The following is a 55,946-nucleotide window of genomic DNA, read 5'->3' as shown; positions in this document are numbered from 1 at the left end:
TTGGCGACTGTTCGTACTCGGTGTACCTGATTCATGTGCTGGTGCTGTATGCCGGTTGGTTCGCCAGCCAGCGGCTGCAGCTGAACCCGTTCCTGACGTTCGCCCTGTGCGTGCCGTCCATTGGACTAATGTCGTGGTTCAGCTACCAGTGGCTGGAGCGCGGCCTGTACCGGCGAATGCAGGCCTGGCTGGCGGCGCAACGGGGGCCGGCCCCTGAATATGCGCTTTCCCGAGTCAATTGCTAGGACTTTGTTCGAAGGCTGGGTTGGCGTACACTTGGCCGCAAGTCTGTGAGGAACCTACATGAGCGCTATAACCATTACCGACGCCGCCCATGACTACCTGGCCGATCTGCTCTCCAAGCAGAATACGCCCGGCATCGGCATTCGCATTTTCATCACCCAGCCGGGCACCCAGTACGCCGAGACGTGCATCGCCTACTGCAAGCCGGGCGAAGAGAAGCCTGACGACACCGCCGTGGGTCTGAAAAGCTTCACTGCTTACCTGGACGCCGTCAGCGTACCGTTCCTGGAAGACGCGCTGGTCGACTACGCCACCGACCGCATGGGTGGCCAGCTGACCATCAAGGCGCCAAACGCCAAGGTGCCGATGGTCAACGAAGACAGCCCGATCAACGAACGTATCAACTACTACCTGCAGACCGAGATCAACCCCGGCCTGGCCAGCCATGGCGGCCAGGTGAGCCTGGTGGACGTGGTCGACGACGGCATTGCCGTGCTGCAGTTCGGTGGTGGCTGCCAGGGTTGCGGCCAGGCCGATGTCACCCTGAAGGAAGGCATCGAGCGCACCCTGCTCGAGCGTATTCCGGAGCTGAAGGGCGTGCGTGACGTGACTGACCACAGCCAGAAAGAAAACGCCTACTACTGAGTTGAAGGCGGTTCCCTTAGCAACAAAGTGTTACGGTTTCAACCCCTGCGACAACAGGCCGCAGCCCGTATTCAAAGGGCTGCAGGCCATCCCCGCGTTGGTCGGGTAGAACCCCTCTGGGTGTCATGCCAGAATGCCCCGGTTTTTCGACCGGCCCGTCCCGAGGGCCGGCACCTTCCCTTTAAAGGATGGTTTCATGAATGATCTTTTGACCCGGCGTGCGGTTGTCGCCGGCATGGGCGTTCTCGGGCTTGGCCTGCTGGCAGGCTGCAGCCCGGCCCGGGGGCTCGAGTTCAAGTACGGCAAGAACATGAGCAACGAAATCCTCGGGCGCAAGTTCAGCCTCAAAGACCCGCAAGGTAACGTGCGCACCCTGTCGAGCTTCTACGGCAGCATGCCGATGGTTTTCTTCGGCTTCACCCAGTGCCCGGCCGTCTGCCCGACCACGCTGGCGCGGGCGGCGCAAATTCGCAAGCTGCTGAGGGGCCGCGACCGCGACCTGTTCCAGGTGGTGTTCATCACCCTTGACCCGGAGCGCGACACGCCCGAGGTGCTCGATGCTTACGTCAAGGCCTTCGACCCGACGTTCACCGCACTGACCGGCTCCCCCGAGGAAATTGCCGCCGTGGCCAAGGAATTCAAGGTGTTCTACGAGAAGGTTCCGGCCGGAGACACCTACACCATTTCTCACTCGTCCACCAGCTACGTCTACGATACACGTGGCACCCTGCGCCTGAGCCTGGGCCATTCCCTGAACGCCAAGGAATGCGCCGAAGATCTGGTCACCCTGATGGAGATCTGCTGAATGTCGATGCAACCGATCAAACGCGGTTTGGCTGCCCTGGTACTGATGGGGCTGGCCCTGCCGGCCATGGCCCAGACCACCGTGAGTGATGCCTGGGTGCGTGCCAGCGTGCCGCACCAGCAGTCCACCGGTGCTTTCATGGTCCTGACCGCCAGCAGTGACAGCAAGCTGGTGGGTGTTGCTTCGCCCGTGGCCAAAACCGTGCAGGTGCACGAGATGACCATGAACGGTGACGTGATGGGCATGCGTGAGGTCAAGGCTATCGAATTGCCAGCCGGCAAGGCAGTGACACTGGACCCGAATGGCCTGCATGTCATGCTGATGGGCCTGCACAATCAGGTGAAGGAGGGTGACAAAGTGCCTCTGACCCTGACCATCGAGGATGCCAAGGGCGCCAAGGAAACCCTGGAAGTTCAGGCGCAAGTGCGTGCGCTCAACGCCGACGCGGGTGGTGGGCATGATCACATGCACATGAACCACTGACAGATCAAAGGGCCGCGTTCAGCGGCCCTTTTCTTTTTCAACTGCGCCTTTCAGCTACGAAAGCGCGGCAGCGGTCTGTCGAGGGTCAGCGACGTCAGGGTCTTGCGAACCTGGGCCTCATCGGCCTCCAGTGCCTTCAGGCTAGCGCGGATCTTGCCGGCGGCGGGCACATCGCCCTGCCGGTCGATCCAGTCGGCAATCTCCTTGCAGGCACTGCTCAGACAGGCCTGGCGCTGGTTCATCAACGACAGAAGGGTGGTGAGCTCTCTTTCGGACATGGCAGGATCCTCCATTCAGCCTTGTCAGTGTAGCAGAGGGTTGGCCAGGGTCTTGCGGCCTTTGCAAGGTGCGCTGCGGCAGCTGCCAGTGGCTGCTCTTGCGGCGCAGTAACAACTCGTTACTTATAAACAGCATGTTTAAATTTGATGCTCATGCCGTGCAAGGGATTCAGGGCTCGGTTTCTGAACGTGACCTTTTGAAGTGCTCAACTGCACAGTCGGGAAAATGCCGGCGGGTCTGCATTCAAAGAATGGTTGTTGTAGGAAAATTCCGGGTTTCTGATTTTCGCTTACAGAAAGCATCGGCGTTGTTACAACTTTCATGTTGAGCTCAATCCTGGCCGAGTCTTAGATTGAGTTGGCCAATATTTGGCAATCTCAATCGGCTCAAAGGAGTGCCCATATGAATCTGCAATCCGAGTGTTCAGGAGCGATGTCGCCAGGAAGTACCCGCTAATGCTGGCATTGCGCCTTAACCCCGGAACGCGTTCGCTGTCGCTGGGCTACAGCTTTTCCAAATGTGGTGAATTTGCCTTCGAGGCTGCATTTGCCGTGGCGATCGTGTCCATCACAGATGCGGATATGCTTTTGATCGGCATCGCCTACTTTTTTCGTTACTTGCCAAGTGTGGTGTTTTCGCCATTGGGTGGCTGGCTGGCAGATAACACCAACAAGAAACACACACTGTTAGCAATCGAGGTGACAAAAGGCCTGCTGGCACTTTCCTTCTTTGCCTTGTTCAGCGTGTTCACGCCAGTATTACTTGCGTTGGTGGGCCTCGCAATGGTCATGACAGCGCTCGAATGCCTTTATGTGCCTACGTTTCGCGCGTACTTTCCGGACCTTGTCGAAAAGGATGAGTTAGCCACGGTGAACAGCGGTATCCAGGTAATCGAGGACGCCGCCTCGATCCTCGGGCCGCTGGTCTTTTCGGCCTGTGTGTTACTGCTGTCTCGAGAAGCCACTTTCTTGTTTTTTGCAATGTGCCTTGTCGTGTCGGCCATTTGTATCGCTACCCTGACGCCTGCCAGGCGTAGTGTCCAACAGGCATTCGATGGGTGCGCCATAATCAGGGATGCGGCGGGCAGTGTGAGTCAGTTGAGGGCCGGCAATGCGCCGTTGTTCGCTGTCATTGGCTGCACCACACTCTGTGCGATGTTCGCCACGTCGGTGATTCGCTTTATCCTTCCAGCATCGGTGCTGGAGCACTTCGCCTCTGAAGCGGCGGTTGGATACGTGTTTTCACTGCTTGCGGCAGGCACGGTGGTGGGGGGCATGCTCTACACGCGCTTCAATCCGCGTACAACCGCAGGATTGGTGCTGCGTTACTGGATGCTCTATGGCGGGCTGTTTTTTGCTGCAGCAGTGGCGCTTCAATTCAATAACTGGCTGTTCCTGTTGATTCTGTTCCTGGTTGGCTTCATTGGTGCATTTGTCGATATCGCAATCGTGACCAACATCCAGTGCCTGTCGAGGGAACATGAAGTGGGCAGGAATTTTTCCCTCTATTACTTCACCGCCGTGATGGGTGATGCCGTATCAGGGTTGATTGCCAGTTTGGTCTTCGTGCTTGCGGGGCCGGCAACCTTTATCTGGATGACGCTCATGTTATTCATCGCGCCAGTGCGCTGGAACATGAAAGGACGTGGCCCAGATATCAACAATCGTACATAGCTTGGCCTGGCGCATAGACGCAAGTTGGAGAGGGCGCTGCCGCCCTTTCACGCGCGTAGAGCAGAGTGAACGCAGGCTTGCCGATACGCCCCCGGGGTCACCCCATAGGCTTGCTTGAACTGCCGGCTCAAATGGCTCTGGTCGGCAAAGCCGAGGTCGAACGCCACTTGCGAAGCGGCCAGGCCGTGCTTCAGCATTTCGCGGGCGCGGGCCAGGCGGCGTTGCTTCAGCCAGGCATGGGGTGGCAGTCCGGTGGCCTGGCGGAACACCCGGGCGAAGTGGAACGGCGACAGGTTGACTGCTGCCGCCAGCGCTTCCAGTGAGGGCGGGTCGGCCAGTTGGCTTTCCAGCAGTTCGCGGGCGCGGGCTACGGCCAGGGGTTCGTGGCCAGGGGCCGAAGGCTCGGCGCACTGCCCGTGCCGCTGCACCAGGGCCAGCACCGCCTGGCGCCAGGCCGTCTGCTGCTGCAAGGCGCTGGCGCTGGCTTCGGACAACTGATGCAGCTGGCTGAAAGCGAGGGCCAGGGCCGGGTCATGGATCACGCTGTCCTTGAAGCTGGGCATGCCGTGGCGGCCCAGTTCCAGTTCGTCGAGCACACCGGTGACCCGCTCGTGCTCGGGATAGAAGCCGCGATAACGCCAGCCGGCTTCATGGGCCGTAGCGCCGGTATGCAGTTCGTCGGGGTTGATGAGCACCATGCTGCCGACCGGTGCCAGGTGCTCGCTGCCGCGGTGCCAGAAGCGCTGGGCGCCCGACTCGATCACGGTGAATACATAGCCCTCGTGCACATGCGGGGCAAAGCGCTGCTGATAGTAGCGAGCGTGCAGCATCTCGACGTCGCCAAGGGCTGGCGCCTGCCAGAGGTGTGTCTGCTCGCGCAAGGGCGGGCTCATGCCAGCCAGCTGCGCAGAAGGAAGAAGATCAACATGCTCACCAGCATGCTCAGCAACACGCTGCGGGTCAACAGCACCAGGGCGATGGCCACAAGGGAGCCCAGCAGGTAGGGGTTGAGCAGGCTCAGGTTAAGCTGGTGGTCAGCCATGAAGACGATCGGGCCGCAGATGGCGGTGAGCATGCCCGGCACGGCAAAGCCGAGAAACTGCCGGGCATTCGAGCTCAGGCGCAAGGGCAGGCGCGGCTCCAGGAATGCGTAGCGGTTGAGGAACACGATGGCGCCCATGGCGAATATCAGGATCCAGGTCATGCGCGGGCTCCGGCGAATTTCTGGCAGATGAACCCGGCGCTCATGCCCAGCAGGCCTGCGACCACCAGGGCGGTTTCCCAGTGCCAGTAACTGAACAGCACTGAACAGAACAGCGACACGGCTACGCACACTACGGTGGCCAGGTTGCGCACCAGGGGCGCGATCAGGGCGACAAAAGTGGCGACAATGGAGAAATCCAGACCGAATTGGTCCAGGTGTGGAATATTCTGGCCTAGCAGTATGCCGGCCAGGGTGAACAGGTTCCAGGCGATGTAGAAGGTCAGGCCAACCCCTAAGGCATACCAGCGGTTGAATTGCTGCTGGTCGTACTGGCTGGTCAGGGCGAAGAATTCGTCGGTCAGCAGAAAGCCCAGGCCCAGGCGCCAGCGCAGCGGCTGGCTGGACAGTACCGGTCGCATCGACAGGCCATACAGCAGGTGCTGCGAGGTAAGCAGCAGGGTGGTGAGCAGGATCGACGCCAGGTTGGCCCCCCCCTTGAGCATGCCAATGGCCACCAGCTGCGCGGCGCCGGCAAAGACGATGGCCGACAGCCCTTGCCCCTGCCAGGCGCTGAGGTTGGCCTCGATGGCCATGGAACCGGCCAGCAGGCCCCAAGGGGCAACGGCCAGGGACAACGGGAGAATGGCAATGGCGCCGTGAAGAAAGGCTTGGCGGGCGATGTGGGGCATGATGGCTGCATGGCGGCTACGTGGCAGACCAGCATGACAGACGGGGCAGGGGATGGCTTGAACGATCTTGCTGGTCGAGGCGTGTTCGCCTCAACCTCAGTGGCCAACTGACAACAGGGCCGCAAGGCGGCCCCGAATGACCCTGGGTTATGGGCGGCTGGTCAGCAGCTGTTGCGCCGTTGCGCAGCCATTGATGTCTACGGCTTTCTGCAGCAGGCTCGTGCGCTGCTGTGGGTCGAGGTCGCCAAGCAGGCGGTACACCTCGGCCTGGTAATCGCGCTGACGCCCCCATAGCATTTCCAGGCCTTGTGGCCGGCTGCGGTTGCAAGCCAGGCGTGTGGCCGGTTGCGGGTAGTAGGGGGCGTACACGGTGGCCATGCTGGGGATGGCCTCCAGCGCTGTACGGTACTCGCTGCTGACGTTGTAGGGCCGGCACCAGGTGGCGATGGCGGGCGCCGGTGCGGCAAACCCCTGCTGGAGGCTGGCCTCGAGCAACGGGCAGGCGGCCTCCGGGATTTGCGCGGCGGGCAGGTACGTCATGTAATACAGCGCCAGACGGTACTGTGCGACCGGGTGGCCAAGTTCTACCGATTTTTTCAGCAGGGCAACCGCTGTCGGCAAGGTGTGAGCCATGGCCTGGCCCTGGCGGCTAAGCTCAGGGTCGCCGCCCACTGCGGTGCGCAGCGTGCTGGCAGCGTCGTCCTGGTTGTCGGCCTGCTCCAGTAGCGGCAAGGCCTGACGGTAGAGCAGGTCGGCATGAGGGTCGATGCGTACCTCCAGCGCTTGCGCGGCCAGTGGCATCAGCGCAGCCAACAGCGGGGGCAGGCGTCGCACAAGGCTCACAGGCAAACCCCATGGGTGGCCAAGTACGGATGGACGGCTTCGGTGTTCATGGCGGTCAAACGTGCGCCTCGGGCAAATCGTAACGACGACGTATTCTAGCCACCCAAAGGGGGTGGCCGAAAGACCACTCGACAACTGTCAGACGAGCTTGATCGGCGTGACCTTGCGCTGGGCATGTTTTTCCTGGGCCAACCCAAGCTTGGCGGTGATCACCTTGGCCAAGGCATTGTTGCCCAGATCGTTCAGGTGCAGGCGGTCGATGAACAGGTCGGCGCCGAACACGGGCGAGCTGTCGAGCATGCAGTTCATGTCGTAGCAGGGCACCGGGTCGGCCTGGCTTTTGATACGGCGGAAAAATGCCGAATGCAACTGTCTGTCGAATGCCCCCTCCAGTAGCCGGTCGAAGTTGGCCGGTTGTTGCTGCAGCGCGGTCAGCATGGCTTGCTCGCCGGCGGGCAGGGTATCCCGGCACCAGGGCAGCAGTGGTTGCAGGATGAAGGTGAGCGTGGCGTGGCTGTCTGCCAGCAGACGGTCCCATTGGCGCAAGGTGCGGCCAATGTTGTCGGCGGCACGGGCCAGTCGTTTTTCCGGGGAGGACAATGGCCAGCTGACCGGGGCTGTGACCACGGGAGGGGCCAGCGCCTGGCCGATGCGCCGCCACAGCGACTGCCGACGGGGTGGTGCGCAGGGCTGCATGCCTTCGCTGAAACTGTTGAGAAAAGCCTGGTAGGCCTTGGCGTGCTGCGGGTCGTTGGTACCTGCGAGGACTTCACACAGGGCTTCGTGGGCCAGGCTGTTGAGGCCACTGAGCACCACCACATGGCCGAGTTGGCCAAGGCGGTGCTGGTGGGTCAGGAACATCATCAATTCCTGGGTGGCGTTGAGCCCGCAGCCGGCCAGGCTCAGCCAGACTTCGCCCGTGAGCATCGACAGGTGCGAGGCCACCGTGTGTTCGTCGGAGCTGGCGCCGATGCCCAGGGCTGTGGAGCCGCCGACCAGCAGGTTGATGCGCGACGCACCACCGTGCTCGGCCGCCGAAAAGCGCTTGCCGGCGCAATGGCTGTAGCGCAAACCAAGTGCATCGGTGTTGATGGTGCCGGAGCGGTAGCCGGTTTCGTGCACATGCAGCATATAGGGGGCACGGCGACTGCCCAGCAGGAGAAAGCGCTGGTAGTCCTGCTGCAGCGGCGAAGGAGACGGGCGCGTATCAGTCGTGGTCATGGTCTCTCCTTCGCTTAAGCCGGGTACTTTGCAGCAGATTCAGGCCGCCAGTTCCTTGAGGTTGTACAGCAGGCCGCCGGCGGCGATCAGCAGCAGGGCGACGCCCGAGGCCAGGCTGATGATGCGGTTGCTGCGCTGCGAGGCGATCTTGCCGATGGCGAAGATGTACAGGCTGAGCACGGCGAAATCGATGGCCACCCACAGTAGCGACAGCACCACCATGCTCTTGCCGAACGATTCGGTGATCTGAATGAACTGCGGGAAGAAGGCGATGAAGAAAATGATGTCTTTCGGGTTGGAAATACCCACCATGAAGCCTTGCATCAGCCCGCCGCGCCCAGCCTTGGGGGCCTCGCTCGCCGCGTCTGACGCGGGTGCCTGCAGGGCGTCCCTCAACGTGCCCATGGCAATGTAGCCGATGAACAGGCAGCCCAGCAGGCTCATGGTGCTGAGCCATGTCTTGTCGATGGCGGCACTGGTGAGGATGATCCACGCTGCCGCGCCGATCAGCACCAGTGATGCCCAGTTGGTGCCGACGGCGGTGAACATGGCCTTGCGCGAGCCGGAGGCGGCCGCAGTGTTGACGATCAGTGCCACCACCGGACCGGGAGTGGCAATCAGTAGCAGCACGGTGAGGGCGTAGGTGGCGGTGAGTGCGGTATTCACGGTCAGTTCTCGATCAGTATGTCGGGTGTCGGCTGGTGTGCGGCATGGGCGTGGAACGGGCAGCGTGACGGGTTGAGCGAGCCTGTCTCCTGCAGTTGATACTGCTTCCACTCGTAGTTGTCGGTATCGCCGAAAAAGCCAAGGGTGTCGGGCACAACGCCGTCGTTGTAGTGGTGCACGCGCTCGCGAATGCGCTCGCGGATGCGCTTGCCACTCTCGGTGTTGGCGTTGGCCACTTCGTCGAAGTTCTCCCGCGGGTTGATGACGAAGGTGATGTGCTGGCCCAGATTGCGGCTTTTCATCTGCTGATGGCCGGGGAAGTTCATGTTGATGAACAGCGGCATGCCGGCATAGCAGAACGACCAGCCGGTATCGTCGGGATCGGCCGGGATGCCTTGAGGCCAAGGGTGTGGGTCGCGCGCATGCACGCCGCGCAGTACCTTCCAGGCCAAGGCCTGCTGCTCGGCCAGGCTACTGCCGGCTGCGGTTTCGAGAAACACCACCAAAGGGCTGCCGATGCGCTGCTTGGGTGCGATCGGTGCGACGGTGCGCACATAGTTGGCCAGGCCCTGCGCGATATCATCGGCCAGTTGCTCGGCGCGGGCGAAGAGAATGTGGCAGGTTTCGCCGTTTACCGCCTTGCGGCCAAACAGGCAGGGGAATTCGGGGTTGGCGAGAATACTGCGAAAGTGTTCTATGGTTTTGAACGTCCAGTGTTGCATGTTGTGACCATGTTCAGCGGCAAGCTCCAGCGCATCCAGGCGATAGCAATTTCCATATCCCGTAAACATGATTTCCCCAGGCGTTGATTTAAGTAAACGTTCCAGTCACATGCAGGCAGGATCTTGGTTATGTTTGTTATTTACCTGCATTTTCCGAGACGCTCTTGCCGTTGTAAAACGCGTGGAGTTATGACCTACTATTAGTCTCACTCATGTTCGGGACGCCGCCATGTCGGAACGGATTCAGGCCTTGCACGCGCTGCGTGCCTTCGAGGTGGCCTCTCGCTATGGCTCTTTCACCCGCGCTGCTGAGGAGCTGGCCCTGACCCAGGGCGCCGTCAGCCATCACATCAAGACCCTCGAAGCCCTGTTCGGCTGCGACCTGTTCGAACGTCGGGGCCCGAAGCTGAGCCTGACCGAGCACGGCCGCCTGCTTGCGCAAGAACTGAAGGTCGGCTTCAAGATCATCGAGAATGCCTGCGCACTGCTGCGGCAGGATCGCTACGGCCTGCGCCTGAAGGCGCCGTCCACGCTCACGGTGCGCTGGCTGCTGCGGGCGCTGGATGCGTTCAAGAAGGTCGAGGACAACTGCAGTGTGCAGCTTTCCAGTGTGTGGATGGATATCGACAGCGTGGACTTCTATTCCGAGCCCTACGACTGCGCCATTCTCCTGGCCAGCGGGCGATTTCCCGCCGATATCGAGAGTTTCAAGCTATTCGATGAATGGCTGATCCCGGTATGTCACCCGGATTACATGTCACAGGTGCAACCGCAACTGTCCGACCTGCCCCGATGCGAGTTCCTGCACCCGTCACCCGACCGGCGTGACTGGCGGCGTTGGCTGGCGCGAATGGATGCGCTGGACATCAGCATCGACCAGGGGCAGGTGTTCGATACCCTCGACCAGGGCATATCGGCCGCCCAGCAAGGCTTGGGCATTTCAGTGGTCGATCTGGTACTGGCCAGCACCGACCTGGCCGCCGGACGCCTGGTCACGCCTTTCAAGCATGCCGTGGCCACCGGCGACGGTTACTACATTACCTGGCTCAAGGCCAGCCCAAAAGCGAGGCAGATGCACAAGCTGCGTGACTTCCTGCTCGGCCAGGTGCCACCGCTGGCCTACAAGGACATCAACTACCTGTACGGTTGAATACCCGAGCGAGCATGAAGTCGATGAATACCCGCAACTTTGGCGGCATCTGCCGCCCGGACGGCCACAGCAGATAGAAGCTGCCGCGCCGTTCCATGAAGTCGTCAAGGACACTGACCAGTGAGCCATTGGCCAGTTCGCGACCCACGTTGAAGTCCGGCAGACAGGTAATGCCGCGGTGGTTCAAGGCAAAGCAGACGCGTGTTTCGACGTGGTTGCAGACCATCGAGATGGGGATGTCATAGGCTTGCTCAGGATGCTCCTGGCGCAGCGGCCAGGTTTCCAGCTTGCCGTTGCTGGGGAAGCGATAATGCAGGCAGGTATGCGCCGCCAGGTCGCGTGGGTGCAAGGGAGTGCCGCGTTCGCGCAGGTACTCGGGCGAGGCTACCAGGCGGTGCTGAAAGTGCCCGAGGAATTTGGCGCTGAGCCGGGAATCCACCGGCTGCCCGCCGCGCATCACCACATCGAAGCCTTCGCCGACGATATCCACCATGCGGTCGGAGAAGTCCAGGTCCAGTTCAACCTGTGGGTACAGTGCCATGAACTCGGCCAGGGCCGGCATTACCAGTCTGGTCACCTGCGGCATGCTCACCCGCAGGCGCCCGCGCGGCGTTTCGCTGGCCTGCGACAGCTCCTGCTCGGTGGCTTCGATTTCGGCAAGGATGCGCCGGCTGCGTTCGAGGAACATCGTGCCCTCGGCGGTGAGGGTGATGCTGCGTGTGCTGCGGTGGAACAGGCGCACGCCCAAGCGGCTTTCCAGGCGCGCCACGCGCTTGCCCACTGCCGAGGCACTGATCCCCAATGACTGGCTGGCGGCAACGAAGCTGCGGGTTTCGGCCACCCGGTTGAAGACCACGAAGCCGCTGAGGCTGTCCATGTCGCACTCCTGATTGCGGACGCTGATGTCCTGGGTGAGCGGCATTGTAACCGTCTTTTTCCGCAATGGCCTTGTCTTGCAGACTGTTCGCCTCGTTTCTCACTCAAGGCATTTGCAATGTCCCAGACATCTTCCGCACCGTTGCTGGCTGCCAGCAACGAACGTCTGCCCGTTGGCGGACTGCTGGCGCTGGCCATGACCGGTTTCATCGCCATCCTCAGCGAAACCCTGCCGGCGGGTCTGCTCGACCAGATCGCCGATGGCATGCACATCAGCCAGGCCATGGCTGGGCAATGGGTCACGGCGTATGCCTTGGGCTCGTTACTGACCGCCATCCCGTTGGTGACGTTGACCCAAGGCTGGTATCGGCGCCGGGCGCTGTTGCTGGCGATCATCGGCTTCGTGCTGTTCAACGGGCTGACGGCCTTGTCGGACTCCAACACGCTGACCCTGGTGCTGCGCTTTTTCACGGGTGCTGCGGCCGGCCTGGCATGGGGCCTGATTGCTGGCCATGCCCGGCGCATGGTGCCGGTACCGTTGCAGGGCCGGGCCATGGCCCTGGCCATGCTCGGGCAGCCGATTGCCTTGTCGCTCGGCTTGCCGATTGCGACCTGGCTAGGAGCGGGGCTGGGCTGGCGCGCGACGTTCGTGGTCGTCACGCTGGTGGCGTTGCTGTTGGTGGTGTGGGTGTTGCGGTCGGTGCCGGACTACCCGGGGCACGCTGCCGGAAAGCGGCCGGCGGCCACGCAGGTGCTGCGCACGCCGGGGGTGTTGATTGTATTGCTGGTGATCCTCACCTGGATCCTTGGTCATAACATTCTCTACACCTATATCGTGCCATTGCTGGCGGCGGCCGGCATGGCTGCGGACATTGGCCCGGTGCTGATGGTATTTGGCCTGTCGGCCCTGGCCGGGATCGGCCTGGTAGGGCTGCTGGTCGACCGACATTTACGCAAGTTGGTGTTGCTGAGCCTGGCCGGTTTTGCCCTGGCCACACTGGTGTTGGGGCAGGCATCGTCGTGGCTGATGTACTTGAGCATCGCCTTGTGGGGAATGACCTATGGCGGCGCTCCGACCCTGCTGCAGACAGCTTGCGCCGACGCGGCAGGCGAGGGTGGGGATGTGGCGCAGTCGATGCTGGTGACGGTGTGGAACAGTGCCATTGCCCTGGGTGGGATCATTGGCGGATTGCTGCTGGCTGGGGCAGGTGTGGAGTGGTTTGGCGCGGTGGTGCTGGTGTTGATAGCCTTGGCCTGGCTGCTGGCCTGGGCGGGGCGAGGAAGCGGTTTTGTGGCGGGGAGGCGCTAAAACACTCATGCCAGGCACGACACAGGTAGAATAACGCCATCTACAGACAATCCAGAGGTCGACGCAGTGGAGTTGCAGCAGGGTTTTGTCCTGACCCGGCACTGGCACGATACGCCGGAAGGCACCTGCGTGGAGTTCTGGCTGGCCACCGATGACGGGCCGCGGCTGTTGCGGCTGGCGGCGCAGGAGTCGGTGGCTTTCATTCCTCAGGCGCAGGCCGAGCACGCCCGTGTGCTGCTGGCCAACGAACCCGGGACGAAGCTCAAGCCACTGCGCCTGAAGGACTTCGAGCATCGCCCGATGCTTGGCCTCTATACCCGCCAGCATCGCCAATTGATGCAACTGGAGCAGCGTCTGCGCACGGCCGGTATCGACGTGCTCGAGGCCGATATCCGCCCGCCGGAGCGTTACCTCATGGAGCGCTTCATCACGGCGCCGGTGCAGTTCACTGGCCAGCCTGATGCGCAGGGCGTTTACCGGGAAGCCCAGCTCAGGCCGTTGCCAGGCTATCGCCCGGCACTGCGCCTGGTGTCGCTGGACATCGAGACCAGCGAGCGTGGCGAGCTGTACAGCATCGCGCTGGAGGGCTGTGGCCAGCGCCAGGTGTACATGCTCGGTCCGGCCAACGGCGATGCCAGCGGGCTTGACTTCGACCTGGAATATTGCACCGATCGCGCCGCCTTGATCACGCGGCTCAACCAGTGGATGGCCAGGCATGACCCGGACGCGATCATTGGCTGGAACCTGGTGCAGTTCGACCTGCGTCTGCTGCATGAGCACGCCAAGTCGTTGCAGGTGCCACTGACGCTGGGGCGCAACGGTGCGGTCATGACCCTGCGCAGCCATGCCGGTGGCGGCCACGTCTTCGCCGATGCGCCGGGGCGGCTGCTGATCGATGGTATCGAGGCGTTGCGTTCGGCCACCTGGAGCTTTGCCTCGTTCAGCCTGGAGAACGTTGCCCAGACCCTGCTGGGCGAAGGCAAGGCCATCGACACGCCGTACCAACGCATGGACGAAATCAATCGCCGCTTCGCCGAAGACAAACCGGCCCTGGCGCGCTACAACCTGAAGGACTGTGAACTGGTCGCGCGCATTTTCGCCCATACCCGGCTGCTCGACTTCCTGCTCGAACGTGCATCGGTTACGGGGTTGGCCGTGGACCGCAGCGGTGGGTCGGTAGCTGCGTTCTGTCACTTGTACATTCCGCAGATGCACCGCCTTGGCTTTGTCGCGCCCAGCCTTGGCAGCCGCCCGGACGAAGCCAGCCCCGGCGGTTTTGTCATGGACTCGCGCCCGGGGTTGTACGACTCGGTGCTGGTGCTGGACTACAAGAGCCTGTACCCGTCGATCATCCGTACCTTTCTCATCGACCCGGTCGGGCTGATCGAAGGCCTGCGTCTGCCTGACGACGCACATTCGGTCGAGGGTTTTCGCGGTGGGCGTTTTTCACGCACACAGCACTGCCTGCCAGCCATCGTCGAACGGGTGTGGCAGGGCAGGGAAGCGGCCAAGCGCGAGGGCAATGCGCCGCTGTCGCAGGCCTTGAAAATCATCATGAATGCCTTTTATGGCGTGCTTGGCTCCAGCGGTTGCCGTTTCTTCGACCCGCGCCTGGCGTCGTCGATCACCATGCGCGGCCACCAGATCATGCGCCAGACCAGGTCCCTGATCGAGGCGTGTGGCTACGATGTGATCTACGGTGACACCGACTCCACCTTTGTCTGGCTCAAGGGTGCCCACGCCGAGGAAGACGCGGCGCGCATCGGCCGCGAGCTGGTGGCAAAGGTCAACCAATGGTGGCAAGCCCATCTGCACGAGACCATGAACCTGCAGAGCGCCCTCGAACTGCAGTTCGAGGTGCATTACCGACGCTTCCTGATGCCCACCATCCGCGGTACCGATGAAGGCAGCAAAAAGCGCTATGCCGGCCTGGTGCAGCGGGCCGACGGTGCTGAAGAAATGGTTTACAAGGGCCTGGAGTCGGTGCGCACCGACTGGTCACCGCTGGCCCGGCAGTTCCAGCAGGAACTCTACGGCCGTGTGTTCCGCAGCGAGCCCTACCGTGATTATGTACGCGAGTATGTACGGCGCACGTTGGCGGGCGAGCAGGACGAACTGCTGATTTATCGCAAGCGCCTGCGTCGCCCGCTGGCCGATTACCAGCGCAACGTGCCGCCGCATGTGCGTGCCGCACGCCTTGCCGACGACTACAACAAGCGTCTGCAGCGCCCTCTGCAGTACCAGCGTGGGGGCTGGATCAGCTACGTGATCACCACCGCCGGGCCTGAGCCGCTGGAAAACCTGCAGGCACCGATCGACTACGATCACTACATCAGCCGCCAGCTACTGCCGGTGGCCGACGCCATCCTGCCCTTTGTCGGCGATGATTTCGCGCGCCTTACCGACCATCAGTTACTGCTGTTCTGAACAGGTGGTAGATAGCTAGGCGTCAGCCTGACGCTACAGTCTTCAGACTCGGCCTTCCATGTCGTCGCGGAGGCAGAGATGCAGAACAATAGCAGTCAACCATCGGCTGCGGTCGATACCCTTGCCATGGCACAAGCATGCCAGGACCACTACATCGCACAGCGGTTGCCGGCCTGGATGAAGCGGCTGAGCATGGCCGAATTCACCCTGCTGAGCGAGGCGCTGCATGAACTGCTGGCCTGCCGTGCAGGCTTGTCGTCAGCGCTGGCGCGGCTAAGCAACCTGAATGCATTTGCCCGGCCCTTGCTGCAGCAAGCGCTCGGTGCCCACGGCGACCTTGATGTCGATCGCCTGTACTTTCGCCAGTGGTACACCTTTCCCTCACACACGATCCATTATGTAACCAGTCGGCTTCCGGTTGTCGGCAGCGACTACTACGACATCCCTCTGCTCGAGGCCGCTTTGTGCAATTTCACCGCAGAGCAGCAGCGCGACCAGCCACAGGGCAATTGCCTGGTCGATGTGTGCGGCGCAAGGCGCAGTGAGCTGTCTGCACCGGGCTTTGCCAGGCTGTGTCGAGCGCTGGATCTTGGGCAGAAATACCAGGCGCATCTGGATTCGGTACTTCAGCCCGAAGTCAGGGGATTGCTGACGCGACGGCAACGCTACTGCATGCTGGTGGATGCCCTGCAGGCCAGGGCGCAGGGCATATTGAGCGCAGACGAACTGCAGTGGGTGGTGGCGCTGTGCATGAAGGACACGCTCGGTAAGCTCGAAGGCGCATCGGTTCGCGTGCGCCAGTTGGCGTTGTTCGGTTGCCGCTTGCAGCAAATCGTCGTGCTGGACGTGATCGACGCGGGCTTGCTGTTCAACACCAGCAAGCGCGTGCTGGTCTATGTACCGGGTGACCCGCACGGCCCCTGGAGCGTGCGCAGCGACCTGGAAGATTATGCCCGCCGGGTGCTTGGCAAACGCCTGCGCGAAGATGACTACCGGCGTTTCTTCAACCGCTTCGTGCGCCGATGCGATAGCCAGCGATTCTTCTCGGCCGTCAGTACGCGCCTCGATGACGTGCCCGGCTGGGCAACCCGGGACCTCGATGAGCAGACCTTTGCCTATCGCCTGCCATTGTTCGAACACCTTGCTGACGACTGGATTGCGCGGATCAAGGACGATGCTGCGATCATCGCCCCGCCCGTGGCCTTGCTTGATCGTGAGGTCCAGGCCGAACACGCCCGCCGTTTGCGTGCTGAAGGCTGGACCCTGTTGGGTGTCGCAGGGTTCTTCGTTCCGGGCATCGGCGCGGTGTTGTTGGGGGTGATGGCCTGGGAACTGCTTGAGCAGACGTTCCAGGCTGTAGGGGACTGGCAGGAAAACGAACGCAATGCAGCACTGGCGCACCTGCTGAATGTAGGCAAAGGGCTGCTGGCTGTCGGGGCAACCGTTGGCGTAGTCGTCACGGCCCGACGCGCCTGGAGTGTGGTGGACAACCTGGTACCGGCGCAGCTGGAAAACGGTGAGGAAAAACTGTGGAACGCAGACCTCGGCCCCTATCGCTGCGAAAGCCCGCCAGACACGGCGGTGCCGGACATGGAGGGTATGCACCGCCTGGGCGAGCGCCGCTGGATCAGCATGGACGGGCACTGGTATGAGATGACCTGGCACAACGACGATGAACAGTGGCAATTGCTCCCTTACCAGGGCTATGCGCCGCCGCTCCGTCACAATGGAGCCGGTGCGTGGCGGCTGTGGTGCGAACAGCCCGCCGAGTGGGGCGACTCACGCCTGTTGTTCCGCCGTCTGGGCGGGCCATTCAGCGACCTCGACGACGCGCAGATCGACCGGTCGCTGGCGATTCATGGCCTGGATGATCAGCATCTGCGGGCATGGCATGTGTATGGCCGACCGCCGGAGGCCGCGCTGCTCGACACCGTCACACGCGTGCGGCTCGCTGGCAGGATTGGTACGTTGGTCAACCAGTTGCGCGAGGGCGGTGTAACCGCAGACCCGCAACTGCTGGAGCGGGTCATGCACCTTCCACAGGCCGCCGGCAAGGACGGAGTAGCGTTGGCCGAGGTGGCTTGGGCCGGACGACGAGAACTGCTTCAGGCGTTGTACGAAGAGCAGAATCCCGACACGGAAACTGGCCGCCTCTTACGACAGAATTTTGCCAGCCTGCACCGTTTGGCCGCGGATGAGGTGTTGCGCGATGCCAGCGAGGATGACCTGCAGCGTTTGCGTGAGACGGGGCGTGTGCCGTTGCTGATGGCCGAGGCAGCAAGGTTGCAGGTTGCGCGGATTCGAATGGCGCGGGTGTACGAGGCGCTGTGCATCGATACGCCGCAAAACCTCGACCTGGCGCGTGTGGTCCTGAACCTGCTGGTGCATGTGCCGGGGGCTGGCGGGCCGGGGTGGCGATTGTACGACGGTGATGCCAGCGAGCCGTTACTGACGGTCGAGGGATCGGCGCAGACGTTTGACCTGCTTCATCGTCATGGGCTGTTCCGCCTGCGTGCCCGAACGCACAAGGTTGCCGGTGAGAGGGGCGAGTTGTTCGAGACCTTGGCAGCAGCCTATGACGACGCATCGCAAGCGGCCATCGGCCAAGGCCAGCCCTTTGTGCCTGCGCTGCGCCAGGCGCTGACCAATGTGGCTTTCGACCAACGCCAGACCGTGGTGAACCTGCTCAGGCTGGAACAGCCGAGCGGCTCGTTTCTCGCGCCGCAACGTCTTGCTGATGGCCGGATTGGTTACCCCATGGCGGGTGGCAGGCTATGGGGGGCGTTAGGGCTAAACAGGCCAAGGGCGCTTCAGGCCCGGTTGCGAGACCTGTACCCGGCCTTTAGCGACGAACAGATCGGGCGCTGGTTGGCCTCAAGTGACGCACAGGCCAGGCTATCTATGCTGGAGCAGCAATATGGGATGCTCAAGAGACACTTGACCCAGTGGGCGCGCAGTGCCTTGCTGTCATCAGAACTGGCCGCCCGGCGTGAGTTCAGAAAGGGGCTGATCAACTGCTGGCGCTGTCTTGTGCCGGAACTGCAAGGACAAGCAGCACTGGACGACGGGCGCTTCATGCTGACCCAGACCATCAGCCGCTTGCGCCATCTGCCGGCCCTGCCCGAGCAAGTGGGCTTTCCCCACGTCTCGATCCTGGCCTTGCGCGACATGCGCGTGGAGCACGTTCCGGATGAGTTTCTGCGGGCGTTTCCCAACTTGCGCAACCTGGAAATCACCCATTGCCGACTCACGCGTTTGCCATTGCCGCTGATGCTTGTCCAGAAGCTGGAGGTGCTCGACTTGTCTGGTAACCAGATCGCCCTTGACCAAGGCCAGGCGTTGGTCCTGGCAGATTGCCGGTCCCTGGTGTACCTGAACCTTTCAGACAACCCGCTGCGCAGGGCATTTTCCGTCCAGGCAATGACCGAGCTGAATGCCCTCTACCTGTCGAACACCCAGTTACCCGAGTGCCCCTACGGGCTGATGGACGCGCCAGAACTGCACACCCTGAACCTCAGCGACAACCGTATTTCTGAACTGCCCGAGGGTTTTCATCAATCGCAGTTGTGGCGCTCGGGCAGGGTCGAGCTTTCTGGCAATCGGCTGGGGGCCGCGCAGGACGGGTTTTCAACCTGGCATTTGCTTGAGGGCAGTCGCGTGCCTTACCGGTTGCGCATCCTGGATGCGTTGCCTGGCGAGCGTCGAGATGAAATGGCTGCACTGTGGGCCCATCTGGAGGCCGAGGAGCAATCGGAAGAGTTCTTCAATACCCTGTCGATGCTGACGGAATCGGGCGCCTTCAGCTTCTCATCGACTGCATCCGCGCTCGCGGCCCGTGTGTTCGACATGCTCCAGGCGATGTCTGAGCATGATGCCCTCAGGCAGGAGTTGTTCGAGCACGCTGCGGCGACCGGTTGCCAGGATAACGCCACCGTGCGCTTCGCCGACCTGGAACTGCGAGTGATGATATGGCGCACGAGGCACAGCGGATCTGCCCGGCCTGAACGGGGCTTGTTGAAGCTCGGTGCCCGGATGTGGCGGTTGGCGGTGCTTGAGCAAATTGCGGCTGAACATGCTCATCGGGTGGGGGCGGGCGCTGAATCGATCGAATTCGCCTTGGCCTATCGAATCGGCTTGCGCAAGTCTCTGGACTTGCCTGGCCAACCCGATGAAATGCTCTATGCAGGTATCCCTGCCTTGAGTAAGCAGGACCTTCTCCTGGCCCGTGAAAGGGTCCTGGCGCGACAGACCCGGGAGGGCATTGCTGATTACCTGTCACGCCAGTGGTTCTGGCAGGATTACCTGCGCAAGGCTTGCGCAGTTCGCTTGCAAGTGCCCCAAGCCATGCACGCTGAGCTGGAACGGCTGATGGCGCTGGGGAATCGGGATGAGGAAATCGCACGGCTGCAGATCCGCAATCAGCAACGTGAGCATGCGGTGTTGCTGCAGTTGACGCTGGAGGCGCTGGACCGGAATACGGTGCAGCGTGTGCTCAGTTAGCGGGTGGCCGGTTGTCTGGCCGCAGGCATTAGCTATATAGCGCCTGGCGGGGAGCAGGCAATTTAGTCTGGCCTCTTTTCATGAGGAGGCCCCCGCTATGGACACCACTTTGCCGTCAGATGCGCAGGCCGCCATCGATGCCTTCCAGGACGGCATCATCGGCAGGCGCCTGCCACCCTGGTTGCGTCATGCACCTGCTGAGCAACTGCCTGAGATCGGCAAGGCATTGTCAAACAGCCTTCGCTGCTGTGAGCAAGTGAACACGGTGCTGCGAGGTATCGAGGGCATCGACAGTTTCGTCGCATCAGCCCTGGGGAAGGCCCTCGACCAGCGTTATGGGCTTGGCCGTAACCCGTACTCGCTCAGGTTTCTGGAGGGCCGCCGGGAAGCTGTGATCAACAGTCAGCCAGTGGGCGCACACCTGACTACCGTGGTCTATGAAGAAAAGCCGCTGCTCGAAGTCGCATTGCGCAACTTCACGGCCGCGCAGGCGCAGGAAGGTGGCCAGCCGCGCGGTAACCGCCTGCTTCTTCCACGCCACGGCACGGTCAAACCCCCTACGAGCATCGAGTTTGCCGGACTGTGTCGTGAGCTGGACCTGGGTGAGCGCTATCAACGTCATCTGGATGCCATACTCACGCCCACTGGCAGTGCCGAGCGCCTGGTATCACTGCTTGTGGATGCCACGCGCTACACCATGCTTGTGGACGCCTACAAAGCCAGGCAAGAGGGAACGCTGGATGCCAGCGAACTCAATGTGATGGTAGCTGTGTGCGAGAAGGGGAAGCTGCCGCGCTTGGCGGGCGACCTTGTGCAGGCCAGGCAACTGAAATTGCTGGGTTGCCAGATTGAGCAGGTGACCGTGTTCGTGGTGGTCGAGCAGGGCGTCCTGTTCAACACGACGCGTCGGGTGTTGCTTTACGTGCCTGGAGACCCTTTTTCGCCCTGGCGCGCGTTCGAGAGCCTCGACAAACTGAACCGCGAACTGGGCCGTCGCTTGCGAGACAAGGCTTACCAGCGTTTTTTCAGCCGCTTCGTGCTGCGGCGCGACAGCCAGGCTTTTTTCGCCCAGGTCGCGGAGCGCTTCGATGGCCTGCCGGGCTGGGCTTTTCGCGATCTCGAACCGCGCTTGCAGGCTTACCCGCAGCCGTTGTTCATCAGCCTGGCACAGGCACGTATCCACCAGATCAAGGACGATGCGGCGATGATCGCGGTCCCTGTGGCCAGGCTGGATCGTGAGGTTCAGCGCCAGCATGACCTGCGCCTTGCCGCCGAAGGATGGGCGCTGCTCAACCTGGCCAGTTTCTTTGTGCCTGGGCTTGGCCTGGCGCTGCTGGCCGTGACGGCCTACGAACTACTGGGTGAGGTCTATCATGGCGCCGAGGCCTGGCAGCAAGGCGATCGTCAGGAGGCGCTCGACCATTTGACCCATGTGGCGACAGACCTTGCCGTGCTGGCGACCGCGGTCGCCGGGGTGGGTGTGGCTCGACGGGTTTGGGCGCGCTCTGCGAAGGTCGATGCCATGGTGCCGGCTCGGCTGGAGGACGGCACTGAGAAACTCTGGCAACACGACTTGACCCCGTTTCAAAGCCAAGCCCCCGTGGCAGCCTCGAGCCCGGACGCCTTGGGTATTCGGCGTCAGGACGGGCGGGCCTGGATCGAAATGGACGGGCATCACTATCGCTTGGCAGAGGCGGGTGATGATCAATGGCAGTTGCATCCGGTCGACGGCCACGGGCCGTTGCTGCGCCACAATGGCGCAGGTGCTTGGCGGTTGTGGAGCGAGCAACCGGCACGGTGGACCGACAAATACCGCATGTTCCGGCGTTTGGGCGAACCCTTCAGTGGGCTGAATGACGAACAGATCGATCAGGTTCTGCTGTTCCACGGCCTTGATGGCGACGACCTGCGTGGCCTGCATGTACACGCCCAGGCACCGAGCCCCGGCATGATCGACAGTGTGGAACGGGTCAGGCTTGATCAACGCATCCGCAGCATGATTGGCCGTCTGCGCAGCGGCGAGCCGGTAGCAGATACAACAGTGCTCGATCACGCTCGGCGCCTGCCAGGTGCGAGTGGCCTGACAGATCAGGCACTGGCCGCGCTGGCATGGACGCAGCGCCGAACACTGCTGCAGCACCTTTTCGAAGCCTTGCAGCCCAGCGACACCCCTGGCAGTGCGGCGCTGCGCCGGGTGTTCCCGGGGCTGAGCGCGCGCACTGCGCAAGCATTGGTACGGGCCGCCAGCAGCGTGGATCGCACGCGGCTGCGGTCCAGCGGAAGGGTTGCATTGGGGCTGGCCGAGGCGGCAAGGGGCAGTGTGCTGGCTACCCGTCAGGCTCGGGTATTTGAGGCGTTTTACCTTGATACGCCGCAGCATGCAGACCTTGCACGGGTGGTGTTGGGCTTGCTGCGGTATGTACCCGGTGGCGAACAAGGTGTGTGCTGGCGTTTGTACGAAGGTTGCCTGGGCGGGCCGATACTGGCGAAGACCGAGCAAGGGCAGCGGGCGTTCGATCTGGTGCACGTGAACGGTACGTTTCAACTGCATGGCAGCCAGGGCACGGCGCTGGGTGAGGCAGGTGAGTTGTTTGACGTCATGGCGCCAGCCTATACCGAAGCGCAGAGGGCGGCGATGGGGATCGGCGATCCATTTGCGCACAACCTCAGGGTGATACTGGCGCGCGAAGCGGCACGCCATCGTGATGAGATCAGTCGTTTGCTTGGCGCGGTACGACCAGGTGCTGTCCGAGGGCCCATGCGCTTGGCCGATGGACGTATTGGCTACCCGCTGGGTGGTGGCGGAGTAGGTGGTTTCGCATCAAGGGGTAGTGCCCTGAGGGCCACGCTGCGCGATCTCTTTCCGTGGTTGAGTGATGAGCAGGTCGAGACCTTCGCCGATGACGCCAGGCGTTCAGGGCAGCAGATTGAACACGTACTGGCTGACCTTCGCAATGAGTTCGCCATCCTGCGCATGACACTGAATACCTGGGTGGCACGAGGACAGGGCGATGTCAGGGAAGATCGAGAGGCTCTACGCCAGACGTTGTTCAATTGCTGGCGGCGGTCGGTGGGCGTGGGGGAACTGCAAATAAATGCACAGGAAAACCTCCACGTCATGTTCTGCAATTTCAGATCGAGCGGCTTGCCCAACATACCCCCACAGGTCAGCTTCAGAGGTGTGACCAGCCTGTCGCTGCTGCACCTTGACCTTCTGGAGGTGCCCAGCAGCCTATTGCTGGCTTTCCCTAACCTGCAAACCCTCGATCTGGGAGGGAACCTGTTGACGCGCCTTCCGCAGCCGTTGCTACAGATAGCGCAGCTGCGGCATCTGAGCCTGACCAACAACCGGATCGTCCTGAACATTGCACAAACCGCCACATTGGCCAGTTGCACGAGCCTGCAGTCTCTCGACCTGTCCCACAACCCCCTGGGGAGCCGGTTCACCTTGGCGGGTTTGGCTGAATTGCGTTGGCTGAACTTGCGCGACACACAGATCTCGCAGTTTCCACTGGGCGTGTTCGACAACGCTCAGTTGGTATCCGTTGACTTGCGTGATAACCGGATCAGGTACATTCCAGAGGGTTTCTATCAGTTGCCCGTGTGGCAGCGGCGGCGGTTTCGTTTGAATGCGAACCCCTTGGGCGAGGCCCAAACGTTGCGCTTGCAGGCGTCGTTGAGTAGCGACGGTCCTGCCCTCGACGAAGAGCAAGTGCTTCTGCGGATGAATCACGCGCGTGAAGTATGGGGGGATGCGGTGGCCCCGGAGCATCGCGGCTTGATGCTTGCTGCCTGGGACACGCTGGATGCGGGGCAGGACGCCGAGCGTTTTTTCCGGGTGCTTCGCCAGTTGTTGCTGTCCGAAGACTTTCGTGTCAATGCGCGTGCACTGGGCAATCGGGTAATGGCGGTACTGCAAGCGATGGCCATTACGCCAGAGCTGCGGCAGAACTTGTTGTCAGTGGCCAATGATGAGTGGGGGTGCCAGGACGGTGCAACCTGGTGCTTGAGCAACCTTGAACTGAATTTGCTGGTTTGGCAGGTTGAGCACGCGGCTCAGGGAGAAAGCGAACGCGCTTTGCTAGACCTGGGCAGACGTTTATGGCGCCAGGATGCAGTCGACATGTTCGCTACCCGATGGGCGCTACAGCATGGCAGGACGCTGGAAGGAAGCGAGGTGGGGTTGGCTTTCAGGATCGGGCTGAGGGAGCGTCTCGACCTGCCATTGCAGGTGGGAGAAATGAGCTTTCTTGCGATCTCAGGCGTCCTGGATGCGGACCTTGCAGAAGCAGAGGCTGCAGTGCGAGATGCAGAAACCCCGGAAGAGGTTGCCCGCTCCATGGTTGACCGTGGATTCTGGCAGGCGCACCTGGAGCGTTCCCATCCTGAGCGATTTGCTGCGGTCGACCTGCCGTTCAGAAGGCAGCTTGAAAGTGTGCTTGACGACGAAGCGCTGAGCGAAGGTGCCAGGATCGACCAGGCGGATGCCATTCGTGATGCTCAGCGCGCTGCACGCAGAGGGCTGATGCTGGATATGACGATTCACGCGATGGAAGTTGGACCCAAGGGGCCATCTATCGATGTGCGTTGAAATGCGCTTAGATCAAGGGCTGCCTGGCCCTGCCAAAGCGGCTTTGGGCTATGCTCAATCGTGCTGACAGTGGTTTGTACCAGCGCCGTAGTCTTGGCTTCAGGTGGCTCGGAAATCGACAGTTACTTTTGCACACCCCGTTCCGGAATGAAGTGGTTTAGGCTCCCTGTCGGATTTTTCTCCATGATCTGTAGTCATTGGTTTATCGAGACAATAAGGAGATACGCATGCTTGTCCGGTCACTGACCCTCGCAACCTTGCTTGCTGTTGCCGGCCCCCTGTTTGCCGCAGACAGTGATGCGCCTCTAGCCAAGGAACTGGGCAAGGCCAGACCATTGGTGGTTATCGCTCCCAGCAGTGCCGACCCGACGTTGCGAGGGCTGAACAAGGCGCTAGAGGACCCGGCCACCCAGGCCGCGTTCAAGGAGCGCAACCTTGTCCTGTACAGCGTCGCCAACATGATGGGCAAGCGAGAGGACAAGAACCTGGAGCAGCAGACCACAATGGCCCTGATTCGGGAGCTGAAGCTGGGGGCGAGCAAGGGTACCAAGGTGATTCTGGTGGGCAAGGACGGTGAGCGGCACATGCTCAAGGACGACGACACCGGCGAGGCCATCGACCCACAGGTGATCCTTAAAGCGGTCGATGAACTGCCTGCCAGCGAAAAGGCGGTGGCGGCGCCCGAGCCCGTAGCGGCGGCCCCGCAAGCCAAGGACAAGGACAGCAAGCCGGCCAAGCCCGCCAAGCCAGCGGCCCCGCCCAAACCGCTGGAAGACTGATCACGCCGCATGGCCCCAAGCCAACTTGGGGCCCGTTGACGGGTGGTGTGTATCGCACTGTATCTGCCTGTGCTGCAGACCTACTGCCATACAAAAGTGCGCCTGGCACGATACATCCCCGACAAACCGCAACTGCCTAATGGCTCCACTTACCAACCCCAGTGGAGCTGCATCATGACTCAAGCAAAAAACACCCTCGGGCTGCTCGGCGCCGCCCTGATCGGCAGCATGGCATTGAGCAACAGTGCATTCGCCGTCGAGCCGCTGGCTCAAGGTTACCAACTGGCCTCGGCCAAAGTGGCCGGCGAGGGCAAGTGTGGTGAAGGCAAGTGCGGGGGGAGCGGCAAGGCTTCCCAGAGCGAAGGCAAGTGCGGTGAGGGTAAATGCGGCGCCGGCGCCAAGGCCGGGGCTGAGGGCAAGTGTGGTGAAGGCAAGTGCGGTGACGCCTCGTTCGCCAAAACCGACAGCAATCACGATGGCAAGGTCTCGCGCGATGAGTTTCTGGCGGTGGCCAAGGACCGTGCCCCTGATTTCGACAAGATCGACCGCAACCATGACGGTTTCATCTCCGAGCAGGAAGCGGCGGATCACCTCAAGGCGATTTACCAGGCCAATGGCAAGGCCATGCCGGATGGCTTGTTCAGCCACCTGACCGGCAAGCCCTGACTTTCTACCCCATGAAACGCCATAACGCTCCTCCTGCTGGCCAGGTGGGGCGTTGTGCTTGTTGGAGAACTTTTATGTTTCCTGCAATGTTGAACATCGGGCTAGGCTTGCGTCGCGGCCTGTTGCCGGAACTGCTGGCCATGGAGGCCGGCGCAGTGGACTTTCTGGAGTGTGCGCCGGAAAACTGGATTGCCGTGGGCGGCGCCTATGGCAAGGGCTTGGCCCAGTTGGCGGAGCGCTTTGCTGTCACCTGTCATGGGTTGTCTTTATCGCTGGGTGGCAGTGCGCCGCTGGACCGCCATTTCCTCGAGCAGACCCGGCAGTTTCTCGATCGCTACCAGGTGCGACTGTACAGCGAGCACCTGAGCTACTGCAGTGATGACGGGCACTTGTACGACCTGATGCCCATCCCGTTCACCGATGAAGCCGTACACCATGTGGCCGCGCGCATACGCCAGGCTCAGGAGCAGCTGGAGCGGCGCATTGCCGTGGAGAACATCAGCTACTATGCCGCGCCGTATCAGGCGATGAGCGAACTCCACTTCATCCAGGCGGTGCTCGAAGAAGCGGATTGTGACCTGCTGCTGGACGTCAACAATGTCTATGTCAACGCCTGCAACCATGGCTACGACGCCCAGCAATTCCTTGCAGGCTTGCCCCCGGCGCGCGTGACCGGGATGCACGTTGCCGGGCATTACGATGAAGCGCCGGACCTCAAAGTGGATACCCATGGGGCCGCCGTGAAGGAGGATGTCTGGGCGTTGTACGCCAGCGCTTGCGTGCGCTTTGGTGTCAAGCCGACGGTGCTTGAACGTGATTTCAACTACCCGCCCTTGGCCGAACTGTTGGCCGAGACGGCGCGTATGCGTGCTGTGCAATGCGCTGCCGGAGGGCAGGCAGATGAATGAGACTCTGCGTGCGCAGCAGTATGCCTTGGCCCGTCACCTGCGCGACCCACAGCGCCATGCCCCGCCGCCCGGCGTCGAGGCCCGGCGCCTGAAGGTTTACCGTGAGTTGTTCTATGGCGCTATCGAAGGCTTGCTGGCTGGCAGCTTCCCGGTGATGCGCCAGGCGTTGGGCGAGCAGCGCTGGCATGCCCGAGTACGTGATTTCTACGCCAGTTACCGTTGCCAGACGCCGTTGTTTACCGAAATTGCCGAGACGTTCGTCGACTACTTGCAGCATGTGGCGCTGGACACCCCTTGGCAGCTGGAGCTGGCGCACTATGAGTGGGTCGAGGCGCAACTGTACCTGAGCGATGCCGAGGACCCGGCGCATGACCCGGGTGGTGATCTGTTGGCTGGAGAGCCGTTGTTGTCTTGTGTGGCGCGGGTCCTGGCCTATCGTTGGCCGGTGGAACGCATTGGCGTGGACTACCAGCCAACGGCTACCCCAGCATCGCCGAGCTTGCTGCTGGTTTATCGCGATGCCCGGTTGCAGGTGCGCTTTGCCCGGTTGGCACCTATGGCCTATCGGTTGCTGGTGGAGCAGGGGACTGGAAGAGAGCGGCTGCAGGCATTGGGCGGGGATGTGCAGCAAGGGTTGGCATTGTTGGAGGCATTGCGCGAGCAGGGCGTCATTGTCGGAACAGTTTGAAGGCATAGGGGGCTGCGCAGCAGCCCCCAACCCTCATCTGCCGAACCGCATGCCAAGCCAATGATCGAGGCTGAGGCGCCCGGCGCCCTTGAGCAGCAGTGGCAGCAACGCCACCAGGTAGATCAGCGGCAACTTGTAATTGCCGAATCCCTGGTCGGTAATCGCATAGCCTTGGGCCAGCTCCGCCAGGCCCGACCAGTGCGCCGGCCAGTGCACTGCCGCTATCGCTACAACGGTTACCACCATCAAACCCAACGATGCCAGCCGGGTACCCAGGCCCAACAGCAGCAGCAACGGCAGCACCAACTCGGCCCACATCGACAGTTGCCAGTTCAGCTCCGCGGGCAGCAGGTTGAAGGGGAACGGGAAGTTGGACTGCAGGTCGGCGAACCAGTTGCTGCCGTTGAATTTCTCCAGGCCGGATTCGAAAAACTCCCAGGCCAGAAATACCCGTAATGGCACGTCGGCACTCCAGCTGCCGAGGCGATCAACGGTGGTCAGGGTACGGGTCAAGGTCGTCATTTGCGGTTCTCTCTTCAGGCAAGGGCGCGGGTGCTGCGACGTTGTTTACGGGCCACTTTGGCGGTGAGCTTGATGGCGATGGCGCTGAACATGAGGGCGAACGCCAGCGGGTACCACCCCCCCATGGGGATACGCTTGTAGAACGACAGGCAGAACACGGCAGCCAGTACCCACATGCCGCTGCTGTGCAGCGCTTGCCAGGCACGGCCGCCCAACAGCCGCATGGGGGCCTTGAACGAGGTGGCGGTAAGCAGCAGCAAGAACAGGTAGCCGACTGTGCCGGGCAGGCTGGAAGTAAGTGTGCGGCCGGCCCAGAACAGCTCGGGGAATTGCTGGGCGTAGCGATAGATCAGCACGCCGTGCACGGTGTGGGAGAACGCGAATGCCAACCCCAGGTAGCGTCGCTCCTGCAGGATGCGGCGGCTTGATGTGCCAGGCAGCAAGGTCACCAGCGAGGAGGCCAGGAACGCTAGCAGGAACAGTGCGAACGAGCTGCGTGCGGTGGCACGAATGGCACTGCGCAAGCCGTCCGGGTCAGGTTGGCTGGCCAGGACTACGGCGGTCATCGCCAAGGTCAGGCCAGCGAGGGCGGCGAACAGCTTCCAGCCGGAGGGTAAGGTGAGGGCTTTCATCAGGGACTCCCGGGGTGTGGTTGTGTGACCGGGAGTGTCTCGAGGCGGGGTATCTGCAGTGTGTCAGTGGGATGCAGTTGTGTATCTGTTTGTAGAGGCGACCTCGCGCTTTACAGGAGCGGCCCGATCGAGATCCAAGGCCGTTCCTGCCAACGATCGCACTTCAGGTGAGTTCGATCTGCGCGCACAACCCGCCCTGTTCGCGGTTGCTCAGGGTCAGCCGCCCCCCCATGGCCTGGATCAGCTGGTGGGCAATGGCCAGTCCCAAACCGGTGCCACCCGTGCTGCGATTGCGTGAACCTTCCACCCGGTAGAACGGCTTGAGTACTTCATCCAGCTCGTCACCGGGTATCCCTGGCCCGTTGTCAAGCACGCGGATGATGGTGGTACTGCCCTCGCGGGATACTTGCAGCTCGGCAGCACCTGCAAACTTCAGGGCGTTGTCGACCAGGTTCACCAGTACCCGGCGCAGCGCATGCGGGCGGGTCTCCAGCAGAGTCCCGCTGCTGCCGTGGCGTTCGACCTGGGCGCCGCTGTCCTGGTAGTCGAATACCAGGCTGTCGAGAAAGGCATCAAGGTTGACCCGGCAGGTCGCTTCGGTGCTGCTGTCCATGCTGCGGGCATACGCCACGCCTTCGCGCACCAGGTGTTCCATTTCATCTAGGTCGCTCCAGAACTTGTCCCTTTCGACCCCCTCATCCATCACTTCGACCCGCAACTTCATGCGAGTGATCGGGGTTTGCAGGTCGTGGGAAATGGCCGCCAGCAACTGCATGCGTTCCTTGAGGTGGGCAGCAATGCGCGCCTGCAGGGCGTTGAAGGCCACGGCAGCGTAGCGCACCTCGCGTGGGCCGCTTTCATCCAGTTGTACGCCGGGCTGGTCCGGGTCGAGGTTGTCCACTGCCCGGGCCAGACGGGTTAGCGGGCCGATGGCCAGGCGTACCGCCAGCCAGGTACACAGCAACAGCACAGCCAGCTGAATCAGCAGTACCACGGGCAACCAACGGGCTACCGGGACTGGTGCTGGTGTCACGTCGATGGTCAGTGGCGCGCCGTCGGCCAGGTTCAGGTGCGCCTGGAAGTGCGCATTGGGCCCCGGGATTTCCAGGAAGGTCAGGCGGTAGTCGCTGCCAATGGCCTTGACGATCGACGCGGCGGCCATCGGTGGGTCACTGCTGGGCATCGCTTCGCCCGCCAGGCCCTGGTCGAGGCGATAGCGGTAGGTGCGCCGTTCCAGGCGTGGCAGCCAGGCGGCACGCTCGGCTGCGGGCAGGCGGTCAAGGATGGCAACCGAGGTCGCCACGTCCTGTTCGAGGTTGCTGAGCATCATCGAGCGGCTGCTGATATAGCGCTCGTAGGCCTGCAGGCCGAACGACAGACCATAAGCCAACACCAGGCCGGTGAAGAAGATCAGCGCCAGACGCGAGGCCAGGGTGCGCGGCCATTTCATGAAGGGGTCTCGAGCAATTGCACCGGCAGCGAAAACACGTAGCCCTCGCTACGCACGGTCTTGATGCAGCTGGGCTCACGGGCATCGTCACCCAGGCGCTGGCGCAGGCGGCTGACCAGCAAGTCGATGGAGCGGTCGAAGATGTCGGCTTCGCGGCCCTGGGTCAGGTTAAGCAGTTGTTCGCGGCTGAGCACCCGCTGCGGGTGGTCGAGGAACACCCGCAGCAGGCGGTATTCGGCGCCGCTCAAGGCCACCAGGGTTCCTTCGCTGTCGAGCAGGTGGCGCGCGGTGGTGTCCAGGCGCCATTGACCGAAACCCAGCAGGCGGCTGCTTTCGCTGATGGTCAGGTTGGGAGGCAACATGCGTGTGCGGCGCAGTACGGCGTTGATGCGGGCAAGCAGTTCGCGGGCCGAGAACGGTTTGGTCAGGTAATCGTCGGCGCCCATTTCCAGGCCGATGATGCGGTCGGTTTCGTCATTGCGGGCGGTCAGCATCAGCACCGGCGTATTGCGGTGCTTGCCGGCGCGCAGCTCGCGGCACAACAGCAGGCCGTCGTCGCCAGGCATCATGATGTCGAGCACGATCAGGTCGACGCTGTTGGCTTCGAGAAAGGCGCGCATCTGCCGGCCGTCGGCAACGATGCTGGTGCGCAGGCCGTTCTTCTTCAGGTAATTGCCGACCAGTTCGCGGATTTCGCGGTCGTCGTCGACGATCAGGATGTGATCGACGTGTTCCATGCGCTGGGTTCCTGTGCAAAGTGGGTTGGGCGCAGTGTACCGAGCGCGTTCGCCCTTGCCTGCGGGAGTTTGTATTGCAGTGTATCTGGCACGGGTAGGGATACAGCAGAAGGCACATCACAACGTTGGGCGACACATGCGGGATACCTGGCTGACGTGAAATGGCTCTCGACCGGGGAGCAACACTCCCCACCCCCAAGTGTTACCCAGGAGAGATGCCATGAACGTCAAGACTATCGCCAACGCCAGCCTGTTCGCCGTGCTCAGCTTCGGCGCCATCGCTGCCCAGGCCGCCACTGCCCCGATGCAGGATGGCGGGGTCATGCAGTACCGCTACGGTGAGACTCTGGATGTGAAGAAAGTGCTGTCGGTGCAGGACGATCAGAGCAACGCCTGCGGCCTGGTGAATACCCGAATGGACTACCTTGACTCCCATGGCCAGCGGCAAAGCGTGCAGTACCTCACCTATGCCACGGAAGGTTGCCATGAAAACTGATCGGCGCAGGATGCTCAAGGCAGGTGGTTTTGCGCTGGCGCTGACGGGGCTTGGGTTGGCTGGGCACCTGAAGGCACGCGACAGCTACGGCGCCATGCCGTCGCTGTCGGGCGCCAGCCAGTGGTTGAATTCGCCGCCCCTGGATGCCCCGGGACTCAAGGGCAAGGTGGTGCTGGTGGACTTCTGGACCTGGGACTGCATCAACTGCCGGCGCAGCCTGCCGTATGTGAATGATTGGGCGCGGCGCTATGCCGATCAAGGGCTGGTGGTGGTGGGGGTGCACACGCCCGAGTTCGACTACGAGCATGATGTGGCGACTTTGCGGGACAAGGTAGCCCGGTTGGGTATCGGGTATCCGGTGGCGGTAGATAATGACTACAAGGTGTGGAATGCCTGGGGCAACCAGTTCTGGCCGGCGCATTACTTTGTCGACCGCAAGGGGCAGGTGCGCCATGTGCACTTTGGCGAGGGGGATTATGGTGGGCAGGAACAGGTGATACAGGCTTTGCTGGATGAAAAAGGGTGATGCTCCTCTACCGGCCTCTTCGCGGGCATGCCCCACAGGGAGAGTGCAATCAGTAACGTTTGCGCAGTACCTGTGGGAGCGGGCGTGCCCGCGAAGAAGCCAACACTTTTCTATCAGGTGAAACTGGCAAAGTGCGCCTGCATCCGGGCCGCATCCGCCTGCCGCCCGCTGAACAGCTCGAATGCCTTCACCGCCTGGAACACCGCCATGTTGCTGCCATCCAGCGTGCGGCAGCCCAGTGCCCGTGCCGCGCGCAGCAGTTCGGTCTCCAGCGGGAAGTAGATGATCTCTGCCACCCACAGGCGGGGATGCAGCAACGCCACCGGCAGTGGCGTGCCCGGTAGCTTGGCCATGCCCACCGGCGTGGTGTTGACCAGCCCGTCCGCTTCGGCCAAGGCTGTGGCCAGGTCGGTGCCAAGCACGGCGCGCTCCGCGCCGAAATGGGTGTTCAGGTTGTCCACCAACGCCTGCGCACGGGTCGCATCCACTTCGAACAGCACCAGCCGTTCTACCCCTTCACCCAGCAGGGCATGGGCCACGGCCGAGCCAGCGCCACCGGCCCCCATCTGCACCACCTGGCGCCGTGCAACGTCCGGCAGGCCACGGCGCAAGCCTTCGGCAAAGCCCAGGCAATCGGTGTTGTGACCGACGCGCTTGCCGTCCTTGAGCACCACGGTGTTTACCGCGCCGATACCACGGGCCTCGTCGGACAGTTCGTCGAGCAACGGCAGGATCGCCTGCTTGAACGGGTAAGTAATGTTCAGCCCGGTGAAACCGGTATGTTGCGCGGCTTCGAGCAGGCCGGGCAGGGCGCTGTCGTCCAGTTGCAGCTGGTCGGCGTCGATCAGCCGGTACAGGTAGCGCAGGGCCTGGGCGTCGCCTTCGTGTTCGTGCAGGGCCGGGGTACGTGACAGTTGGATGCCGCGGCCGATCAGGCCGGCGAGGATGGCTTGCTGGCTCATGCCGCACGCTCCTGCAACAATTCGGCGAAGTGGCTCAGCGCCATGCGGTAGCCGTGGCTGCCCAGGCCGCAGATGACACCGACGGCGATGGACGATACGAACGACAAGTGACGGAAGGGCTCGCGTTTGTGCACATTGGACAGGTGCACCTCGATCACCGGCAGTTCGCTGGCCACCAGGGCATCGCGGATGGCGACCGAGGTGTGCGTCCAGGCGCCAGGGTTGATCACGATGCCGGCGCAGCGGCCTCGGGCGGCGTGGATCCAGTCGATCAGTTCGCCTTCGTGGTTGGTCTGGCGGAATTCGATTTCCAGGCCGTGGGCCTGGGCAGTATCGGCGCATCCCTGAGCCAGGTCAGCGAGGGTTTCGTGGCCGTACTGGGCAGGCTCGCGGGTGCCCAGCATGTTCAGGTTGGGGCCGTTGAGCACGAGAATAAGGGGCTTCATGACGGGCATCGCTTTGTTGTTGTTGAATGCCCGTAGTTTTGTACTGACTGGTTAGTTCCGTCAATTGGACAAGGTCGTTTCACCGGGAAAGTGGGCGATTATCGAACTTCTTCAGAAGGGATTGGCGTAAAAAAAAGCAGCAGGAAGACTTTGTGAATGTGGGGCTGCAAGGCAGCCCCAGAAAGCTTAAACGGTCCTTCGGACTCCAGCTCGCACACCGTCCACGCCTACGTCATCATGCAAAGAAATCCGCGATGTTTCCGGCAACGCCAACCCGCCTACCAACGCCACCAGCGCAATCACCACCAGGTAGAATGCCGGTGCCAGGCTGCTGCCGGTTTGTCCGATGAGCCAGGTTGCCACCAGCGGCGCTGTGCCGCCAAATAGCGTGTAGGCCACGTTGTAGGTAATCGCCGAAGCGGTGTAGCGGGTACGGGTAGGGAAGCTTTCCGACAGCAATGCTGCGGTAACCACGCCGCTGCACAATGCCCCCACCGCTAGCAGGATCACCCCCAGCAGCGCACCCGACATCGAGCCAGAGCTGGCCAGCCAGTACGCCGGGAACACGCAAAGCATCACCCACAGGCAGGTAAAACCGATGGTCTTGCGCCGCCCCACCCGGTCCGAAAATGCCCCGGCCAGCGGGCAGCCGACCGCAGCGAACAGCAAGGCCACGGTGGTTACCAGCAGTGACTGCGCACGGGTCAGGTTGCCGACCAGTTGCAGGTAGGTGGCGAAGTAGGTGGTGAACATGTAGAACGACAACGCGGTCAGCGAAATGAACGCCCCCAGGTTGCGAATGACCCGGCCATGGTGGCGCAGGGTTTCTTTCAGCGGTGAATGCTCGTGCTCCTTGCCCTGGGCGACGGCTTCGCGGAACGCCGGGGTTTCTTCCATGCGCCAGCGCAGGTACAGGCCGACCAGTCCCAGCGGAGCGGCAATCAGGAACGGAATGCGCCAACCCCAGGCATTCATCGCCTCGGTCGACAGGCTGGCTTCCAGGCCATAAGCGATCACTGCCGCACAGGCAAAGGCGGAAAAGGTCGACACAGGCACGAAGCTGCCATAAAAGGCACGCTTGTCGTCAGGCGCGTGCTCCATCAGGTAGGCGCAGGCCCCGGCATATTCGCCGCCGGCAGAAAAACCCTGCAGGCAGCGTGCCAGGGTCAGCAGCGCCGGGGCTGCCAGGCCGATACTGGCGTAGGTCGGCAGCAGGCCGATCAACGTGGTTGAGCCGGCCATCAGCAAGATGGTCAGCGACAGGATGCGCTTGCGTCCCAGGCGGTCGCCCAAGGCGCCGAAGACGATGCCGCCCAAGGGGCGCAGGGCGAAGGCCACGGCGAACACCGCGAAGGTTTTGAGCAAGGCTACGCTGGCGTCTTCGCTGGCGAAGAACTGGCTGGCGATCAGCGTGGCGAGAAAGCCGTACACGGCGAAGTCGAACCATTCGACGAAATTGCCGATGGCCGAAGCGGCAATCACCCTGCGCAGGGTGGCGGGGGATACCTCATGATGTGCGGACATGCGGGTGCTCTCCGGTTTCCTTTGGCAGCCATGTTGAAAGTGGCGCAGTCGGGCCGCGCCATCGTTATTGTGCTTGCCAGTAGATAGCCGAGCGCTGCAAGGCGCTTTGTCGAGGGCGACCTCGGTATACCTGATTCGACCGGTGCAGCAGGTTACAGCCGGAGCAGCCCCAACGGCCTGTCAGGCCGCACGCTCAAGCACATCCAGCAAATCGATGAATTCCAGGGCCAGTTTATGCCGCGGCGCCAAATGCACCAATGGCACCGAGGCATGGTGCGATTCACGCATCTTGATCGAACTGCTCAGGTACACCGGCAGCACCGGCATGCCTTCGTTGCGCAGCTGCTCGACCAGGGTCTGGTGCAGCGCGGTGCGGCCGGCGAACTGATTGACCACCACACCTTCCACCTGCAGCGCGGGGTTGTGGTCCTGGCGCAGTTCTTCGACCTCGGCCATGACACTGTGCAGGGCCTGGCGCGAGAAACTGTCGCAGTCGAACGGAATCAACAGACGCTCGGCCGCCACCAGCGCGCTGAAGGTGTAGAAGTTCAGCGCGGGTGGGGTGTCGATGTAGATCCGCTCATAGTCCTCGCCCAGCGTCACCAGCAACTTGCGCAGCTTGTTGATCTTGAACTTGCTCTCCAGCTTGCTTTGCAGGTCGCTGAGGTCTGGGCTGGCGGTGACCAGGTGCAGGTTGCGGTAGCGGGTTTCGGTGATTGCCACACGGTGCTTCTTGCCGGCGGCGGTAACCGGCGACAAGGTCTGGCGGAAGAAGTCGGCGATGCCGGGTGGAATGGTGTCGTTGACCAGCCCGGTGAGGTAGAAGGTGGCATTGGCCTGCGGGTCGAGGTCGACCAGCAAGGTTCGGTAGCCCTCGGCGGCGCTGGCAGCGGCGAGGTTGCAGGCGATGCTGGATTTGCCGACGCCACCTTTCTGATTGAAAACCACACGACGCATGAGACGCTCATCCATGAAGTAAAAATGTCAGGTCGGGGTCAATCCTATGACTGAAACGCTGCAGTTTTATGACAGGAATTGTTACAAGCCACCGAATCATCGTTGCCTGTACCGGCATTTTCACGGGCAAGCCCGCCCGATGGGTACAACACAAGACGTTCAGGCAAAAGCGACCCGGTTGCGCCCCTCTTGCTTGGCCCGGTAAAGCGCCCGGTCAGCCTCGCCCAGTGCGTTCATGGGCTCGCCGTGAGTCTTGCCATCCCAGTGCGTCACCCCCAGCGAAATCGTCACGGCGCCCACCGATTCCACCGGCATCTCCTGTACGGTCACCCGCAACCGTTCGGCCACCGCGGCCGCCACGTTCAGGGTGGCCCCAGGCAGCAGTATCAGGAACTCCTCGCCGCCGGTGCGACACAACAGGTCACCCTCGCGGCAACAACGGCGCATGAGCTCCGCCAGTTGGCGCAGTACCTGGTCGCCCACTTCGTGTCCATGGCTGTCATTTATCCGTTTGAAATGGTCGATATCCAGCGCAATGGCTGCAAACTCCCGGTTTTCAGCCTCCAGTAACGACAGGCTGATTTCCAGGCTGCGGCGGTTGCCCAGGCCGGTCAGCGGATCGGTCTGGGCGTCCCGATTGAGCCGGCCGATACGCTCTTGCAGCAAGTTCAGGCTGAACAGCAACGCGCGCTTGAGCTCTGCCGCCTCGAAGTACCAGGCTCGCACCTGATGCAAGTGCTCGGCGGTACCGGCGCGGTCCATCGTGCGGGCACCGGCGGCGAGTTTCCACAGCGGGCGGGCGATGGTACGGGCCAGCCACCACAGCAGCAGGCTGCCAACCAGCGCCAAGGGCGCCGAACTGGCGATCACGTTCAGCACCAGATGGTGCAGCGGTGCCACCGTCTGCGCCAATGGCTGCTGCGCTACCACGCCCCAGCCGGCGCTCGGGACCGTGGCGAAGCCGGCGAGCATTTCCACGCCCAGGCTATTGGTCAACTGCCGGGTACCGCTGTCCAGTGTCGCCAACTGGTCGACCAGCGCATTGCCCTCCACCACTGTGCCTACCCGCTCGCTATTGGGGTGGTACAGCAGGCGTCGGTTGCGGTCGACCACATATAGGTACGAACCGTCCTTGTAGAAATGCTCGCCCAGCAGGCTGTTGAGGATGTTGCGTTCACGCAGGTACAGGCTGCCACCCACATACCCCAGGTAGCGGCCGTTGCGGTCGAAAATGGGTTGCGACAGCGCCACCACCAGGTTGTCCGCCGCCGACAGGTAGGGCGTGGAAACCAGTGGACGGCGTTCGTGCAGGGCTTCCAGAGCGCCGGGTGACTGCACGTGGGTGCCGACAAGGTGGCGTAGCGGGGCGGGGGATACTGCCAGCAGTACACCGTTGGCGTCGATCACGAAGGTGGAGTTGAAGGCCATGCTCTGGCCCAGTACGCGGTCGCTTTCCACCTGCAGCGCTGCGGGATCGCTCAACTGCCGGCTTTGCACGCTGGCGCTGAACATCAGTTGCTGCAAGGCGTTGCCAATGAAGGTTTCGGTGATGCTGGCCAGCTTGGTCGCATACACCCGGTTGGCTTCCAGGGCATTGTCGATCAGTAGCTGGCGCTGCACCCGGTAGCTGGCGAAATAGCTGGCGCACAGCATGACCACTGCGGTAAGGGCGCAGAGCACCAGAATGAGTGTACGTAGATCCAGGCGCAATCCATGCTTGGTGTGTGGCAATCCTGACCTCGGGTGATCGTAAAGGGCGGCTGAACGGAAGTTACCTTGGCGGGCAGCGCTCAAGAGCCTGCCTTGTCCAGCGCATCAAGCTCATCTTCCACCTGTTGCATGCGCTGCTCGACCACGGCCTGTACGTTCACATCGCGGGCGGTTTCGCGCATCAGGGCGGTGAGTTTTTCGCTCAAGCGTTTGCCGGCTTCGGTGTCTTCCAGGGCGCGAGCTTTGGCAGGGTCCTGGGTGGCGGCGACGATGGTGGCGAATTCGGCGTCGCTGAAGTTCTTTTCGCTGTACAGGCGGAACAGGTCCCGGCGCTGGTCCTCGACGGTGAGGTGCTTGCGCAGTACGGCCTGGATGGTCGCTTGCGACAACTGCGGATGACTGCGGCCCAACAGCGCGGACATGCGCTCGATGTTGTGCTTATAGGCGTCCTGCAGCGGCAGCTGGCTGAGGATCTGATCTTCACGGGAGGGTTTCTGATCGCAGGCGGTGAGTGCAGCAGCCAGCAACAGGGGTAACAGCAACTTCGGGAGGCGAGGCATGGTGTGGCCTGGTCGGGCAGTGAAGACTGATGATTATACCGATGTCCGCCTTGCCACGACGAGCCCTGTGATTTGCCTTGAGCGGCACGCTACGGTAGAACCGTGCGCTCCCAACCACACTGGCAATAGCCCGATGCCGAACTGGACCCTGCAACCTGTAGCGCGTGAAACCATTGCCGAAGTGCTGGCGTTTGTCGACAGCGCCCGGCGCGCGCTTTTCCCGATGCTCGCCAACGCACCCTTGCCGCATGACCTGGCGCATTTCGCCGACACTTACCTGGACGGTGCCGGCTGCTTTCTGGAAGCCCGTGAGGGTGGGCGGCTTGTTGCGGTGATCGGTTACTTGCCCTATGACCATCGCTTTGCCCAGCTTGATTACTGCGCAGAGCGAGTAGTCGAGGTGGTGCGGCTGTTCGTGTTGCCGGCCTACCGCAGGCATGGCCTGGCTGCTGCCTTGTTTGGTGCCTTGCGCGAACGGGCGATGCAGGCAGGCTTCGACTGCCTTTACTTGCATACTCATCCGTTTCTGCCGGGTGCCATTGCCTTCTGGGAGCGGCAAGGGTTCACGGTGGTGGATGTGGAGCAAGATCCGGTGTGGCAGACCACGCACATGCAGTTGCGATTACGCTGAGCTGTGGGAACGTGCCTGTTGGCGATGACGCAAGAGCATGGGCAGGCTACCAGGTTCAGGGGGCGCGAAAGCGCAGGATCCGCGCGCCGTCGAAAGGGTCGATGAGGTAGTGGGCGTGGACGCCGAAGGTGCTCAGCAGGCGCTCTGGGGTAAGCACTTCGAAGGGTTTGCCGAGGGCGACCAGACGGCCCTTGTCGAGAACCGCGACACGGTCGCAGGTCAGCGCCTGGTTGAGGTCATGCAGCGCCACCAGGGTGGTGACCGGCAGCGCCTGCACTTGTTGCAGCAGGCTTAGCTGATGCTGAATGTCCAGGTGGTTGGTCGGTTCGTCCAGCAGCAGCACCTGCGGCCGTTGGGCCAGCGCGCGGGCGATGTGCACACGCTGGCGCTCGCCACCGGACAGCGACCCCCACTGGCGCGTGCGCAGGTGCAGGGCGTCGAGGTCGGCCAGGGCTTGCTCGACGATGGCGCAGTCTTGCCGGGAGAACGGTGCCAGGGCCGAGAGCCACGGCGTACGGCCCAAGGCAACCGCGTCGAACACACTGATCGCATCGAGGGTGTCGGCCTGCTGCTCGACCAGCGCCAGCGCCTGGGCAACACGTCGGCGGGGCATCTGTGCCAATGGCTCACCCAGGAGCTGCACGCTGCCGCAGGCGGGTGTGCGCAGCCCTGCCAGCAACTTCAACAGCGAAGATTTACCCGAGCCGTTGGGGCCGACGATGCCCAGGGTTTCACCGGCGACAACGCGAAGGTCGATATCGCTGAGCACGGTATTGCCGGCCAGTTGCAGCCCCAGCCCATGGCAGGTCAGTGGAGAGATGCGAACAGTTGCCATGGCTGTCATGGGCGCCCCCGACGGCTGACCAGAATCAGCGCGAATACGGGGGCACCGATCAGCGCCGTAACCACGCCCACCGGGATCACTTGGCCGGTGATCAGCGTGCGCGAAAGAATGTCTGCCGCAATCAGGAACAGCGCACCACCCAGTGCGCTGGCGGGCAACAGACGGCTGTGCCCGGGGCCGAGCAGAAGGCGCAGGGCATGGGGTATAACCAGCCCGACAAAACCGATGGCGCCGACAATGGACACCATCACAGCCGTCACCAGCGCTGCACAACTGATCAGCAGCAACTGGGTGCGCCGCACCGGGATGCCCAGCGAGGCGGCCGAATCGGCCCCGAAGGTAAAGGCATCCAGCGCACGGCGATGCCACAGGCACACCAGCAAGCCGAAAACCGCCACCGGTACGGCCAGCCACACCGAAGGCCAGCGCACGCCGCTCAGGTTGCCCAGCAGCCAGAACAGGATGCCGCGCGCCTGTTCGGCGGTGGCCGACTTGGTGATCAGGAAGGCTGTCAGTGCATTGAACAGCTGCGAGCCGGCGATACCGGCAAGGATGACCTGTGCATTGTTGCTGCTGGGGCCGGCCGCGCGGGCCAGCACCAGCACCAGGGCGAATGCGGCACCGGCACCGATGAAAGCCCCTGCGGACATGCTTAATGCCAGGCTACCCAGGCCCAGCAGGCCGACGAGCACCGCGCCGGTCGAGGCACCGGCAGACAGCCCTAGCAGGTAGGGCTCGGCCAGTGGGTTGCGCAACATCGCCTGCAGGATGACACCGCAGGTGGCCAGCCCGGCGCCGCAAGCGGCCGCGACCAGGGTGCGGGTCAGGCGGTAGTTCCAGACGATGCCGGCGTCGATCGGGTCCACCGGGTAGGCGGCTTGCCACAGGTGGTTGGCCAGCACCTGGCCAACCACGCTGGGCGACAGGTTGGTTTCGCCAATGGCGGTACCGGCCAGCAGGGCGGCCAACAGAGCGGCCAGGGCAACCGCGATGCAGGGTAAAAGGCGGATCATCACAGGGCTGCTTTACCGCTGGCGAAGGCCGTGGACAGCGTCTGCACGCCGCGGAACAGGCGGATGCCGGCCTGCATGGCGTCGGCGTCGAGGATAATGATGCGGTCGTGCTTTACCGCGTCCATGTTGCGGGTTACCGGGTCACTGCGCAGGAATTCGAGTTTTTTCTGGTAGTCGTCGGCGGGGAAACGGCGGCGGTCCATGCGCGCGATGATCAGCCAGGTCGGATTGGCCTTGGCCAGGGTTTCCCAGCCTACGCTTGGCCATTCTTCGCTGGACTCGACCACGTTGCGCACACCGAGGGTGCGCAACATGAAGTCGGCGACACCCTGGCGGCCGGCCACATAGGGATCGATGTCCAGGTCGGCGCTGGAGAACCAGAACAGCGCCGAAGTTGCCGACAGGTCCTTGCCGGCCAGTTGTGCCCTGGCGCTGTCGAGGCGCCCTTGCAACTCGGCGTTCAGTGCCGCGCCGCGGTCCTGAACGTCGAAGATCTCGGCCAGTTGGCTGACGCTCTTGTAGATGCTGTCTACCTGGAACGCTTGCAGGCGGGTGCCGTCTGCACCGACCAGGTTGTCCTTGCCCTCGCAGTCCGATGGCAGCACGTAGGTGGGGATCTTCAGCTCATCGAACTGCTCGCGGGTGGCGACCACGCCCTGGGCACCGACCATCCATTCGAACTGCGCCGCGACCAGCTGCGGGCGCTTGCCGACCACCGCCTCGAAGCTGGGGTCGTTGTCGGCCAGGCGCGGCACCTTGGCGTTCACCGCCTGGTATTCCGGCAATACGTTGTTGAACCACAGCGAGGTGCCCGCCAGCTTGTCACCCAGCCCCAGGGCATAGAGCAGCTCGGTACCGGCCTGGCCGATGGTGACGGCGCGCTGCGGCGCCTGGGCAAAAACCTGCGGCTTGCCGCAGTTGTCGACCGTCAGCGGATAGTGGGTGGCAGCGGCCTGGGCCAGGCCAGTGAAGCCTAGGCCAGCGAGCAGGGTGGCGAAACGGGGCAGCATGCTGGGCGATCTCCTATCGGACAGTTCTGGTGAGGAACGCACGGACAGGCATCGCCGAGCCCCAGCGGGTGGCTGGGGCAACACGGATGGCCAATCCCGGACACCCCGCCGGTTGGTGAATGTAGGCCGGCAGGTCTCCTGACTGGTGCGTCACGGCCCGGCTCCGGCCTTCCCGGGCGGTAGGCCCAGTGGCATCGATGGAGCAGGCTCGGCACCTACAGTTGCGGGGGCAGTTCCGTTTGGCCCGTATTGGCAGGCCTGGGATTCCCTGTTAGTTCCGTGGTGGAAACCGGCGGCCCGCATGGTAGACCATCGCGTCACCAGGTGAAAACGCTTTTCAGAAGTACTTCAGCCAACGGATGTCACGGCGACGCTGCTTCAGGCGGGCGAACCCGCGCACCGGCAGGTACAGCGAAACCGCCAGCAGTACTGCGCCCAGCCATATCGCTGCAACACCGTCGAAACCGAAGTAGTCGCCATGGTTGAGCCCGAACAGCGCCACGCAGGCCAGGTACAGCAGCTTCAGCACATACAGGTGCAGCAGATAGAAGAACATCGGTGCCGCACCGAACACCGCCAGGGCAGTGATCCAGCGCGCCTGGCCGGCCCGCTCGAAAGCGCGTAACAGCAGCAGGCCGCAGCCCAGGGTCAGGGTCAGGAACAGCAGCGACGGTGGGTATTTGGTGATGTTGAAGAAGCTCATCAGGGTTTGCGTGAAGGTTGGGTAACCGCTCCAGGGTGCCTCACCGTAACCGTTGAACATGCGCAGCAGGACAAAGCCAAGCAGCGCGAGCAAACCTGCCACCAGCAGGTTTTGCTGGCGCTGGCCGGCATCGCTGCCGCGGGCGAACCAGGGCCCCAGGCCGTAACCCAAGGCGATGACGCCGATCCACGGCAGTACCGGGTAAGACGTGCGCAGGTGCAGGTTTTCGGAAAACGCCAGCCAGCCGCGATCATGCAGGATTGCCCACGGCACATGCAGGGCTGAATCCACGCCAAAGTGCAGGCCGTCGAGTAGGTTGTGGCCGGCGACGATGCTGGCGCCAAGGGCGAGCAGCGCGGCGCGCGGCAGCCACACCAGCAGCGACAGGGCGATCATGCTGACGCCGATGGCCCAGATCACTTGCAGATAGATCACGCTCGGGGGCAACTGGAAGGTCCAGGCGAAGTTGACCAGGGTGAACTCCAGCACCACCAGGAACAGCCCGCGTTTGAACAGGAACGCCGAGACGTCGCCACGGCCCTGATGCTTCTCGCCATACAGCCAGGCCGAAAGACCGGTCAGCAGGACGAACACAGGCGCACACAGGTGGGCGAGGGTGCGGCTGAAGAAAAGCGCCGGTTCCGTGGTGTCTATGGCCATGGGGTCGCTGACCTGGCGGTGCAGGAGGAAAGTCTCGCGGACATGGTCCAGGAGCATGAACAGGATCACCAGGCCGCGCAGGGCATCGATGCTCTGCAGGCGCTGGGTGATCAGCGTGGGCGTGGCGCTGGCACTTGTCATGGGGTATCTAATAGGAATTGATGTCATGTGAAACGTTATCGTATAACAAGGCGATGAAAGAGGGGTAGGGGTTTTTGTGTGGCCAGTGCCGGGCTCTCGCGGCACAAGCCACCCAGATCAGAAGCTGTAATCCACCGTCGCGAAGTACGACCGTGGTATCCCCATCAACCACTGCTGCCCGCTGAACGCCGCCTGCACATACTCGCGATCGAACAGGTTGTTCAACTGCAACCCCAATTTCACATCCGGCAACACCTGCCAGGCGATGTTGGCATCGACCACGGTGTACCCGGGGGCGCTCTGGGTATTGGCGGTATCGGCATAACGCTCATCCACATAGCGCGCCCCAATGCCGGCCTCGACCTGCTGGCCGAAGCCTTTACTCAACCAGAGGTTGGCGGTACGCCGTGGCACGTTGGCCGGCCGGTTGCCTGCGCGGTCCTGCGGCAGGCCGCCGACCATTTCGTCGAAGTCGTCGTACTTGGCGCGTACCAGCGATGCGTTGGCCGACACCTGCCACTGATGGGCCAGGGCCAGCTCCAGCGTCGCTTCCAGGCCATCGGAGGTCTGCTGCCCGGCTTGTTGCTTCTCGTGGGTGATCGGGTCGTCCACCAGCAGCTTTTTCTTGACGATGTGGTAGGCGGCAAGCGTCCATTCGCCACGTCCCTCCCAAAAGCGCTGCTTGAGACCTGCCTCGGTCTGCTTCGCCTCGGTCAGGTCATAGTTCATCTGCGCGGGGCTGAGGCTGATGAGGTTGTTGACCCCGTCCTCACTGGTCGAGTACTGGCCGTACAACGACAGGTCGTCGTTGAGTGCGTACACCAGCCCGACGCGCCAGTTGCCCCCGTGCAGGCTGCGATCGCTGCGGCTGTCGTTGGTCAAGTTGTTGCGGTCGATGTGGTTCTGGTCGCGACGCACGCCGGTAACCAAAGACAGGCGATCGCTCAATTGCAGGCGGTTCTCGGCAAACAGGGCAAAGGTATGGGTGGTCGAGAGCGTTTGCGGCCGCAACGGCGAGTCGCTATGGAACCCGCCGGGCTGCGGCTGCCACGGGTCGAGGTAGTCGCCGCCCACATCGTTGTAGGGTGAATTGCTGTCGACGTTGAATCGCACCTTGTTGTACTCGGCACCGAGCACGGTCTTGCTGGCCAGGCCGAACAGGGTGTGGTCGAAGGTGAAGGTTTGACGGTCGCCGAACTGTTCCTGGTTGTGCTTGATTTCCAGGTAGCTGCCGCGCAGCAACTGCTGACGCCCGGCGTCCCAGCTGTAGTCCTCGGCGTTGCGCCAGTGGCGGCGGCTTTTGATGTAGTAAAGCTGGTTGCTGGCGCTGAGCTGGTCGTTCAACGCCCAGTCGGTCGTGAGCCGGGTCCATTCATCAACGTACTGCTGCACGTCATTCTGCACGTTGTAGTTCTTTTTGCGCAGGCTGCTGTGGTAGTGGCCGTCGATCAGCGGGGTACCGTAGTAGTTGGCAGGTTGTGCATCGCCGCGGTCATGGGCCAGCGTGAAGCTGAGGTCATCACTGGCGTCAAAACGCAGCGCGGCGCTCAGGGCCAGGCTACGTGAAGCGGTGCGGTCGACCCAGCCATTGCCGGCCTGTTGGTTCAGCGTCAGGCGGTAGCTCAGGCGTTCGCTGAGGCTGCCGCCGCTGTCCAGGCCGAGCTGCTGGCGGTCCCACGAGCCGTAACCCAGGCGCAGGTGGTTGCGCACCTCGCCGGCAAAAGGTTTTTTCGGGATCACGTCGATCACTGCGCCGGTGGCGCCTTCGCCATGCACTACCGAGGCCGGGCCGCGAATCACCTCGATGCGTTCGACCATCCACGGGTCGACCGGGAAGGTCTGTGTGCCGGCACCGGTGTACAGGCGCGCGCCGTCGAACAGGGTCATCACTGAGCTGTGGCCGGCAAAGCCGCGGGCAGACAGGCCTGTACCGCCGTCCCCCGGGGAGCCGACGAAGGTGATGCCCGGCGAGCGGGTCACTGCATCCTGCACCGTGATGTTGTTGCGCTGCTGAATCTGCCGTTCGCTGATACTGCTGGTGCTGGCCGGTGTTTCCAGGGCGCTGAGGCCAAGGCGCGAGCCGGCCCGGGTCGGCGTGGCCAGGTCGATGGTGCGGCTGTCCAGGGTGTCGGTGATGGCCGTGGAAGGCAGGGCCAGAGGCTGCGGGTCGCGGTCATCAGCCAGCGCCGGCAGGGCAACGGCCAGGCAGGCCGCCAGGGGGTGAAGTTTGAACATACGGGACATGTCGTTCCACTGCTGCAGGAATGAATGGATCCCGGTGGAAAACACGCAAAGGCGAACCATGCAGGCAGGCGCGCGCACGGATTCCGGCCTGCGCCCGCCCACCGCGGGTTGCCAAGTGAAGCTCCAGGCCGGTCTCCGGGCTTGCGAGGGGCATGAAACCTTCACCTTCCCATGCTTGAGCACAGTGGTATCTCGAAGGGTTCACTCGCTTACCGTTGCGGGGGCAGCACCGGACTTGTCGTGGGCAACACGACGCACCGGTTTCCCGTTTCACCCTGCGCGCGGCGGCGCAGGGCACCTGAAACTGACCCGCATCTGACCATTGAAAGGCTGGGGCGTCAAATGTTGGTGTGCTGTGAATGCTGAGAAAAAACAACAGGTTGTGCGTTCTTTCGGCGCCGGAGCCCCATTCGGCAAGAACATCAGGCCCCAGCGTGATGAGTTGGCTGGGGAGGCAGGCTTGCCTGAAAAGCTAGCGCCCGCGGCGCCGCGATACCCGTGCCTCGATGTTCTTGCGCCCGATCAGCAGCGGCGGCTTCTCCACCACCGGCTCATCCGCCAGCCATTTGTACATCACCAGGCAGTCCACCAGCCCCAGGCGGGCATGACGGTAGGCCTTGGGCAAACGGCCGACTGTTTCAAAGCCCAGCTTGTGCCATAGCGCCACGGCCACTGCGTTGGTGGCTACCACCGAGTTGAACTGCAATGCCAGAAAGCCTTCCTGACGCGCCAGCTTTTGCGAGTGCTCGCACATCAAGCGCGCCACGCCCCGGCCGCGCGCCTGTTCGCAGACCATGTAGCCGCAATTGCCCACATGCGCACCAGGCCCGGCAGCATTGGGCTTGAGGTAATACGACCCCAGTAGCTCGCCATCTTCTTCGGCCAACAGCGTGTGCAAGGGCAGCTCCAGCCACAGCTGGCGGGCCTGCTCGAAGCTCAGCGCCGGGTCGAAAGCGTAGGTTTCACGGGCTTGGACAATGGCCTGGAAGGTGGGCCAGAAACGATCGAAATCTTCCGGCGTCATGGGGCGAATGTGGATCATGCGGGTTCCTGCGCGGGGTGAGCCGCCCAGTCTGGGTGGCGCGGCGCCGTCGCGCAAGGGCGCCGACGCCGTTTGTGCTCAACCGTTGGCCTTGCCCACCGCGTCCATTGCGCGGGCCGAGTACACCAGCGCGGCACCGGCGTTCATGGCCACGGCCACGCCGAGGGCCTCGGCAATTTCCTCGCGGCTGGCACCCGCTTTGACGGCCTGTTGCGAATGCACGGCGATACAGCCGTCGCAGCGGGTGGTCACAGCCACGGCCAAGGAGATCAGCTCGCGGGTCTTGGCATCCAGGTGGTTGGTCTTGGCGCCTGCACCGCTGGCGGTCATGTAGCCGGCTACGGTGTCGGGGGAGAGTTGCTTGAGATCGCCGATGCCGGCCATCAACTGCTTACGGTAGGCGTCCCAGTCCATCATGCTCATCGTCTTCACCTTGGAGGGTTGCGAGTGGAGCTTTCAGGCTAGTCGAAGCGTGGCACGTGCGAGGCGGTACTTTGGTGGGTAAACGCAGGTCACTCGTACAGTGGCCTGCGTTGAGCCTTCAGATGTAGATGAACACCAGCACCAACGCCGCGACCACTGCCCATTTTTCCAGGTAGTAGCGCATGCGGTTGCGCTTTTTCAGCGCCTTGCCACGTTCGCGGATCTTGTAGATGCGGGTGAACAGGCGGTTGATGCCACCGGTCTTGTCGCTGGCATCGTTGGGCGCTGCGGCAGCGGCCATCACGTTGCGGCTGAACCAGCGGTTGAACGCAGTTGCCCAGCGGTACTTGAGCGGGCGCTCGACGTCGCAGAACAGGATGATGCGGTTGTGCTCGGTGGTGTTGGCCGCATAGTGGATGTAGGTTTCATCGAAGATCACCCCCTCACCATCGCGCCACGCGTATTTCTCGCCGTCCACGTCGATGTAGCAGCCGTCGTCATTCGGCGTGTCCAGGCCCAGATGGTAGCGGTACGAGCCGGCATACGGGTCACGGTGGCGCACCAGCTTGGCTCCCGGAGGCAGGGTAGCGAACATGGCGGCCTTGACCGTGCCGATGCCTTGCAACAGCTCGGTCGTGCGCGGGCAAAGGGCCATTGCCGACGGGTGGCTTTCGCCATACCACTTCAGGTAAAAACGTTTCCAGCCGGTCTTGAAGAACGAGTTGAAACCGACATCATCGTAATTGTCGGATTTCTTGATTTCGCCTACGTGCAGCAACTGGCGGCCTTCCTCACGGATCTCCTGCCAGTGGTCCTGCAGCGGTTTCAGTTCTGGGAAGGCCTCGACCGGCAGGTAGGGCTTGGCCGGGTGTTTGGAGAACAGGTACAGGAAGGTGTTGATCGGGGCCAGGAAGCTGGAGTGGTCGCCCAGCTGGCGAGTCAGCTTGTGGCGAACCCGACCGCGCAGGTGAACATAGGCGATCGAGAAGACGAAGATAAGTACGAGTGCAATTTTCATGGACGTTTACTTGTCGAAAAATGGCCATGCTCCGAGGCATGAGCCCGCCAGCATAAACAATCATGGGGGTAGTTTGTACTTATTGTTATGAAACTGCGGGGCGACATTGGTGTAATACCCTACCGCCTTGCGCAAACGTTTCATGTCAGGGAGTTTGTATGGTTCAGGATATACGTCCCAGCGGTAGCCCGTTCAAGCGGCTGTTCTTCGCCTTGCCGGTCAGCGACGCGCAGCGCCGTGACCTGGCCCAGTGGCGGCGCGGGCTGAACCTGCGCAGCGGCAAACCGGTGCCGGCGGCCAACTTCCACGTCACGCTGTTGTTCCTCGGCGATGTAGATACCGCCCAGGTGCCTTCGATCTGTGCGGCAGTCGATCAACTGGCGCTGCCGGCCATGGCACCGCGGCTTCTGCTTGACCGCTTGCAGGTGTGGCAGCGGGCCGGCGCGCTGGTGCTGGAGCCACAGCAGACACCGCCAGCCCTGTTGCAACTGGTGTACGGCTTGCAGCAGGCACTGCTGCCGTTGGGGGGGGAGGCGGCCAACCGTGAGTATCGGCCACACTTGACCCTGTCCAGGGATTACCGCGGGCAACCACCCGAGGCCAGCAGCGCGCCGGAGTTCTACCTCAGCGCGCGCCACTTCACGCTTTACGAGTCGCGCAAGGGCGCTTACCGGCCCTTGGCGCAGTGGCCGCTGGCAGGCTGACCCGGGGTCAGAGTTGCGGGGTGTATTTCACCGTCAGCATGAAGTTGCGTGGCTCGCCATAGTTGTTGCTGCCATTGAGCTGGTTGAAGCCTGCAACCCAGTACTTCTTGTCGAACAGGTTGTTGGCGTTGACGGCAAGGTTCACTTCGGGGGTTAGCTGGTACGCCAGGCGTGCGCTCCACACGGTATAGCCAGGCACGGTGTAGGTACGCTCGTAGCCGAGGGTGTGGCTCTGGGTGGTGAAGCCCAGGCCGGTGCTCCAGCGCTGGCCGTCCAGTGGCAGGGTGTAATCGGTCCATGCACGCAGCATGTGCTTGGGTGTCCACTGGCTGAAGGTGCGGCCTTTCTCGTCAGGGTCATCGAGGAACTTGGTGGTGTTGTAGGTGTAGCCTGCGAACAGCTGCAGGCCACTCAGCACTTCGCCGCTGATTTCGGCTTCAACGCCTTGGCTGCGCACCTTGCCCGCTGCGGTGGAGCAGTACCAGTCATCGCAGGCGAAGCCCGAGGCTACGTCGGTGACGGCGCGGTTTTCCTGGTCGTAGCGAAACAGTGCGATCGAGGCGTTGACCCGGCCTTCGAGCAGTTCGCCCTTCAAACCCGTTTCGTAGTTGCTGCCGATCACCGGTTTGAGCGGCGCATTGCCCACGGCGCGTTCGGTTTGCGGTACGAACACGTCGGTGTAGCTAGCGTACCAGGCCCATTCGCGGGTCAGGTCATAGACAAAGCCGGCATAAGGGGTGACTTGGCCCGTTTCGGTCATGCGGCTGGTGGGGTAGCGGGTACCGGCGTCGGTCAGGCTCTCGAAGTCGATCGAATCCCAGCTGTAGTCGAACCAGCTGACACGCGTGCCGAGGATCAAAGTCAGATCCTGGGTAGGCTTGATGCGCCAGGCGCCATACAGGCCCTTCTGGCGGATGTCGTAGCTGGCCCTGTTGGAGCGTGCAGCGTCGCCATCGAATACGCTGTCGCGGCTGGGCTCCGGGCGGTCATGGTCGATGTCGAAGATGTTGCCGCCGGCGTCGAAGTTGCGCCAATAGGCGTCATCCGACGTCAGTTTGGAATAGTTGCCTCCCACGGTGATTTCGTGGGCCAGGGGACCGGTGTTGAAGTGGCCTACCACGTTCATGTCCAGGCCCAGCTTGGTCGAGTGAAAATCGGTGAGCCAGTCGGCGTAGGTGATGCCGCTGCCGTCAGGCGCAACGCCCTGGCGGGTGCTTTGCACGCGCTGGTGGGTGGATGTGTTGGTTTCATCCATGCGTACGGCTGCGGCCTTGAAGGTCCAGTCATCGTTGAAGCGGTGTTCAAGGTCCAGGTAGTACGTGGTGACGTCGGTTTCTGCGCGGCTCCAGCGGGCGCCGGTGTAAGTCGAACGCGGCAGGTCGACCGGTTTGCCACTGGCGTAGCGTGGGAGGCCGCGTAGCATCGGCCGGGACTGCTGACGGTTGTAGCTTATGCCGCCGCCCACTGTCGTCGCATCGGTCAGGTCGATGTCCAGCGAGCCGTACAGCGAATGGTTTTTGCTCCAGACATAATCGATGAAGCTGTCGCTTTGGTCCTCGTCAGCGACAAGTCGCCCGCGCACACGGCCGTCGGTCGTCAGCGGGCCGCCGGCATCCAGCTGCAGGCCATAGTGGTCCCAGGAGCCAGCTTTGCCTGTCAGCGTAACGGCCGGCGCCGTTTGGCCACGCTTGCGCACCAGGTTGATTGCGCCACCTGGGCTGCCGGTGCCTTGCAACAGGCCCGAAGCACCGCGCAGCACTTCCACCCGGTCGAAGAACACCAGGTCCTGGGTTGCCCAGTTGCCCAGCGAATAGTTGTTTCGCGTAATTGGCACACCGTCGTATTGCCAGTCATCAATCTGAAAGCCACGCGAGGTCACGACCACGCCAGGGCCAATGCCCTGCGCGCCGACAATGCCCGTGGTGTGGTTAAGCGCGTCCTGCAAGTCGGTGATGCCCTGGTCATCCAGTTGCTTGCGCGTGATGACGGTGACTGACTGGGGAATCTCCTTGAGGGTGTGCGTGCCTTTGCCCAGGGTCACCGCGCGGGCGGCATACGACCCGGTGCCTTCGCTGGTTGCACCCACATAGTTGTCGGTGATGCTGGTGCTGCCCAGTTCCATGACGTCGCTGCCCAGATTGCCAGCCGCCACACTGAAATGGCCCTCGGCGGAAACCCACAACTGCAAGCCGCTACCGGCCAGCGCAGCTTGCATGGCCTGCTCGGCACTCATGTGGCCGACCACGGCAGGTGCCTGCTTGCCGCGCACCAGTGCTGGCTCCAGCGCGATGATGTGGCCGCTCTGGCTGGCGATGCGGTTGAGCGTGTGAGCCAGGCTGGCGGGTGGCAGGTCGAACACTTGGGTCTGCGCCTGGGCAAGCACGTTGAAGCTGGCCAGGGCAGCGACCAGAGGCAGGGCGCGGGGCAAGGGGTTGTACACGGATTACTCCCGAATGAAGTGGCTGTCAGGAGGTATGTGGGATGAGCAAAGAAAACTTGCCACGATTGCGAATGATTTTGATAAATATTTTTATCAGGCGGATTTCAGGTCGATCAACATCAGCCATTGGCCATAGCGCTGCACGCTGATTGGAAGGGCCTCGGCCAACGCCTTGAACGCTTGCTGTGGCTGGTCCAGATGAAATACGCCCTGCACCCGCAGATCGCGTGCCGCGGGGGCGAGCCGGATGTAGCCGCGCTGGTAGGGGCGCAGCGCGTCGATCACCACATGCAGAGGCTGGTCGAGGACCTCCAGGCGGCCCTCCAGCCATGCAGCACGTTGCTGTTGCTCGCCTGTCAGGCGTTCTATGGTGTTGTTCCGTAGCAGGGCAGCCTGCCCTTGCTGCAGCTCCGCCCACTGTCCATTGGCCAGACTGGCGCGGACGCTGTGCTGCAGTACCACAACACGTGTGGCGTCCTGCTCCTGGCTGACCAGAAACCGCGTCCCCAACGCCTGCACTTGCCCTTGCGCGGTGCGCACGCGCAAGGGGCGCAACGGATCGCGCGCAACCTGGATCAGCAACTCGCCGTGACGCAGCACCAGAAGGCGCTGTCCGGCATCGAACTGCACGTCGACCGCACTGGCGCTGTTCAGGCTCAGGCGGCTGCCGTCTGCCAAGGTAAAGTTGCGCCGCTCGCCAAGGCCCGTGTGCAAATCGGCCAGCCATCCTTGGGTGGTGTCGCTGCGCCATCCACCCCACAGCGCCGCGCCGAACAGCCCCAGACTGGCCATGACGCCAACTACGTCACGCCGTGAGCGAGTAGGCTGCATCAGCAATCGGCGTGCCTCTGCTGCTTGGCCAGGGGACCGCTGATCCAGGGCGAGCAACGCCGCGAACGGATGGCCAAGGCGTTGCTCCAGGCGGTTCCAGGCCTGTTGGTGAGCGGGGTCTTGCTGCAGCCACAGCCTGACCCGTTGCAGCAGCGCCGGGTCAGGCGTAGCGGCCCTGAGCTCGACCATCCAGTCGATGGCCTGCTCGCTGACCCGGTCCAAGGCAGGCCTGCTCATGCCTGCACCTCGCACAGGTAACATTGGCGCAGCGCCTGTTTCATGTAGCGGCTGACAGAGCGTTCACTGATCTGCAGCTTTGCCGCGATGTCGGCGTAGTGCATGCCGTCGAGCTGGCTGTATAGGAAGGTGGCTTTGACGACTGCCGGCAAGCCGTCCAGTGCCTGATCGATGCTCACCAGGGCCTCGATCAGCAGCAGTTGCTCCTCGGCCGATGGCGCTACGGCCTCAGGCAGCAGAGCCAGGTGCTCCAGGTAGGCCTGCTCGAGCTGGCGACGGCGATGGCGATCGAAGATCAGCCGACGGGCGATGACGGTGAGGTAGGCGCGAGGCTGCTGAATGCTGTCTGGGTCGACACGTGCGCTGAGCATCTGGCAGAACGTTTCGGCGGCGGTGTCCTCGGCGTCGGTGTGGTTGCGCAGGCGTTTCTGGATGTGCTGGAGCAACCAGCGATGGTGGTCGCTGAAGAAAAAGCCCAGTTTACGGGTCGATGTGCTGTCCAACGCCTGGCTTCCGGCTGTGAGTGTGAATCGTTCTCAATGGTAGCCGGGTCGTCTGATTTCCTGTAATGGGTGGCTTGCAGAACCGAGGCTGCCGCTACTTGAGTAGCGGCACTGCGCCGGTTCAGGCTGCGGCCTGGCAATCTGCAAACAGTTTTTTGCCCAAAGCGTGTGCGTGGTGCAAGTGGGGAAGCTGGTCAGACCCTTCGCTGTCATCCAGCAATGTGGAACTGAGTACTTCTGCGCCGCAATAGTCGAAGATGCCGTGCTCGATCTGCACGCGCATCGCCTCGCCATAGCCATGCCGCTCGAAGGTGCCTGTATCGGCACCTGCAATGCCGACCAGGTGAACCTTCATGCCGCGCAATTTCTTGACCGTGGTGCCCCCTTCATAGTCGAACGCCCAGCCGTTGCTGAATACCCGCTCGACCCAGCCCTTGAGCAAGGCCGGCAGCGACCACCAGTAGATCGGATAGACCAGCACCAGGGCATCGGCGCGCTCGATGCGTACCTGCTCGTTGAGTACATCGGCCGGCGGTGCTGCCAGCCGGCGGTGCACGGCATGGTCTGCCAGGCTGAAGCGGGGGTCGAAGCCTTCGCTGGCCAAGTCGGCGATTTCGCTGCTGTGGCCGACGCTGGCCAGGCCGTCGGCAACCTGCCGGGCCAGCGCGTGGGTGAGGGATTGCGGGTCATGGTGACCGACGACGATAAGAGCGTGCATGGTGGCTCTCCATTCAAGGATGCAGGGTGGCCTGAAGCGTTATATACTCCAGGTAAGTTACGATTAGTAAGTTACTTTTGGTAGGTAATCGATGTCAAGCGATGATCAAGCACGTTCCCGCAAGCGCCTGAGCCGCGACGACCGACGCAGGCAGTTGCTGGATATGGCCTGGCAATTGGTGCGGGAGGAGGGTACCGATGCCTTGAGCCTGGGCCGCCTGGCCGAACAGGCGGGGGTGACCAAGCCGGTGGTCTACGACCATTTCGAGACCCGCAACGGGCTGCTGGTGGCGCTGTATCAGGAATACGATGCGCGTCAGTCGCAGATGCTGGCGCGAGCGTTGGCCAGCTGTGAAGCCAGCCTGGCCAGCCGCGCCCGGGTGATCGCCGAGGCCTACGTGGACTGCGTAATGAGCCAGGGCCGGGAGATACCTGGGGTGTCGGCAGCGCTGGCCGGGTCGCCGGAAATGGAGGCGCTGAAGCGGGCGTACGAGCAGCCGTTCCTGGACAAGTGCCGTGAAGCCTTGGCCGGGTTTTCGCCCAGCGGCAATGTAGGGGTTGCCGGCATGCGCCTGCTGGTGGGGGCAGCGGATGCACTGTCCCAGGCGGCTGCAGCAGGGGAACTGGAGGCCGGGCAGGCCAAGGCTGAGCTCAAGGCCGCAATTATCGCCATGGTCGAACGGCAAACATGAAGCGCCGACCACTGTGTGGGCATGCTTGATAAACTGGCTTCGCTACACAGGCAAGCTCAGATAGGGCTGTTCATCCCCCGGGCTGCGCTCGAACTGGCGCTTGTACTCGCGACTGAACTGCGAGGTGCTCTGATAGCCCACCCGGTGCGCTGCCTGCGCTACTCCCAGGCCTTCGCCGATCAGCATCTGCTGCGCCTTGAGTAGCCGCAAGCGCTTGAGGTACTGCATCGGTGCCATGTCGGTGCAGCGCTTGAAGTGTTCATGGAAGGTCGAAACGCTCATGTTGGCCCGCGCGGCCAGTGCCTCCACGCTCAGAGGCTCGGCGTAGTGCTCGCGCAGGTGGGCGAGGGCGGCGCCGATGCGGGCGAAGTGCCCCTGTTGCTCCACCAGTGCTCGCAACACACCGGCCTGCGGGCCGCGCAGCGCGGTATACAGCACCTCGCGTACGCGCGCCGGGCCCAGTACCTTGGCGTCAAGCGGGTCCTGCAGGCAGTGCAGCAGCCGTTCCACACTTTCGCGCATTGGCGCATCCAGTGCTGCGGAGGTCATCGATTGCGGTGTTTGCGCCTGTACTGCAGCGTCCGGCACCAGGCCCATGCTCTGCACCAGTTCACCTAGCACGCCACGGTCGATGTCCACCGCCACGCCCAGCAATGGCGCGTCAGGGGTGGCGAAGGTTTCGCACATGAACGGCACCGACAACGCCTGCACCAGGTAATGCCCGGCGCCGTACTCCAGGGTGCGCGGCCCCAGGCGCGCCAGCTTGCTGCCTTGGGCCAGGATCATCAGGCTTGGTTCGTAGATCTGCGGGCTGCTGGCCACATAGTGGTCCCAGCTCAGCACCTGTACCTGGGGCAGGTGCGTGGGCACAAAGCCTGGGCGCGTGGCGAGGCTGCGGATCAGTGCGCAAAGCGGCGCATTGGCGTCGACGTGACGGGTCAGTTGCATGGTGGACCAAGGGCAGAGAATCAGACAGTTTGATCATCGCAGATTGAGGGCGTGGCGCCAGGTGTTAGATGACTCCTTCGGAGAATCAGGCATGCATGCCGGAGAATCAGCCGTGGGCGAGGCGGCGAACGACGCGCAGAATGCGTCGCCTGAATCGTTTCACTTCACTGCGAGGCCCTGCATGTATACCGCCATCGGTTACGCCGCTCAAACCCCCACCAGCCCCCTGGCCCCCATGACGTTCCAACGCCGCAGCCCGCGCCCGGATGACGTCGCCATCGACATCCTGTACTGCGGCGTGTGCCACTCCGACATCCACCAGGCGCGCAACGAATGGGGCATTGCAGTGTACCCGCTGATGCCGGGCCACGAGATCATCGGCCGGGTCACGGCGGTGGGCGACAAGGTCACCGCGCACAAGGTCGGTGACCTGGTAGGCGTCGGCTGCATGGTCGACTCGTGCCGTACCTGTGAAGCCTGCGCCAAGGACCTGGAGCAGTATTGCCTCGAGGGCCCGACCATGACCTACGCCACCCCGGACCGGGTCGACGGCAGCAACACCATGGGGGGGTACTCCAGCAGCATCGTGGTCAGCGAGCACTTCGTGGTGCGCATACCGGCCGGCATGGACCTGCCCAGCGCTGCCCCTATCCTGTGTGCCGGCATCACCACCTATTCGCCGCTCAAGCACCACGGCGTTGGCCCGGGCCACAAGATCGGCATCCTCGGCATGGGCGGCCTGGGCCACATGGGCATCAAACTGGCCAAGGCCCTTGGGGCGGAAGTGACCCTGTTCACGCGCTCTCAGGCCAAGGCCGAGGAAGCGCGCCGCCAGGGGGCCGACCATGTGATCGTCTCCACCGATGCCGAGCAGATGCGCGCCGCTGCTGGCCGTTTCGATTTCCTGCTCGACACCATTCCGGTGCAGCACGACCTCAACCCGTACCTGGAAACGCTGAAGTTCGACGGTGTGCACATCCTGGTCGGCCTGATCGAACCGATCGACCCGGCATTGCATGCGGCCAACCTGGTGATGAAGCGCCGGGTGCTGGCGGGGTCGTTGATCGGGGGCATTGCCGAGACTCAGGAAGTACTGAACTTCTGCGCCGAGCACGACATCCGTTGCGATATCGAAATGCTGGATATCCGCAACATCAACCAGGCCTACGAGCGGATGATTGCCGGTGATGTGAAGTACCGGTTCGTGATCGACATGGCCACGTTACAGGGCTGATGGATCGGTTGCCTGCACGGGC

Annotated in this window: 52 protein-coding genes and 2 riboswitches (1 of these 54 running past the window's edge); of the genes, 20 read left to right on the top strand and 32 right to left on the bottom strand. The window is 62.7% G+C overall.

Annotated features, from left to right (window positions below):
• From ACF8FG_RS17520 to ACF8FG_RS17505, 4 genes are all read left to right on the top strand, one after another.
• Nucleotides 1-245, top strand: partial view of an acyltransferase gene (locus ACF8FG_RS17520; RefSeq protein ID WP_267273822.1) — the 3' end only. 790 nt of this gene lie to the left of the window's left edge; only the last 245 of its 1,035 coding nucleotides appear in the window; its start codon lies beyond the left edge, outside the window; its stop codon occupies nt 243-245.
• Nucleotides 246-303: 58 nt separating this feature from the next.
• Entirely contained in the window at nt 304-888 is a 585-nt protein-coding gene (gene nfuA / locus ACF8FG_RS17515; RefSeq protein ID WP_003250416.1) for a Fe-S biogenesis protein NfuA, read from the top strand.
• A 196-nt stretch (nt 889-1,084) separates the two neighbouring features.
• On the top strand, nt 1,085-1,693 hold the full coding sequence (locus ACF8FG_RS17510; protein ID WP_318077659.1) for an SCO family protein: 609 nt from the start codon (nt 1,085-1,087) through the stop codon (nt 1,691-1,693).
• Nucleotides 1,694-2,176 (top strand): copper chaperone PCu(A)C, encoded by a 483-nt coding sequence (locus ACF8FG_RS17505; RefSeq protein ID WP_019437454.1) that lies wholly within the window; start codon nt 1,694-1,696, stop codon nt 2,174-2,176.
• A 50-nt stretch (nt 2,177-2,226) separates the two neighbouring features.
• On the opposite strand, the gene ACF8FG_RS17500 is transcribed toward ACF8FG_RS17505, so the two are convergent.
• Nucleotides 2,227-2,454, bottom strand: a complete 228-nt coding sequence (locus ACF8FG_RS17500) for a hypothetical protein (protein WP_003250422.1) — start codon at nt 2,452-2,454, stop codon at nt 2,227-2,229.
• Nucleotides 2,455-2,910: 456 nt separating this feature from the next.
• Here ACF8FG_RS17500 and ACF8FG_RS17495 point away from each other — a divergent pair, with 456 nt between their 5' ends.
• Nucleotides 2,911-4,128 carry an MFS transporter gene (locus ACF8FG_RS17495; RefSeq protein WP_134697611.1) on the top strand — a complete coding sequence of 406 codons (1,218 nt, stop codon included), beginning with the start codon at nt 2,911-2,913 and terminating at the stop codon, nt 4,126-4,128.
• Between the two features lie 47 nt (nt 4,129-4,175).
• On the opposite strand, the gene ACF8FG_RS17490 is transcribed toward ACF8FG_RS17495, so the two are convergent.
• The 7 genes from ACF8FG_RS17490 to ACF8FG_RS17460 all read right to left on the bottom strand — a co-directional run bounded on the left by ACF8FG_RS17490 (nt 4,176) and on the right by ACF8FG_RS17460 (nt 9,542).
• Entirely contained in the window at nt 4,176-5,021 is an 846-nt protein-coding gene (locus ACF8FG_RS17490; RefSeq protein ID WP_003250425.1) for an AraC family transcriptional regulator, read from the bottom strand.
• Nucleotides 5,018-5,332, bottom strand: coding sequence for an AzlD domain-containing protein (locus ACF8FG_RS17485; protein ID WP_014591623.1), 315 nt, complete (start codon nt 5,330-5,332; stop codon nt 5,018-5,020). Before ACF8FG_RS17485 ends, ACF8FG_RS17490 begins: the two co-directional genes overlap by 4 nt.
• Nucleotides 5,329-6,021 (bottom strand): AzlC family ABC transporter permease, encoded by a 693-nt coding sequence (locus ACF8FG_RS17480; protein ID WP_004573762.1) that lies wholly within the window; start codon nt 6,019-6,021, stop codon nt 5,329-5,331. Before ACF8FG_RS17480 ends, ACF8FG_RS17485 begins: the two co-directional genes overlap by 4 nt.
• 147 nt (nt 6,022-6,168) lie before the next feature.
• Nucleotides 6,169-6,864, bottom strand: a complete 696-nt coding sequence (locus tag ACF8FG_RS17475) for a sel1 repeat family protein (RefSeq protein WP_014591622.1) — start codon at nt 6,862-6,864, stop codon at nt 6,169-6,171.
• A gap of 138 nt (nt 6,865-7,002) precedes the next feature.
• The gene (locus ACF8FG_RS17470) at nt 7,003-8,085 is read right to left on the bottom strand and encodes a hypothetical protein (protein WP_014591621.1); all 1,083 of its coding nucleotides are present in this window, start codon (nt 8,083-8,085) and stop codon (nt 7,003-7,005) included.
• Between the two features lie 39 nt (nt 8,086-8,124).
• Nucleotides 8,125-8,751 (bottom strand): LysE family translocator, encoded by a 627-nt coding sequence (locus tag ACF8FG_RS17465; protein ID WP_003250434.1) that lies wholly within the window; start codon nt 8,749-8,751, stop codon nt 8,125-8,127.
• A 2-nt stretch (nt 8,752-8,753) separates the two neighbouring features.
• On the bottom strand, nt 8,754-9,542 hold the full coding sequence (locus tag ACF8FG_RS17460; RefSeq protein ID WP_014591620.1) for a YqcI/YcgG family protein: 789 nt from the start codon (nt 9,540-9,542) through the stop codon (nt 8,754-8,756).
• 160 nt (nt 9,543-9,702) lie between these two features.
• Here ACF8FG_RS17460 and ACF8FG_RS17455 point away from each other — a divergent pair, with 160 nt between their 5' ends.
• Entirely contained in the window at nt 9,703-10,623 is a 921-nt protein-coding gene (locus tag ACF8FG_RS17455) for a LysR substrate-binding domain-containing protein (RefSeq protein WP_014591619.1), read from the top strand.
• Here ACF8FG_RS17455 and ACF8FG_RS17450 read toward each other — a convergent pair.
• Nucleotides 10,604-11,500, bottom strand: a complete 897-nt coding sequence (locus tag ACF8FG_RS17450) for a LysR family transcriptional regulator (protein ID WP_014591618.1) — start codon at nt 11,498-11,500, stop codon at nt 10,604-10,606. The genes ACF8FG_RS17455 and ACF8FG_RS17450 overlap by 20 nt on opposite strands.
• 117 nt (nt 11,501-11,617) lie before the next feature.
• On the opposite strand from ACF8FG_RS17450, the gene ACF8FG_RS17445 reads away from it, so the two are divergent.
• From ACF8FG_RS17445 to ACF8FG_RS17410, 8 genes are all read left to right on the top strand, one after another.
• Nucleotides 11,618-12,808 (top strand): MFS transporter, encoded by a 1,191-nt coding sequence (locus ACF8FG_RS17445; RefSeq protein ID WP_014591617.1) that lies wholly within the window; start codon nt 11,618-11,620, stop codon nt 12,806-12,808.
• Between the two features lie 66 nt (nt 12,809-12,874).
• The gene (locus ACF8FG_RS17440; protein ID WP_318077641.1) at nt 12,875-15,235 is read left to right on the top strand and encodes a DNA polymerase II; all 2,361 of its coding nucleotides are present in this window, start codon (nt 12,875-12,877) and stop codon (nt 15,233-15,235) included.
• Between the two features lie 78 nt (nt 15,236-15,313).
• Nucleotides 15,314-19,735: an NEL-type E3 ubiquitin ligase domain-containing protein gene (locus ACF8FG_RS17435; protein ID WP_392518997.1), complete on the top strand. Its 4,422-nt coding sequence runs from the start codon at nt 15,314-15,316 to the stop codon at nt 19,733-19,735.
• Nucleotides 19,736-19,832: 97 nt separating this feature from the next.
• On the top strand, nt 19,833-24,326 hold the full coding sequence (locus ACF8FG_RS17430) for an NEL-type E3 ubiquitin ligase domain-containing protein (protein ID WP_318078997.1): 4,494 nt from the start codon (nt 19,833-19,835) through the stop codon (nt 24,324-24,326).
• A gap of 227 nt (nt 24,327-24,553) precedes the next feature.
• The gene (locus ACF8FG_RS17425; RefSeq protein WP_003250449.1) at nt 24,554-25,105 is read left to right on the top strand and encodes a DUF4174 domain-containing protein; all 552 of its coding nucleotides are present in this window, start codon (nt 24,554-24,556) and stop codon (nt 25,103-25,105) included.
• Between the two features lie 174 nt (nt 25,106-25,279).
• A complete protein-coding gene (locus ACF8FG_RS17420) occupies nt 25,280-25,771 on the top strand; it encodes an EF-hand domain-containing protein (protein ID WP_135198838.1) in 492 nt (163 codons plus the stop codon).
• A 74-nt stretch (nt 25,772-25,845) separates the two neighbouring features.
• A complete protein-coding gene (locus ACF8FG_RS17415; protein WP_014591612.1) occupies nt 25,846-26,679 on the top strand; it encodes a DUF692 domain-containing protein in 834 nt (277 codons plus the stop codon).
• Nucleotides 26,672-27,367 carry a DUF2063 domain-containing protein gene (locus ACF8FG_RS17410; protein WP_014591611.1) on the top strand — a complete coding sequence of 232 codons (696 nt, stop codon included), beginning with the start codon at nt 26,672-26,674 and terminating at the stop codon, nt 27,365-27,367. Before ACF8FG_RS17415 ends, ACF8FG_RS17410 begins: the two co-directional genes overlap by 8 nt.
• Nucleotides 27,368-27,400: 33 nt before the next feature.
• Here ACF8FG_RS17410 and ACF8FG_RS17405 read toward each other — a convergent pair whose 3' ends face one another.
• From ACF8FG_RS17405 to ACF8FG_RS17390, 4 genes are all read right to left on the bottom strand, one after another.
• Entirely contained in the window at nt 27,401-27,889 is a 489-nt protein-coding gene (locus tag ACF8FG_RS17405; protein ID WP_014591610.1) for a DoxX family membrane protein, read from the bottom strand.
• 14 nt (nt 27,890-27,903) lie between these two features.
• Nucleotides 27,904-28,521: a ferric reductase-like transmembrane domain-containing protein gene (locus ACF8FG_RS17400; protein ID WP_014591609.1), complete on the bottom strand. Its 618-nt coding sequence runs from the start codon at nt 28,519-28,521 to the stop codon at nt 27,904-27,906.
• 163 nt (nt 28,522-28,684) lie between these two features.
• A complete protein-coding gene (locus ACF8FG_RS17395; RefSeq protein ID WP_014591608.1) occupies nt 28,685-29,971 on the bottom strand; it encodes an ATP-binding protein in 1,287 nt (428 codons plus the stop codon).
• On the bottom strand, nt 29,968-30,708 hold the full coding sequence (locus tag ACF8FG_RS17390; RefSeq protein ID WP_014591607.1) for a response regulator: 741 nt from the start codon (nt 30,706-30,708) through the stop codon (nt 29,968-29,970). The genes ACF8FG_RS17395 and ACF8FG_RS17390 overlap by 4 nt, the downstream gene beginning before the upstream one ends.
• 220 nt (nt 30,709-30,928) lie before the next feature.
• Between ACF8FG_RS17390 and ACF8FG_RS17385 the strand changes: the two genes are divergently transcribed.
• The gene (locus tag ACF8FG_RS17385) at nt 30,929-31,204 is read left to right on the top strand and encodes a DUF2790 domain-containing protein (protein WP_014591606.1); all 276 of its coding nucleotides are present in this window, start codon (nt 30,929-30,931) and stop codon (nt 31,202-31,204) included.
• A gap of 10 nt (nt 31,205-31,214) precedes the next feature.
• Complete coding sequence (locus ACF8FG_RS17380; RefSeq protein ID WP_134697623.1) at nt 31,215-31,730, top strand: thioredoxin family protein; 516 nt, start codon at nt 31,215-31,217, stop codon at nt 31,728-31,730.
• Between the two features lie 113 nt (nt 31,731-31,843).
• Here the strand turns inward: ACF8FG_RS17380 and ACF8FG_RS17375 are convergent, their stop codons facing one another.
• The 6 genes from ACF8FG_RS17375 to ACF8FG_RS17350 all read right to left on the bottom strand — a co-directional run bounded on the left by ACF8FG_RS17375 (nt 31,844) and on the right by ACF8FG_RS17350 (nt 37,889).
• Nucleotides 31,844-32,692: a shikimate dehydrogenase gene (locus ACF8FG_RS17375; protein ID WP_014591604.1), complete on the bottom strand. Its 849-nt coding sequence runs from the start codon at nt 32,690-32,692 to the stop codon at nt 31,844-31,846.
• Nucleotides 32,689-33,138 carry a type II 3-dehydroquinate dehydratase gene (gene aroQ / locus ACF8FG_RS17370; RefSeq protein WP_014591603.1) on the bottom strand — a complete coding sequence of 150 codons (450 nt, stop codon included), beginning with the start codon at nt 33,136-33,138 and terminating at the stop codon, nt 32,689-32,691. The genes ACF8FG_RS17375 and aroQ overlap by 4 nt, the downstream gene beginning before the upstream one ends.
• A 186-nt stretch (nt 33,139-33,324) precedes the next feature.
• A complete protein-coding gene (locus ACF8FG_RS17365; RefSeq protein WP_014591602.1) occupies nt 33,325-34,662 on the bottom strand; it encodes an MFS transporter in 1,338 nt (445 codons plus the stop codon).
• 180 nt (nt 34,663-34,842) lie between these two features.
• Nucleotides 34,843-35,619: a ParA family protein gene (locus tag ACF8FG_RS17360; RefSeq protein ID WP_014591601.1), complete on the bottom strand. Its 777-nt coding sequence runs from the start codon at nt 35,617-35,619 to the stop codon at nt 34,843-34,845.
• Nucleotides 35,620-35,778: 159 nt separating this feature from the next.
• Nucleotides 35,779-37,350 (bottom strand): sensor domain-containing diguanylate cyclase, encoded by a 1,572-nt coding sequence (locus tag ACF8FG_RS17355; RefSeq protein ID WP_019437462.1) that lies wholly within the window; start codon nt 37,348-37,350, stop codon nt 35,779-35,781.
• A gap of 59 nt (nt 37,351-37,409) precedes the next feature.
• Nucleotides 37,410-37,889, bottom strand: a complete 480-nt coding sequence (locus ACF8FG_RS17350) for a hypothetical protein (protein WP_019437463.1) — start codon at nt 37,887-37,889, stop codon at nt 37,410-37,412.
• A 133-nt stretch (nt 37,890-38,022) separates the two neighbouring features.
• On the opposite strand from ACF8FG_RS17350, the gene ACF8FG_RS17345 reads away from it, so the two are divergent.
• The gene (locus ACF8FG_RS17345) at nt 38,023-38,520 is read left to right on the top strand and encodes a GNAT family N-acetyltransferase (RefSeq protein WP_014591598.1); all 498 of its coding nucleotides are present in this window, start codon (nt 38,023-38,025) and stop codon (nt 38,518-38,520) included.
• 55 nt (nt 38,521-38,575) lie between these two features.
• On the opposite strand, the gene ACF8FG_RS17340 is transcribed toward ACF8FG_RS17345, so the two are convergent.
• The 8 genes from ACF8FG_RS17340 to lpxO all read right to left on the bottom strand — a co-directional run bounded on the left by ACF8FG_RS17340 (nt 38,576) and on the right by lpxO (nt 47,618).
• A complete protein-coding gene (locus ACF8FG_RS17340; protein ID WP_019437464.1) occupies nt 38,576-39,364 on the bottom strand; it encodes an ABC transporter ATP-binding protein in 789 nt (262 codons plus the stop codon).
• Nucleotides 39,361-40,377: an iron ABC transporter permease gene (locus ACF8FG_RS17335; protein ID WP_019437465.1), complete on the bottom strand. Its 1,017-nt coding sequence runs from the start codon at nt 40,375-40,377 to the stop codon at nt 39,361-39,363. Before ACF8FG_RS17335 ends, ACF8FG_RS17340 begins: the two co-directional genes overlap by 4 nt.
• Entirely contained in the window at nt 40,377-41,387 is a 1,011-nt protein-coding gene (locus ACF8FG_RS17330) for an ABC transporter substrate-binding protein (RefSeq protein ID WP_019437466.1), read from the bottom strand. The genes ACF8FG_RS17335 and ACF8FG_RS17330 overlap by 1 nt, the downstream gene beginning before the upstream one ends.
• A gap of 110 nt (nt 41,388-41,497) precedes the next feature.
• A riboswitch (cobalamin riboswitch) is annotated at nt 41,498-41,696 on the bottom strand.
• A 28-nt stretch (nt 41,697-41,724) separates the two neighbouring features.
• The gene (locus tag ACF8FG_RS17325; RefSeq protein WP_014591594.1) at nt 41,725-42,891 is read right to left on the bottom strand and encodes a DUF1624 domain-containing protein; all 1,167 of its coding nucleotides are present in this window, start codon (nt 42,889-42,891) and stop codon (nt 41,725-41,727) included.
• 117 nt (nt 42,892-43,008) lie between these two features.
• The gene (locus tag ACF8FG_RS17320; RefSeq protein ID WP_318078995.1) at nt 43,009-45,135 is read right to left on the bottom strand and encodes a TonB-dependent receptor; all 2,127 of its coding nucleotides are present in this window, start codon (nt 45,133-45,135) and stop codon (nt 43,009-43,011) included.
• Between the two features lie 108 nt (nt 45,136-45,243).
• Nucleotides 45,244-45,452: riboswitch (cobalamin riboswitch) on the bottom strand.
• 155 nt (nt 45,453-45,607) lie between these two features.
• Nucleotides 45,608-46,177: a GNAT family N-acetyltransferase gene (locus tag ACF8FG_RS17315; RefSeq protein WP_003250500.1), complete on the bottom strand. Its 570-nt coding sequence runs from the start codon at nt 46,175-46,177 to the stop codon at nt 45,608-45,610.
• 78 nt (nt 46,178-46,255) lie between these two features.
• The gene (locus ACF8FG_RS17310) at nt 46,256-46,600 is read right to left on the bottom strand and encodes a carboxymuconolactone decarboxylase family protein (RefSeq protein ID WP_014591592.1); all 345 of its coding nucleotides are present in this window, start codon (nt 46,598-46,600) and stop codon (nt 46,256-46,258) included.
• A 118-nt stretch (nt 46,601-46,718) separates the two neighbouring features.
• Complete coding sequence (gene lpxO, locus ACF8FG_RS17305) at nt 46,719-47,618, bottom strand: lipid A hydroxylase LpxO (protein WP_014591591.1); 900 nt, start codon at nt 47,616-47,618, stop codon at nt 46,719-46,721.
• 158 nt (nt 47,619-47,776) lie between these two features.
• Here lpxO and thpR point away from each other — a divergent pair, with 158 nt between their 5' ends.
• A complete protein-coding gene (gene thpR / locus ACF8FG_RS17300) occupies nt 47,777-48,322 on the top strand; it encodes an RNA 2',3'-cyclic phosphodiesterase (protein WP_014591590.1) in 546 nt (181 codons plus the stop codon).
• A gap of 7 nt (nt 48,323-48,329) precedes the next feature.
• Here thpR and ACF8FG_RS17295 read toward each other — a convergent pair whose 3' ends face one another.
• The 4 genes from ACF8FG_RS17295 to ACF8FG_RS17280 all read right to left on the bottom strand — a co-directional run bounded on the left by ACF8FG_RS17295 (nt 48,330) and on the right by ACF8FG_RS17280 (nt 53,051).
• Entirely contained in the window at nt 48,330-50,762 is a 2,433-nt protein-coding gene (locus ACF8FG_RS17295) for a TonB-dependent receptor (protein ID WP_019437468.1), read from the bottom strand.
• A 93-nt stretch (nt 50,763-50,855) separates the two neighbouring features.
• The gene (locus ACF8FG_RS17290) at nt 50,856-51,830 is read right to left on the bottom strand and encodes a FecR family protein (RefSeq protein WP_070384044.1); all 975 of its coding nucleotides are present in this window, start codon (nt 51,828-51,830) and stop codon (nt 50,856-50,858) included.
• Entirely contained in the window at nt 51,827-52,333 is a 507-nt protein-coding gene (locus ACF8FG_RS17285; protein ID WP_014591587.1) for a sigma-70 family RNA polymerase sigma factor, read from the bottom strand. Before ACF8FG_RS17285 ends, ACF8FG_RS17290 begins: the two co-directional genes overlap by 4 nt.
• Before the next feature lie 121 nt (nt 52,334-52,454).
• Nucleotides 52,455-53,051, bottom strand: coding sequence for an NAD(P)H-dependent oxidoreductase (locus tag ACF8FG_RS17280; protein WP_070384042.1), 597 nt, complete (start codon nt 53,049-53,051; stop codon nt 52,455-52,457).
• A gap of 91 nt (nt 53,052-53,142) precedes the next feature.
• Here ACF8FG_RS17280 and ACF8FG_RS17275 point away from each other — a divergent pair, with 91 nt between their 5' ends.
• Nucleotides 53,143-53,742, top strand: a complete 600-nt coding sequence (locus ACF8FG_RS17275) for a TetR/AcrR family transcriptional regulator (protein ID WP_076403271.1) — start codon at nt 53,143-53,145, stop codon at nt 53,740-53,742.
• 42 nt (nt 53,743-53,784) lie between these two features.
• Here ACF8FG_RS17275 and ACF8FG_RS17270 read toward each other — a convergent pair whose 3' ends face one another.
• A complete protein-coding gene (locus tag ACF8FG_RS17270; RefSeq protein WP_070384040.1) occupies nt 53,785-54,690 on the bottom strand; it encodes an AraC family transcriptional regulator in 906 nt (301 codons plus the stop codon).
• Nucleotides 54,691-54,871: 181 nt separating this feature from the next.
• Between ACF8FG_RS17270 and calA the strand changes: the two genes are divergently transcribed.
• Complete coding sequence (gene calA, locus ACF8FG_RS17265; protein WP_014591583.1) at nt 54,872-55,924, top strand: vanillin reductase; 1,053 nt, start codon at nt 54,872-54,874, stop codon at nt 55,922-55,924.
• Nucleotides 55,925-55,946 lie beyond the last annotated feature (22 nt).

Source organism: Pseudomonas sp. YQ_6, from assembly GCF_043103245.1.
In the GTDB taxonomy this organism is placed as follows: domain Bacteria; phylum Pseudomonadota; class Gammaproteobacteria; order Pseudomonadales; family Pseudomonadaceae; genus Aquipseudomonas; species Aquipseudomonas alloputida.
This window is presented reverse-complemented; position numbering and strand designations above follow the sequence as displayed.

Excerpts from the sequence above, each read along its gene's own strand:
- ACF8FG_RS17340 (WP_019437464.1), bottom strand. The coding sequence starts at position 39,364 with ATGACAGCCATGGCAACTGTTCGCATCTCTCCACTGACCTGCCATGGG.
- ACF8FG_RS17500 (WP_003250422.1), bottom strand. The coding sequence starts at position 2,454 with ATGTCCGAAAGAGAGCTCACCACCCTTCTGTCGTTGATGAACCAGCGC.
- ACF8FG_RS17290 (WP_070384044.1), bottom strand. The coding sequence starts at position 51,830 with ATGAGCAGGCCTGCCTTGGACCGGGTCAGCGAGCAGGCCATCGACTGG.
- ACF8FG_RS17330 (WP_019437466.1), bottom strand. The coding sequence starts at position 41,387 with ATGCTGCCCCGTTTCGCCACCCTGCTCGCTGGCCTAGGCTTCACTGGC.
- ACF8FG_RS17470 (WP_014591621.1), bottom strand. The coding sequence starts at position 8,085 with ATGACCACGACTGATACGCGCCCGTCTCCTTCGCCGCTGCAGCAGGAC.
- ACF8FG_RS17320 (WP_318078995.1), bottom strand. The coding sequence starts at position 45,135 with ATGTCCCGTATGTTCAAACTTCACCCCCTGGCGGCCTGCCTGGCCGTT.
- ACF8FG_RS17435 (WP_392518997.1), top strand. The coding sequence starts at position 15,314 with ATGCAGAACAATAGCAGTCAACCATCGGCTGCGGTCGATACCCTTGCC.
- ACF8FG_RS17395 (WP_014591608.1), bottom strand. The coding sequence starts at position 29,971 with ATGAAATGGCCGCGCACCCTGGCCTCGCGTCTGGCGCTGATCTTCTTC.
- ACF8FG_RS17350 (WP_019437463.1), bottom strand. The coding sequence starts at position 37,889 with ATGCCTCGCCTCCCGAAGTTGCTGTTACCCCTGTTGCTGGCTGCTGCA.
- ACF8FG_RS17380 (WP_134697623.1), top strand. The coding sequence starts at position 31,215 with ATGCTCAAGGCAGGTGGTTTTGCGCTGGCGCTGACGGGGCTTGGGTTG.
- ACF8FG_RS17410 (WP_014591611.1), top strand. The coding sequence starts at position 26,672 with ATGAATGAGACTCTGCGTGCGCAGCAGTATGCCTTGGCCCGTCACCTG.
- ACF8FG_RS17460 (WP_014591620.1), bottom strand. The coding sequence starts at position 9,542 with ATGTTTACGGGATATGGAAATTGCTATCGCCTGGATGCGCTGGAGCTT.
- ACF8FG_RS17420 (WP_135198838.1), top strand. The coding sequence starts at position 25,280 with ATGACTCAAGCAAAAAACACCCTCGGGCTGCTCGGCGCCGCCCTGATC.
- calA (WP_014591583.1), top strand. The coding sequence starts at position 54,872 with ATGTATACCGCCATCGGTTACGCCGCTCAAACCCCCACCAGCCCCCTG.
- ACF8FG_RS17455 (WP_014591619.1), top strand. The coding sequence starts at position 9,703 with ATGTCGGAACGGATTCAGGCCTTGCACGCGCTGCGTGCCTTCGAGGTG.
- ACF8FG_RS17375 (WP_014591604.1), bottom strand. The coding sequence starts at position 32,692 with ATGAGCCAGCAAGCCATCCTCGCCGGCCTGATCGGCCGCGGCATCCAA.
- ACF8FG_RS17415 (WP_014591612.1), top strand. The coding sequence starts at position 25,846 with ATGTTTCCTGCAATGTTGAACATCGGGCTAGGCTTGCGTCGCGGCCTG.
- ACF8FG_RS17315 (WP_003250500.1), bottom strand. The coding sequence starts at position 46,177 with ATGATCCACATTCGCCCCATGACGCCGGAAGATTTCGATCGTTTCTGG.
- ACF8FG_RS17405 (WP_014591610.1), bottom strand. The coding sequence starts at position 27,889 with ATGACGACCTTGACCCGTACCCTGACCACCGTTGATCGCCTCGGCAGC.
- ACF8FG_RS17400 (WP_014591609.1), bottom strand. The coding sequence starts at position 28,521 with ATGAAAGCCCTCACCTTACCCTCCGGCTGGAAGCTGTTCGCCGCCCTC.
- ACF8FG_RS17485 (WP_014591623.1), bottom strand. The coding sequence starts at position 5,332 with ATGACCTGGATCCTGATATTCGCCATGGGCGCCATCGTGTTCCTCAAC.
- ACF8FG_RS17480 (WP_004573762.1), bottom strand. The coding sequence starts at position 6,021 with ATGCCCCACATCGCCCGCCAAGCCTTTCTTCACGGCGCCATTGCCATT.
- thpR (WP_014591590.1), top strand. The coding sequence starts at position 47,777 with ATGGTTCAGGATATACGTCCCAGCGGTAGCCCGTTCAAGCGGCTGTTC.
- ACF8FG_RS17270 (WP_070384040.1), bottom strand. The coding sequence starts at position 54,690 with ATGCAACTGACCCGTCACGTCGACGCCAATGCGCCGCTTTGCGCACTG.
- ACF8FG_RS17310 (WP_014591592.1), bottom strand. The coding sequence starts at position 46,600 with ATGAGCATGATGGACTGGGACGCCTACCGTAAGCAGTTGATGGCCGGC.
- ACF8FG_RS17495 (WP_134697611.1), top strand. The coding sequence starts at position 2,911 with ATGCTGGCATTGCGCCTTAACCCCGGAACGCGTTCGCTGTCGCTGGGC.
- ACF8FG_RS17360 (WP_014591601.1), bottom strand. The coding sequence starts at position 35,619 with ATGCGTCGTGTGGTTTTCAATCAGAAAGGTGGCGTCGGCAAATCCAGC.
- lpxO (WP_014591591.1), bottom strand. The coding sequence starts at position 47,618 with ATGAAAATTGCACTCGTACTTATCTTCGTCTTCTCGATCGCCTATGTT.
- ACF8FG_RS17280 (WP_070384042.1), bottom strand. The coding sequence starts at position 53,051 with ATGCACGCTCTTATCGTCGTCGGTCACCATGACCCGCAATCCCTCACC.
- ACF8FG_RS17450 (WP_014591618.1), bottom strand. The coding sequence starts at position 11,500 with ATGGACAGCCTCAGCGGCTTCGTGGTCTTCAACCGGGTGGCCGAAACC.
- ACF8FG_RS17445 (WP_014591617.1), top strand. The coding sequence starts at position 11,618 with ATGTCCCAGACATCTTCCGCACCGTTGCTGGCTGCCAGCAACGAACGT.
- aroQ (WP_014591603.1), bottom strand. The coding sequence starts at position 33,138 with ATGAAGCCCCTTATTCTCGTGCTCAACGGCCCCAACCTGAACATGCTG.
- ACF8FG_RS17335 (WP_019437465.1), bottom strand. The coding sequence starts at position 40,377 with ATGATCCGCCTTTTACCCTGCATCGCGGTTGCCCTGGCCGCTCTGTTG.
- ACF8FG_RS17365 (WP_014591602.1), bottom strand. The coding sequence starts at position 34,662 with ATGTCCGCACATCATGAGGTATCCCCCGCCACCCTGCGCAGGGTGATT.
- ACF8FG_RS17505 (WP_019437454.1), top strand. The coding sequence starts at position 1,694 with ATGTCGATGCAACCGATCAAACGCGGTTTGGCTGCCCTGGTACTGATG.
- ACF8FG_RS17325 (WP_014591594.1), bottom strand. The coding sequence starts at position 42,891 with ATGACAAGTGCCAGCGCCACGCCCACGCTGATCACCCAGCGCCTGCAG.
- ACF8FG_RS17430 (WP_318078997.1), top strand. The coding sequence starts at position 19,833 with ATGGACACCACTTTGCCGTCAGATGCGCAGGCCGCCATCGATGCCTTC.
- nfuA (WP_003250416.1), top strand. The coding sequence starts at position 304 with ATGAGCGCTATAACCATTACCGACGCCGCCCATGACTACCTGGCCGAT.
- ACF8FG_RS17385 (WP_014591606.1), top strand. The coding sequence starts at position 30,929 with ATGAACGTCAAGACTATCGCCAACGCCAGCCTGTTCGCCGTGCTCAGC.
- ACF8FG_RS17490 (WP_003250425.1), bottom strand. The coding sequence starts at position 5,021 with ATGAGCCCGCCCTTGCGCGAGCAGACACACCTCTGGCAGGCGCCAGCC.
- ACF8FG_RS17390 (WP_014591607.1), bottom strand. The coding sequence starts at position 30,708 with ATGGAACACGTCGATCACATCCTGATCGTCGACGACGACCGCGAAATC.
- ACF8FG_RS17275 (WP_076403271.1), top strand. The coding sequence starts at position 53,143 with ATGTCAAGCGATGATCAAGCACGTTCCCGCAAGCGCCTGAGCCGCGAC.
- ACF8FG_RS17425 (WP_003250449.1), top strand. The coding sequence starts at position 24,554 with ATGCTTGTCCGGTCACTGACCCTCGCAACCTTGCTTGCTGTTGCCGGC.
- ACF8FG_RS17345 (WP_014591598.1), top strand. The coding sequence starts at position 38,023 with ATGCCGAACTGGACCCTGCAACCTGTAGCGCGTGAAACCATTGCCGAA.
- ACF8FG_RS17510 (WP_318077659.1), top strand. The coding sequence starts at position 1,085 with ATGAATGATCTTTTGACCCGGCGTGCGGTTGTCGCCGGCATGGGCGTT.